Annotated in this window: 53 protein-coding genes and 1 tRNA gene (2 of these 54 running past the window's edge); 39 read left to right on the top strand and 15 right to left on the bottom strand. The window is 67.1% G+C overall.

Translation table 11 applies throughout. From position 1 onward, the window contains the following. Both otsB and ACZK1G_RS17490 read right to left on the bottom strand, forming a co-directional pair. A protein-coding gene (otsB, locus tag ACZK1G_RS17495) for a trehalose-phosphatase (RefSeq protein WP_101765975.1) crosses the window boundary here: on the bottom strand, nt 1–322 show its beginning. Its footprint begins 437 nt before the window's first position; the window shows 322 of its 759 coding nt (coding positions 1–322); it begins with the start codon at nt 320–322; its stop codon lies off the left edge, out of view. Nucleotides 323–488: 166 nt separating this feature from the next. Beyond that, nucleotides 489–2,924 (bottom strand): TonB-dependent receptor plug domain-containing protein, encoded by a 2,436-nt coding sequence (locus ACZK1G_RS17490; protein WP_101765974.1) that lies wholly within the window; start codon nt 2,922–2,924, stop codon nt 489–491. A 213-nt stretch (nt 2,925–3,137) separates the two neighbouring features. Between ACZK1G_RS17490 and ACZK1G_RS17485 the strand changes: the two genes are divergently transcribed. From ACZK1G_RS17485 to ACZK1G_RS17470, 4 genes are all read left to right on the top strand, one after another. Beyond that, nucleotides 3,138–3,620 carry a DUF3574 domain-containing protein gene (locus ACZK1G_RS17485; RefSeq protein ID WP_101765973.1) on the top strand — a complete coding sequence of 161 codons (483 nt, stop codon included), beginning with the start codon at nt 3,138–3,140 and terminating at the stop codon, nt 3,618–3,620. Nucleotides 3,621–3,656: 36 nt separating this feature from the next. Then, nucleotides 3,657–4,514, top strand: coding sequence for an SH3 domain-containing protein (locus ACZK1G_RS17480; protein ID WP_101765972.1), 858 nt, complete (start codon nt 3,657–3,659; stop codon nt 4,512–4,514). Between the two features lie 132 nt (nt 4,515–4,646). After that, nucleotides 4,647–6,365, top strand: a complete 1,719-nt coding sequence (locus tag ACZK1G_RS17475; RefSeq protein ID WP_101765971.1) for a thiamine pyrophosphate-dependent enzyme — start codon at nt 4,647–4,649, stop codon at nt 6,363–6,365. 655 nt (nt 6,366–7,020) lie between these two features. Continuing rightward, nucleotides 7,021–8,625: a SulP family inorganic anion transporter gene (locus ACZK1G_RS17470; protein WP_101765970.1), complete on the top strand. Its 1,605-nt coding sequence runs from the start codon at nt 7,021–7,023 to the stop codon at nt 8,623–8,625. A gap of 79 nt (nt 8,626–8,704) precedes the next feature. Here the strand turns inward: ACZK1G_RS17470 and ACZK1G_RS17465 are convergent, their stop codons facing one another. Beyond that, a complete protein-coding gene (locus tag ACZK1G_RS17465) occupies nt 8,705–9,415 on the bottom strand; it encodes a glutathione S-transferase (RefSeq protein WP_101765969.1) in 711 nt (236 codons plus the stop codon). Between the two features lie 170 nt (nt 9,416–9,585). Here ACZK1G_RS17465 and ACZK1G_RS17460 point away from each other — a divergent pair, with 170 nt between their 5' ends. Together ACZK1G_RS17460 and clpB are read left to right on the top strand one after the other, a co-directional pair. Further along, the gene (locus ACZK1G_RS17460; RefSeq protein WP_101765968.1) at nt 9,586–10,407 is read left to right on the top strand and encodes a DUF3014 domain-containing protein; all 822 of its coding nucleotides are present in this window, start codon (nt 9,586–9,588) and stop codon (nt 10,405–10,407) included. Nucleotides 10,408–10,588: 181 nt separating this feature from the next. Then, on the top strand, nt 10,589–13,174 hold the full coding sequence (clpB, locus tag ACZK1G_RS17455; protein ID WP_101765967.1) for an ATP-dependent chaperone ClpB: 2,586 nt from the start codon (nt 10,589–10,591) through the stop codon (nt 13,172–13,174). 72 nt (nt 13,175–13,246) lie between these two features. On the opposite strand, the gene ACZK1G_RS17450 is transcribed toward clpB, so the two are convergent. From ACZK1G_RS17450 to ACZK1G_RS17440, 3 genes are all read right to left on the bottom strand, one after another. Continuing rightward, complete coding sequence (locus ACZK1G_RS17450) at nt 13,247–14,047, bottom strand: MipA/OmpV family protein (protein ID WP_014038243.1); 801 nt, start codon at nt 14,045–14,047, stop codon at nt 13,247–13,249. A 140-nt stretch (nt 14,048–14,187) separates the two neighbouring features. Next, nucleotides 14,188–15,477 carry an ATP-binding protein gene (locus tag ACZK1G_RS17445; RefSeq protein ID WP_101765966.1) on the bottom strand — a complete coding sequence of 430 codons (1,290 nt, stop codon included), beginning with the start codon at nt 15,475–15,477 and terminating at the stop codon, nt 14,188–14,190. After that, nucleotides 15,474–16,211 (bottom strand): winged helix-turn-helix domain-containing protein, encoded by a 738-nt coding sequence (locus ACZK1G_RS17440; RefSeq protein WP_075676450.1) that lies wholly within the window; start codon nt 16,209–16,211, stop codon nt 15,474–15,476. The genes ACZK1G_RS17445 and ACZK1G_RS17440 overlap by 4 nt, the downstream gene beginning before the upstream one ends. Before the next feature lie 180 nt (nt 16,212–16,391). Here ACZK1G_RS17440 and ACZK1G_RS17435 point away from each other — a divergent pair, with 180 nt between their 5' ends. Then, nucleotides 16,392–17,678 (top strand): O-acetylhomoserine aminocarboxypropyltransferase/cysteine synthase family protein, encoded by a 1,287-nt coding sequence (locus ACZK1G_RS17435; protein WP_101765965.1) that lies wholly within the window; start codon nt 16,392–16,394, stop codon nt 17,676–17,678. Nucleotides 17,679–18,169: 491 nt separating this feature from the next. On the opposite strand, the gene ybaL is transcribed toward ACZK1G_RS17435, so the two are convergent. Then, on the bottom strand, nt 18,170–19,867 hold the full coding sequence (gene ybaL / locus ACZK1G_RS17430; protein ID WP_049443065.1) for a YbaL family putative K(+) efflux transporter: 1,698 nt from the start codon (nt 19,865–19,867) through the stop codon (nt 18,170–18,172). Nucleotides 19,868–20,018: 151 nt separating this feature from the next. Continuing rightward, entirely contained in the window at nt 20,019–22,406 is a 2,388-nt protein-coding gene (locus ACZK1G_RS17425) for a TonB-dependent receptor plug domain-containing protein (protein ID WP_101765964.1), read from the bottom strand. A 335-nt stretch (nt 22,407–22,741) separates the two neighbouring features. Between ACZK1G_RS17425 and ACZK1G_RS17420 the strand changes: the two genes are divergently transcribed. Further along, nucleotides 22,742–24,607 carry an ABC-F family ATP-binding cassette domain-containing protein gene (locus tag ACZK1G_RS17420; protein ID WP_049443063.1) on the top strand — a complete coding sequence of 622 codons (1,866 nt, stop codon included), beginning with the start codon at nt 22,742–22,744 and terminating at the stop codon, nt 24,605–24,607. 74 nt (nt 24,608–24,681) lie between these two features. Here the strand turns inward: ACZK1G_RS17420 and ampR are convergent, their stop codons facing one another. Next, nucleotides 24,682–25,548, bottom strand: a complete 867-nt coding sequence (gene ampR / locus ACZK1G_RS17415; protein WP_101765963.1) for a LysR family transcriptional regulator AmpR — start codon at nt 25,546–25,548, stop codon at nt 24,682–24,684. A 175-nt stretch (nt 25,549–25,723) separates the two neighbouring features. Here ampR and blaL2 point away from each other — a divergent pair, with 175 nt between their 5' ends. From blaL2 to ACZK1G_RS17395, 4 genes are all read left to right on the top strand, one after another. Continuing rightward, nucleotides 25,724–26,638, top strand: coding sequence for a L2 family extended-spectrum class A beta-lactamase (gene blaL2 / locus ACZK1G_RS17410; protein WP_101765962.1), 915 nt, complete (start codon nt 25,724–25,726; stop codon nt 26,636–26,638). 85 nt (nt 26,639–26,723) lie between these two features. Then, nucleotides 26,724–27,953, top strand: a complete 1,230-nt coding sequence (locus ACZK1G_RS17405; protein WP_101765961.1) for a cation:proton antiporter — start codon at nt 26,724–26,726, stop codon at nt 27,951–27,953. 104 nt (nt 27,954–28,057) lie between these two features. Then, the gene (locus tag ACZK1G_RS17400; protein ID WP_101765960.1) at nt 28,058–29,614 is read left to right on the top strand and encodes an ArnT family glycosyltransferase; all 1,557 of its coding nucleotides are present in this window, start codon (nt 28,058–28,060) and stop codon (nt 29,612–29,614) included. 59 nt (nt 29,615–29,673) lie between these two features. Beyond that, on the top strand, nt 29,674–30,315 hold the full coding sequence (locus ACZK1G_RS17395) for a hypothetical protein (RefSeq protein WP_101765959.1): 642 nt from the start codon (nt 29,674–29,676) through the stop codon (nt 30,313–30,315). A gap of 145 nt (nt 30,316–30,460) precedes the next feature. Here the strand turns inward: ACZK1G_RS17395 and ACZK1G_RS17390 are convergent, their stop codons facing one another. Then, entirely contained in the window at nt 30,461–31,207 is a 747-nt protein-coding gene (locus ACZK1G_RS17390) for a DUF3011 domain-containing protein (protein ID WP_049442645.1), read from the bottom strand. Nucleotides 31,208–31,366: 159 nt separating this feature from the next. Here ACZK1G_RS17390 and aspS point away from each other — a divergent pair, with 159 nt between their 5' ends. The 18 genes from aspS to queC all read left to right on the top strand — a co-directional run bounded on the left by aspS (nt 31,367) and on the right by queC (nt 47,782). Next, entirely contained in the window at nt 31,367–33,118 is a 1,752-nt protein-coding gene (aspS, locus tag ACZK1G_RS17385; protein WP_049442644.1) for an aspartate--tRNA ligase, read from the top strand. Nucleotides 33,119–33,134: 16 nt separating this feature from the next. After that, on the top strand, nt 33,135–33,455 hold the full coding sequence (locus tag ACZK1G_RS17380; RefSeq protein WP_049442643.1) for a hypothetical protein: 321 nt from the start codon (nt 33,135–33,137) through the stop codon (nt 33,453–33,455). Between the two features lie 31 nt (nt 33,456–33,486). Next, nucleotides 33,487–34,008: a GNAT family N-acetyltransferase gene (locus ACZK1G_RS17375; protein WP_014038229.1), complete on the top strand. Its 522-nt coding sequence runs from the start codon at nt 33,487–33,489 to the stop codon at nt 34,006–34,008. A 75-nt stretch (nt 34,009–34,083) separates the two neighbouring features. Next, complete coding sequence (locus ACZK1G_RS17370) at nt 34,084–34,716, top strand: esterase/lipase family protein (protein ID WP_101765958.1); 633 nt, start codon at nt 34,084–34,086, stop codon at nt 34,714–34,716. 162 nt (nt 34,717–34,878) lie between these two features. Further along, nucleotides 34,879–35,610: a YebC/PmpR family DNA-binding transcriptional regulator gene (locus ACZK1G_RS17365; RefSeq protein ID WP_014038227.1), complete on the top strand. Its 732-nt coding sequence runs from the start codon at nt 34,879–34,881 to the stop codon at nt 35,608–35,610. 105 nt (nt 35,611–35,715) lie between these two features. Beyond that, nucleotides 35,716–36,237, top strand: coding sequence for a crossover junction endodeoxyribonuclease RuvC (gene ruvC, locus ACZK1G_RS17360; protein WP_049442642.1), 522 nt, complete (start codon nt 35,716–35,718; stop codon nt 36,235–36,237). 13 nt (nt 36,238–36,250) lie between these two features. Next, complete coding sequence (gene ruvA, locus ACZK1G_RS17355) at nt 36,251–36,844, top strand: Holliday junction branch migration protein RuvA (RefSeq protein WP_014648163.1); 594 nt, start codon at nt 36,251–36,253, stop codon at nt 36,842–36,844. 49 nt (nt 36,845–36,893) lie between these two features. After that, nucleotides 36,894–38,813, top strand: coding sequence for a potassium transporter Kup (locus ACZK1G_RS17350; protein ID WP_014038224.1), 1,920 nt, complete (start codon nt 36,894–36,896; stop codon nt 38,811–38,813). Between the two features lie 466 nt (nt 38,814–39,279). Further along, a complete protein-coding gene (gene ruvB / locus ACZK1G_RS17345; RefSeq protein WP_014038223.1) occupies nt 39,280–40,320 on the top strand; it encodes a Holliday junction branch migration DNA helicase RuvB in 1,041 nt (346 codons plus the stop codon). After that, entirely contained in the window at nt 40,310–40,741 is a 432-nt protein-coding gene (gene ybgC / locus ACZK1G_RS17340; RefSeq protein ID WP_014038222.1) for a tol-pal system-associated acyl-CoA thioesterase, read from the top strand. Before ruvB ends, ybgC begins: the two co-directional genes overlap by 11 nt. Nucleotides 40,742–40,751: 10 nt before the next feature. Further along, the gene (gene tolQ / locus ACZK1G_RS17335; RefSeq protein ID WP_006438802.1) at nt 40,752–41,531 is read left to right on the top strand and encodes a protein TolQ; all 780 of its coding nucleotides are present in this window, start codon (nt 40,752–40,754) and stop codon (nt 41,529–41,531) included. A gap of 24 nt (nt 41,532–41,555) precedes the next feature. Next, complete coding sequence (gene tolR / locus ACZK1G_RS17330) at nt 41,556–41,984, top strand: protein TolR (RefSeq protein WP_006438804.1); 429 nt, start codon at nt 41,556–41,558, stop codon at nt 41,982–41,984. Next, nucleotides 41,974–43,026, top strand: a complete 1,053-nt coding sequence (gene tolA / locus ACZK1G_RS17325) for a cell envelope integrity protein TolA (protein WP_049442640.1) — start codon at nt 41,974–41,976, stop codon at nt 43,024–43,026. The genes tolR and tolA overlap by 11 nt, the downstream gene beginning before the upstream one ends. A gap of 285 nt (nt 43,027–43,311) precedes the next feature. Next, on the top strand, nt 43,312–44,631 hold the full coding sequence (gene tolB / locus ACZK1G_RS17320; RefSeq protein ID WP_014038220.1) for a Tol-Pal system beta propeller repeat protein TolB: 1,320 nt from the start codon (nt 43,312–43,314) through the stop codon (nt 44,629–44,631). Nucleotides 44,632–44,695: 64 nt separating this feature from the next. Further along, nucleotides 44,696–45,214 (top strand): peptidoglycan-associated lipoprotein Pal, encoded by a 519-nt coding sequence (gene pal, locus ACZK1G_RS17315; protein WP_014038219.1) that lies wholly within the window; start codon nt 44,696–44,698, stop codon nt 45,212–45,214. Nucleotides 45,215–45,217: 3 nt separating this feature from the next. Further along, entirely contained in the window at nt 45,218–46,036 is an 819-nt protein-coding gene (gene ybgF, locus ACZK1G_RS17310) for a tol-pal system protein YbgF (RefSeq protein ID WP_101765957.1), read from the top strand. 300 nt (nt 46,037–46,336) lie between these two features. Continuing rightward, a complete protein-coding gene (gene queE / locus ACZK1G_RS17305; protein WP_014038217.1) occupies nt 46,337–47,038 on the top strand; it encodes a 7-carboxy-7-deazaguanine synthase QueE in 702 nt (233 codons plus the stop codon). Between the two features lie 78 nt (nt 47,039–47,116). Beyond that, nucleotides 47,117–47,782 carry a 7-cyano-7-deazaguanine synthase QueC gene (gene queC / locus ACZK1G_RS17300; RefSeq protein ID WP_014038216.1) on the top strand — a complete coding sequence of 222 codons (666 nt, stop codon included), beginning with the start codon at nt 47,117–47,119 and terminating at the stop codon, nt 47,780–47,782. A gap of 90 nt (nt 47,783–47,872) precedes the next feature. Here the strand turns inward: queC and ACZK1G_RS17295 are convergent, their stop codons facing one another. After that, on the bottom strand, nt 47,873–48,829 hold the full coding sequence (locus tag ACZK1G_RS17295; RefSeq protein ID WP_101765956.1) for a DUF2268 domain-containing putative Zn-dependent protease: 957 nt from the start codon (nt 48,827–48,829) through the stop codon (nt 47,873–47,875). Between the two features lie 179 nt (nt 48,830–49,008). Here ACZK1G_RS17295 and ACZK1G_RS17290 point away from each other — a divergent pair. Beyond that, a tRNA-Lys gene (locus ACZK1G_RS17290) sits at nt 49,009–49,084 on the top strand. A 305-nt stretch (nt 49,085–49,389) separates the two neighbouring features. Here ACZK1G_RS17290 and ACZK1G_RS17285 read toward each other — a convergent pair. Together ACZK1G_RS17285 and ACZK1G_RS17280 are read right to left on the bottom strand one after the other, a co-directional pair. Next, nucleotides 49,390–49,623: a hypothetical protein gene (locus ACZK1G_RS17285; protein ID WP_032958956.1), complete on the bottom strand. Its 234-nt coding sequence runs from the start codon at nt 49,621–49,623 to the stop codon at nt 49,390–49,392. 88 nt (nt 49,624–49,711) lie between these two features. Further along, nucleotides 49,712–50,218: a hypothetical protein gene (locus ACZK1G_RS17280; protein ID WP_014038213.1), complete on the bottom strand. Its 507-nt coding sequence runs from the start codon at nt 50,216–50,218 to the stop codon at nt 49,712–49,714. Between the two features lie 85 nt (nt 50,219–50,303). On the opposite strand from ACZK1G_RS17280, the gene ACZK1G_RS17275 reads away from it, so the two are divergent. The 7 genes from ACZK1G_RS17275 (at nt 50,304) to ACZK1G_RS17245 (ending at nt 54,242) form a co-directional block, all read left to right on the top strand. Continuing rightward, nucleotides 50,304–50,564, top strand: coding sequence for a helix-turn-helix domain-containing protein (locus ACZK1G_RS17275; protein ID WP_049443441.1), 261 nt, complete (start codon nt 50,304–50,306; stop codon nt 50,562–50,564). After that, entirely contained in the window at nt 50,554–50,982 is a 429-nt protein-coding gene (locus ACZK1G_RS17270) for a hypothetical protein (RefSeq protein ID WP_014038211.1), read from the top strand. Before ACZK1G_RS17275 ends, ACZK1G_RS17270 begins: the two co-directional genes overlap by 11 nt. 125 nt (nt 50,983–51,107) lie before the next feature. Further along, nucleotides 51,108–51,305, top strand: a complete 198-nt coding sequence (locus ACZK1G_RS17265) for a hypothetical protein (RefSeq protein ID WP_014038210.1) — start codon at nt 51,108–51,110, stop codon at nt 51,303–51,305. Beyond that, a complete protein-coding gene (locus ACZK1G_RS17260; protein ID WP_101765955.1) occupies nt 51,302–51,838 on the top strand; it encodes a glycoside hydrolase family protein in 537 nt (178 codons plus the stop codon). The genes ACZK1G_RS17265 and ACZK1G_RS17260 overlap by 4 nt, the downstream gene beginning before the upstream one ends. Nucleotides 51,839–51,850: 12 nt before the next feature. Next, entirely contained in the window at nt 51,851–52,306 is a 456-nt protein-coding gene (locus ACZK1G_RS17255; protein ID WP_424143745.1) for a lysozyme, read from the top strand. Nucleotides 52,307–52,355: 49 nt separating this feature from the next. Then, nucleotides 52,356–53,219 carry an alpha/beta hydrolase gene (locus ACZK1G_RS17250; protein WP_101765953.1) on the top strand — a complete coding sequence of 288 codons (864 nt, stop codon included), beginning with the start codon at nt 52,356–52,358 and terminating at the stop codon, nt 53,217–53,219. Nucleotides 53,220–53,303: 84 nt separating this feature from the next. Continuing rightward, a complete protein-coding gene (locus ACZK1G_RS17245) occupies nt 53,304–54,242 on the top strand; it encodes an alpha/beta hydrolase (RefSeq protein WP_101765952.1) in 939 nt (312 codons plus the stop codon). Between the two features lie 37 nt (nt 54,243–54,279). Here the strand turns inward: ACZK1G_RS17245 and ACZK1G_RS17240 are convergent, their stop codons facing one another. Further along, nucleotides 54,280–54,705, bottom strand: coding sequence for a response regulator (locus ACZK1G_RS17240; RefSeq protein ID WP_006385818.1), 426 nt, complete (start codon nt 54,703–54,705; stop codon nt 54,280–54,282). 94 nt (nt 54,706–54,799) lie between these two features. After that, nucleotides 54,800–55,567 (bottom strand): CPBP family glutamic-type intramembrane protease, encoded by a 768-nt coding sequence (locus tag ACZK1G_RS17235; protein WP_101765951.1) that lies wholly within the window; start codon nt 55,565–55,567, stop codon nt 54,800–54,802. A 149-nt stretch (nt 55,568–55,716) separates the two neighbouring features. Here ACZK1G_RS17235 and ACZK1G_RS17230 point away from each other — a divergent pair, with 149 nt between their 5' ends. After that, nucleotides 55,717–55,789, top strand: the 5' end (the start) of a protein-coding gene (locus ACZK1G_RS17230) for a TFIIB-type zinc ribbon-containing protein (RefSeq protein WP_014038203.1). Its footprint extends 236 nt past the window's final position; the window shows 73 of its 309 coding nt (coding positions 1–73); the start codon lies at nt 55,717–55,719; its stop codon lies off the right edge, out of view.

Genomic DNA, 55,789 nt, shown 5'->3' with positions numbered 1-55,789 from the left:
ACTCGGCGGTGTCGTCGTCGTGTTCGTCGCGCAGCACACGACCGTCCTCGCCACGCAGTTCGTGTCCATGCAGGCCGGCGGCGGGCAGCTTCAAAGGTGCGAACAGTTGATCCAGCTGTGCAAGCGGGCGACCACTGACCAGTGCTACGGCACCTTCCAGGCGGTCGCTGATGCGGCCGATGGCTTCACGCACATCCGGCAGCAGTTGCACGGCATCCGGGCGTGCAGCGAATTCGATCAGGGTGCCGTCGACATCGAGGAACAACGCGCAGGCGTCGTCCAGCAATGGCGGTGGCGGACGCAGGGGGAGCGGTTCAGCCATGACGCCCAGCTTGCCAGCGTGGGCGTGTACGTGGGGTCGAGGGCAGGCTACGACCCTGCTTCGGTGGGTGCCGACCGTTGGTCGGCACGGCAGGTCACCCTGCATCGAGCCCAGGCAGTGCGGACCAACGGTCCGCACCCACCCAAGGCAATCACACCCAATGCAATCAGAACGTATAGCGGACCCGGCCGTAGTAGTACGCGCCGTTGCTGCCGATCGGCGACAACACGTCGTACGGCAGATTGCCGAAGTAGTGGATATCGCTGTTGGATCGATCCGGGTAGTTGTCGGTCAGGTTCTGGCCGCCGATGGCCACGCTCCAGCGCGGGGTGATGCGGTACTCCACTTCCGCATCCAGCTGCCATTCGGCCTGGTAGGTCTGGCGCGGGATGTAGCCATCACCGAAGTTGAACACGCGGGTGGCGCTGCCATAGCGGTTCACGCGGGTGCTCAGCGACCAGTGGTCGTTGCTCCAGGCGGCCGAGAAACTGCCACGCGTGCGCGGGGTGGCATCGGTGAGGGTGTTGGTCTCTTCGATGCCGAACAGCACGTAGTCCGGGTTCAGCGCGCGCAGCTGCGCCGGCGTGGCCAGCACGTTCTTCAGCGTGGTCTTGGTGTACGCATAGGTGCCGGTCAGCAGCAGCTGGCCATCGCCCAGCGACTGGCGCCAGTTGCTCACCAGCTCGGCGCCGCGGGTGCGGGTATCGGCGGCATTGACGAAGAAGCTGGCGCTCTGCAGGCCGCTGACGCCGTAGTTGGCCGCCACGTAGTCGGTCAGCGCATCGCCGGTGATGCTCTCCGACAGCGCGATGCGGTCGTCGATGTCGATCTGGAAGAAGTCCAGCGACAGGTCGAAGTGCTCACCGATGCGGCTGGTGAAGCCCAGCGAGGTGTTGATCGATTTTTCCGGCTTCAGGTCCTGCGCACCGAGGCCGCGTGCGATCGGATTGTTGACCGACAGCAGGCGGCCCTGCACCAGCTGTCCGCCGGCGTTGTAGCCGGTGGAGGTGGATTCGTAGCCGATCTGCGCCAGCGACGGCGCGCGGAAATTGTTGGAGATCGCGCCGCGCAGCGCGAACGCCGGGGTGAATTCATAGCGCAGGCCGAGCTTGCCGGTCAGTTCACCGCCGAAGTCGTCGTTGTGCTCGTAGCGCGCGGCCAGATCAGTGGAGAACTTCTCGCCGAACTGGCTGGACAGGCTGGCGTAGGCACTGGCCACGTCGCGCGACAGGCGGGCCGCATCCTGCGGGGTCAGGCCACCACCGGCCTGCGAGCCGGTCGGGCGATCGGTGTAGGGGCCGGCGGCGTAGCTGGCCGGGTCACCGGGACGGGTCTGGTAGCGCTCGTGGCGTGCTTCCACGCCCAGGCCCAGGGTGTGGCTGATGCTGTCGCTCTGGGTGAACACGCGGCTCAGGTCGAGGTTGCCCACGGTCTGCGCGTATTCGTAGTCAGCGGTCTTGAAGCGGGTAGGGCTGGTCGGGCCCAGCGACGCGTTGAGCGAATTACGCAGGCGGTAGGTGAAGTCGTTCTGGCCGTAATCCAGGCTGCCGTCGTAGCTCCACTCGCCCCACTGGCCGCGCACACCGGCCACGGCCTGCACGTCGCGGTTCTCGCCTTCGGAGATCGGCCGGTAGCCGTTCGGGTAGACCTGCTTCCAGTTGGCATCACCGTCAGGGTAGCGGAAGTAGTTCGCGCCTTGGGTATCGCGCTGGTTGAAGGTACCGAACGCGTAGAACGTCGACGTCTGGCCCACCGGAATCTCGGTGTTCAGCCACAGGTTGATGTCCTTGCTCTTGCCATCGCCCAGCACATAGTTGCGCTTGCCCTGCAGCGCGAGGTTGTCCGGCGTCTGGTCCCACGGCGGAATCTGGTCGAAGCCGGCGCGGTTGGTGCCGTTGCGGTGCTTGTATTCCAGGCCGACGCGCAGGAAGCCGCCGTCCTCGCCCAGCGAGGTGCCGACCTTGGCGCTGATGTTGCCGGTCTGGCCGTCGGTGAGGGTGCGCCCGATCGGCTTGAGGTCGGTGTGGTTGGCACCGTAGCTGGCCTCGATCTCGCCGCCATCGCCGCCGTTGTCGAGGATCACGTTGATCACGCCGGCCACCGCATCGGAGCCGTACAGCGCACCGGCGCCGTCGCGCAGCACTTCGATGCGCTTGATCGCGCTGACCGGGATCGAATTGAAGTCGACCGGGGTGGTGCCCTTGCCGATCTTGCTGTCGGTGTTGACCAGCGCGGTGTGGTGGCGGCGCTTGCCATTGACCAGTACCAGCACCTGGTCCGGCGACAGGCCACGCAGCTGCGCCGCGCGCACATGGTCGGCGCCGCCGGAATTGGACTGGCGCGGGAAGTTGAACGACGGCAGCAACGCCTGCAGCGCACTGCCCAGTTCACCATTGACCACGCCGGCCTTGCGGATGTCCTCGGCGGTGAGCACATCCACCGGCGAGGTGGATTCGAGCACGGTGCGGTCGGCGGCACGGGTGCCGGTGACGATCACGGTGTCCAGGTTGGTGGCGTCCTGGGCCAGGGCCGGGACGGCAGCGGAGGAAAGCGCGAGGGCGATGGCGAGGCCGAGCGGCGACGCGGGCAGGCGGGCGGACATGGGGGCTCCAGCAACAACGACGACGGGGAAGGGGAGATAGTTTCACTTACATCCATCCGGATGAAGCGATATATTATCTTCGCGTGATGACCGGTGCCGATGCAAGCCCCTGCCGGTCCGGCATGAGCTGATGCCCGGTTGGCATCAGCACGCCGGGCCTGTGGCGCTGTACGCTGCCGGCTCGCCTTGTCCCCCTTCCCCGGAGCTGTACCGATGAAACACCTTGGCCTCGTTTTCGCCGTGCTGCTGGCCACCAGTGGCTGCGCCAGCCTGTCCTCGCAGGCGCCCAGCGCCTATGCCACGGCTACCACCGCCGAACTGAAGGGCGATGCCGCACGGCCGTCCGCTGGCCACGGCTGGGTGCGCAGCGAGCTGTACTTCGGCGTGGGTGAAGAGCAGGGCGCCGGCAACCGCCCGCAGGCCGACACCATCAGCGAGGCGCAGTGGCGCACCTTCCTGGACAAGGAAGTCACCCCGCGCTTCCCGGATGGCCTGACCGTGTTCGATGCCTACGGCCAGTGGCTGTTCCGTGGTGATGCCGCGCCCAATCGCCTGCGCACCAAGGTGCTGGTGGTGCTGCACGAAGACACCCCGCAGCACCGTGCTGATATCGAAGCCATCCGCCTGGCGTGGAAGCAACAGACCAAGCATCAATCGGTGCTGTGGTCGCGGCAGCCGGTCGAGGTATCGTTCTGAGGTGAGGGTGCCAGCGCGGTGCCGCAGGGAGCGATGATGAACTACAGGGAATGCATGCTGGGCCTGGTGTTGGCAGGCGTGCTGGCACCGGCGGCGCAGGCGCGTGGGGATGGCGGCGAAACGCTGCGGTTCCAGGTGGCCGCTCACGTGCAGGCGCACGCGGATCCCCAGCAGGACGGCAGCATCGTGGTGCAGCTGTCGCCGTCGGGCAAGCGCCAGACGCTGGCGGGTGCGGCGGACGCCGACGGCAATTCGCAATGGTCGCTGGAAGACGTCGATTTCGATGGCTACCCGGAACTGGTCGCACGCGCCTCGGTGGGTATGGTCAACGAGGCGGTGGCGGTGTACCGCTTCGATCCGGCCAGTGCCGGGTTCCGCGCGCTGCAGGCCGACACCCATGGCAAGGACAGCTGCGGTGACCTGATGGGGCTGAGTGTCGACCGTCCGAGCCGCACCCTGACCAGCAGCTGCCGCAGCGGTCCGATGTGGTACGCCGACCAGTATCGGTTTGCAGGCGCGAAACTCTATCTGTACCGCGCCGAGAGCGTGCTGATGCTGGGCGATACGCTGAACGCTGCGCTGCATTGGGAACAGAGCGACGAGCAGGGCCCGCTGGCGGTCTGGCGCACATATGATCCCGCTGGTCGTGTGCTGGAGAGCGCGATTGCCGATGGCCTGGGCGCACCTCCGGATGGGCCGCTGCGTGGCCAGCAGGCCACCGTGGTGCCCGCGCGGCTGTTCCTGTTCGACCGACCCGGCGCATCCAGCACGAAGCGCTATCTGGTGCAGGGCGACCGCGTGGAGATGCTGGATGAACAGGACGGCTGGGTGAAGCTGCGCTACCGCAACCCGAAGCAGGGCGCGGTGGAAGGTTGGATCAACGTCAACGATTGAAGAAAAAAGGGGACGGAGGGAATTAAGTCGTTAACGGCACAAACGACTTGATTCCCTCCGTCCCCTTTTTTTGCGGTGGCATCACTTCACCGGGTCTAGCCTCGGACGTTCCCCCGTTCGAGGATGTATCCGATGAGCAAGCGCGTGGCCGAAATCGTGGTGGACGCCCTGCAGCAGGCTGGTGTCCGCCGTTGCTACGGCATCGTGGGCGATACGCTCAACCATGTGACCGATGCGATGCATGGCAGCGAGATCGCGTGGGTGCACGTGCGCCATGAGGAAGTGGCAGCGTTCGCTGCAGGCGCCGATTCGCTGGTGAGCGGCGAGCTGACCGCCTGCGCCGGTTCCTGCGGCCCCGGCAGCCTGCATTTCATCAACGGCGTGTTCGAGAGCAACCGCAACCGCGCGCCGATGGTGTTGATCGCCAGCCAAGTGGTGACCAGCGAGCTGGGCATGGAATTCCCGCAGGAAGTGGACTTCAAGGCGGTGTACGCCAGTTGTTCGGTGTTCTGCGAGCAGGTGCACAGCGCCGAACAGGCGCGCCGCGTGGTCACGCTGGCCTGCCAGGCCGCGATCAGCCGCCGCGGCGTGGCGGTGGTGATCCTGCCCGCCGATATCAGCCAAGCCGAGGTGAAGCACGATGTGCCGTTCTCGGTGCACTACACCCAGCCGGTGCTGCGCCCGTCGGATGCCGAGCTGCAGCGCATCGCTGAGCTGCTGGGGCAGGGCAAGCGCATCGGCATCTATGCCGGTGCCGGTTGCCAGGGCGCACACCCGCAGTTGCTGGAGCTGGCCCGGCGCCTGCAGGCCCCGATCGCGCACACCTCGCGCGCCAAGGACTTCGTCGAGCCGGACAACCCTTACAACATGGGCATGACCGGCATCTTCGGCATCGAATCCGGCTTCCACACGCTGATGGAGTGCGACACGCTGCTGCTGCTCGGCGCCGATTTCGCGTGGGGCCAGTTCTATCCGGACAAGGCCACGATCATCCAGGTCGACCGTGATGGCAGCCACCTCGGCCGCCGCCATCCGGTGAACCTGGGCGTGGTCGGTGACATCGCACCGACGCTGGACGCCTTGCTGCCGATGCTGCCGCCGCGCGAGGACAGCAGTTTCCTGGACGAGTGCATCGAGCGCCGTGACAAGGCGCTGAAGAAGCGCGAACAGGAAGAACAACCGGGCGAAGGCGAGTTGATCCACCCGCAGCACCTGACCGCGCTGCTGTCGAAGTACGCGACAGACGACGCGCTGTTCACCGCCGACGGCGGCTCGCCGATGGTGTGGGTGCTGCGGCATATCCGGGTAAATGGTCGCCGCCGCACGCTGACCAGCCTGCTGCACGGCACGATGGCCAACGCGATGCCGCAGGCACTCGGCCTGCAGAAGGCGTTCCCCGGCCGCCAGGTGATTTCGCTGTCCGGTGACGGTGGCCTGGCAATGCTGCTGGGCGACCTGCTGACGGCGGTACAGGAGAATCTGCCGATCAAGGTGGTGGTGTTCAACAACGGCTCGCTGAATTTCGTCGAGCTGGAGCAGAAGGTGGAAGGCCTTCTGGACAACTACACCGACCTGAAGAACCCGGACTTCGGCCGCCTGGCCGAAGTGATCGGCTTCCATGGCCGAACGGTGACACGCAGCGAGGACCTGGAGGAAGCGGTGCAGGACTTCCTGGTGCAGCGCGGCCCGGCGCTGCTGGACGTGCATACCAGCCGCGCCGAGCTGGTGATGCCGCCGCAGATCGAGGCGAAGCAGGTGGCCGGTACGGCGCTGTACGCCGCCAAGGCCGTGTTGAACGGCCGCTTCGACGACGTGAAGCATCTGCTGGTGGACAACTTCCTGAAAAAGTAGGGGGTTGGTCGATGCAGGGCTGCGCCCTGCACCCGCCGAAACCACGGCAACCGCCGAAGCAAGATCAAAAGCAGGTTTGGCGTGGGTAGGCGAGGTGGATCCGGTTGCGGGGGACGCCGTAAACCCGTCCCTGGAGGCTTGGCCGCGGCATCCATGCCGCGGACACCCCCGCAACCGGACCCACCCCGCCTTCGACAGTTTCCTGCGATCTGTCGGAACGGCATATTGCACTGGTGGGTGTCGACCTTGGTCGACACGGTGGATCCACGCCATATGTGGATAACGGAAGAACGATCGAAATGATCTTCTGTAGGGCCGAGCCATGCTCGGCTCAGCGCGAAGCGACCCGCTTTTGCTTTTTGATCTTTTGATTCTCTTCCGTGGCTGGCACGCGCAGGAAACTGTCAGGGGCCGGTCGGGATGGGCTGCGCAGGACCGTTGGCGCCATGGATGGCGCCATCGAGCCCCCAGGAACGGGTTTACGGCGTGTCCTGCGCAGCCCATCCCGACCGGCCCAACCCAGAAATCGCTGTCCGCGACCAACCCAGCCACGAGGGGCCCCGCCGTTGGCTGGAACCCATCATTCCACGACGGAATTGGCGCGCTGGCCCCGCTGGGCCTACCATCGGCGGTCCCCACCCCCACCGCCCCTTCCATGTCCGCTCCCGCTTCCGCCGCACCGCGTCGCTGGTTCGTCGCTGGCGACTTCAACGGCTTCTTCGGCCTGGTCGTCGACAACCTCTCCATCCTCGGCTTCATCGCCATGGCCCTGGTCGGGATCTTCCAGTTCCCCGCCGACGTGGTGTTCGGCCGCATGTTCCCCGGCACCGCCTTTGGCGTGCTGGTCGGCAACCTGCTGTACACCCTGATGGCGCGCCGGCTGGCCGCGCGTACCGGCCGCGACGATGTCACCGCCATGCCGCTGGGCCTGGATGCACCCACCAGCATCGGCATGGCCCTGCTGGTGCTCGGCCCGGCCTTCCTCGCGTTCAAGCAGCAGGGCATGGATCCGCATGCCGCGGGCATCGCTACCTGGCAGCTGGGCATGGCTGCGCTGGTGATCATGGGCGTGCTCAAGTTCGTGCTGTCGTTCTTCGGCGAAGCGGTCACCCGCGCGCTGCCGCGTGCCGCACTGCTGGGTTCCATCGCCGGCATCGCGCTGGTGCTGATGGGCCTGCTGCCGCTGCTGGAAACGCTGCGCTCGCCGCTGGTCGGCTTCACCACGCTGGGCCTGCTGCTGTACGTGCTGATCGCCAAGGGCAAGCTGCCGGTGCGTGGCCCGGGCGTGCTGCTGGCCTTCGTGTTCGGCACCGTGCTGTATTACGGCCTCGGCCTGGCCGGCTTGGGCGCACCGGGCTTCCATGTGCCGGCGTGGGTGCCGCCGCAGGTGGTGCTGCCGCTGCCGACGCTGGGCTTCCTCGACGGCCTGCCCACCGCGATGACCTACCTGCCGCTGCTGCTGCCGTTCGGCCTGCTGATGGTGGTCGGTGGCATCAACGTGTCCGAAAGCGCGCGCGCGGCCGGCGATGACTACCGCACCCGCGACATCCTGCTGGTGGAAGCGGTGGCCACGCTGGTGGCCGGTGTCTGCGGCGGCGTGGCGCAGACCACACCGTACATCGGCCAGCCGGCGTACAAGCACATGGGCGCCCGCAGCGGCTACACGCTGCTGACCGGCCTGTTCGTCGGCATCGGCGGCATGCTCGGCATCATCTCCGGGCTGGTGCAGTGGCTGCCGTTGGCGGTGCTGGCACCGATCATCGTGTACGTGGCCATCGACATCACCACCCAGGCCTTCCAGGCCACGCCGCGCCACCACACCGGCGCGATGGTGTTCGGTTTCCTGCCGTCGGTGGCGTACCTGCTGGCGATCAAGGCGCCGGGCTGGATCGCGCCGGACCAGCTGCCGCAACTGCTGACCAAACTGGATGGCCACGGATTGCCTGAGCTGGCGGTGATCTTCACCCTCGGCAACGGCTTCATCATCACGTCGATGCTGTGGATCTCGGCGGTAGCCGCGATGGTCGATGGCCGCCTGCGCCGTGCCTGCGGCTTCCTGCTGGTGGCCGCAGGTCTGACCCTGTTCGGCCTGATCCATTCGGTGGATCCGCGTGGTGGCATCTACCTGCCGTGGGACCTGGACGGGCTGGCACGCATCATCAGCTGGCAGTTCGCCGGTGCCTACGTGGCATTGGCGCTGCTGCTGGGCCTGCTGTCACTGCAGAAGCAGGCGGTGAAGCCGCTGGGTGAGAACCGCTGACCCCACGGTAGTGCCGGTCGCTGGCCGGCATGCTCATGGACCTCGGACGCAGTGTGCAGTTGCCGGCCAGCGGCCGGCACTACCGCTCCGCATCCAGCTCGGGGTAGTGGCGGAAGATGCCGTTGGTGTTGAACGGCAACCGCCGCGCCGAGGCCAGATAGGCGGCAATGTTGGGTCGTTTCGCCACCCGCTCCTGCAGCGCGCGCAGCCGGGGCAGGGTGGGGCCGAGCGCCTGCATGCGGCGCGGGAACATGTAGTCCAGCCCGCTCAGCAGCTGGAACAGCGACAGATCCACATACGAATGCTCGCGCAGTGCATGGCGGCCACCGTTGGCGGCCAGCACGTGTTCGAAGTAGCCCAGGAACTTCGGCAGTCGTTCGCTGCGCAGGGACGCGGCGCGTGCCTTGGCTTCGGTCTTCTGCTCTTCGTAGTACTTCGACGCGGCGATCGGATGGTGGGTGTCGTGCACCTCGGCCACAAGGTCGGCGATGGTCAGCTGCAGTTGCAGCGCCTGCAGCCGGCGTGAGGCGGCCTGCGGCACCAGGTCCAGCGACGGGCCGAGGAAATCCAGGATGGCCGCGACCTGTGCGATGACCTGGCGGCCCGCTTTGAGGAACGGCGGCGCGAAGGGCTGCGGGCCCTCGCTGCTGCCATCCAGGAATGGCTGCATCACCGCATCGCCGTGCACCCGTGCCATGTCGATGTAGTCGGCGCCGGCATCTTCCAGCGCCAGGCGCACGAACTCGCCACGACCCTGGATGCCGGTCCAGTAATACAGCGCGTACTGCATGGCAGCGTCTCCACAGGACAGAACTCATAGCCTCGCGCGGGCAGTGCAAAGCAGGCGTGAGCGCGGTTCTGGTGCAGGCCTGAACCCGAACGGCAGCGGAACAGGCGGGGAACCGGCTGCAATCGATGGGGTCACACCTTCTCCATGCGTGTGAAACGAGGTGCTGCATCATGCAGAGTGGAAAGGCGGTTTGGCCCTGGGTGCTGGGCGTGGTGGTGATCGGTGGCGCGGGAGGTTGGTTGTTCCGCGATCAGCTGAAGAACCTGGCAGACGGTGTTTCGGTGCCGGTGCAATCGACCCCCGCCAGTACCGGCACACCGCCACAACCGACGGCAGCTGCAGAGCCCGCGCCGGCACCACCATCAATCAGGCATCCGCTGGATACCGAGGCCGCGGCGGATCCGGCACTGCCGAAGCTGGCTGACAGCGATGCCGCGGCCTGGGGCGCATTGAGCCAGCTGTTCCAGGGCGAGGGGCCGCTGACCCTGCTGCTGCGTGATCATCTGATCCAGCGCCTGGTCACCCAGGTCGACAACCTGGACAAGCCCAGCGTGCCGCCGACCGCGCTGGCCGCGCGCCCGCTGCCGGGCAACCTGCAGGTCGAGCCGGGCGAAGGCGGTGAACGCATCGCCGCCAGCAATGCGGCGCGCTATGCGCCCTACGTGCAGGCATTTGCCGCGCTCGACCCGGCGGCAACGGCTACTGCCTACAAGCGCTTCTATCCGCTGATCCAGCAGGCTTACGTCGACCTTGGGCGGCCCGAGGGCTATTTCAACGACCGCCTGGTCACGGTGATCGACCACCTGCTGGAGACCCCGGAACTGGCCCAGGCGCCGCTGGTGCAGCGCGACGAACGGGGCCGCTATCGCTTCGTCGATCCCACCCTGCAGTCCCGCTCGATCGGGCAGAAGGCCCTGCTGCGCATGGACCCGACGCAGGCGCGGGCGGTCAAGCAGCAGCTGCGGGCGATCCGCAGCGCGATCACTCGCTGAGTCCCTCCACCGCGCGGAACTGATCGGGATCAACGCGCCGACCACACCGGTTCCGGCATGCTGGCCGCAGGCTGACTGGCCTCGGGGTGCAGTCGCAGCCACCCTTGAAACGGGGTGGGGCAACCGCATCTTTCCAGCATCGCCGGCGCGGGCCGGCCCTGATGACCGATGAGGATTCGCAATGCGGATGGACAAGCTCACCTCGCGTTTCCAGCAGGCGCTGGCAGACGCACAGTCGCTGGCCGTGGGCCGCGACAACAGCATCATCGAACCGGTTCACCTGTTCAGCGCCCTGCTGGACCAGCAGGGCGGCAGCACGCGCCCGTTGCTGGCCCAGGCCGGGGTGAACGTGCCGGTGCTGCGCGAGCGCCTGACCGAGGCGCTGGACGCACTGCCCAAGGTGTCCGGGCAGGCCGGCAACGTCTCGATGGGCAATGACCTGGGGCGCCTGCTGAACCAGACCGACAAGCTGGCCCAGCAGAATGGCGATGCCTTTATCGCCAGCGAGTGGTTCGTGCTGGCGGCGCTGGACGACGGCGGCACGCTGGGCATGGCGCTGCGCGCCGCCGGTGCCGACAAGACCCGCCTGCAGGCCGCGATCGACAAGCTGCGTGGCGGCGAGAACGTGCAGTCGGAGAATGCCGAGGAACAGCGGCAGGCGCTGGAGAAGTACACCATCGACCTGACCGCGCGTGCCGAGAGCGGCAAGCTCGATCCGGTGATCGGCCGTGACGAGGAAATCCGCCGCACCATCCAGGTGCTGCAGCGCCGGACCAAGAACAACCCGGTGCTGATCGGCGAACCTGGCGTTGGCAAGACCGCGATCGTGGAAGGCCTGGCCCAGCGCATCATCAACGACGAAGTGCCCGAGGGCCTGCGCGGCAAGCGCGTGCTGTCGCTGGACATGGGCGCGCTGATCGCCGGCGCCAAGTTCCGTGGCGAATTCGAGGAACGCCTGAAGGGCGTGCTCAACGACCTCGCCAAGAGCGAAGGGCAGATCATCCTGTTCATCGATGAGCTGCACACCATGGTCGGCGCCGGCAAGGCCGACGGTGCGATGGATGCCGGCAACATGCTCAAGCCGGCGCTGGCACGTGGCGAACTGCACTGCGTGGGCGCCACTACGCTGGATGAGTACCGCAAGTACATCGAAAAGGACGCTGCGCTGGAGCGCCGTTTCCAGAAGGTGTTCGTGGGTGAGCCGTCGGTGGAGGACACCATCGCCATCCTGCGCGGGCTGAAGGAAAAGTATGCGGTGCACCACGGGGTGGAGATCACCGACCCGGCCATCGTTGCCGCTGCGACGCTGTCCAACCGCTACATCACCGACCGCCAGCTGCCGGACAAGGCCATCGACCTGATGGACGAGGCCGCCTCGCGCCTGCGCATGGAGATCGACTCCAAGCCGGAGGAGCTGGACCGCCTGGAACGCCGGGTGATCCAGCTGAAGATCCAGCGCGAGATGCTGAAGAAGGAGAAGGACGAGGCCTCGCGGCAGCGCCTGGCCGACCTGGAAAACGACATCGATGCGCTGGAGCGCGAGTTCTCCGACCTCAATGAAATCTGGAAGTCGGAGAAGGCCGCGCTGCAGGGTGCAACGAAGATCAAGGAGCAGGTCGAGCAGGCCAAGCTGGAGCTGGAATCGGCGCAGCGCCGCCAGGATTTCGCCAAGATGAGCGAGATCCAGTACGGTCTGTTGCCGCAGCTGGAAAAGCAGCTGGCCGCTGCGCAGGAGGCCGAACACAAGGACTTCAAGCTGGTGCAGGACCGGGTCACCGACGAGGAAATCGCCGAGGTCGTCTCGCGCTGGACCGGCATTCCGGTCAACAAGATGCTCGAAGGCGAGCGCGACAAGCTGCTGCGCATGGAAGAGGTGCTGCACAACCGCGTGGTCGGCCAGGAAGAAGCGATCAGGGTCGTCTCCGATGCCGTGCGCCGTTCGCGCGCTGGCCTGTCCGATCCGAATCGCCCGGCCGGTTCGTTCCTGTTCCTCGGCCCGACCGGCGTCGGCAAGACCGAACTGTGCAAGTCGCTGGCCGAGTTCCTGTTCGACAGTGCCGACGCGATGATCCGCATCGACATGAGCGAGTTCATGGAGAAGCACAGCGTCGCCCGCCTGATCGGTGCCCCCCCGGGCTACGTCGGCTACGAGGAAGGCGGTTACCTGACCGAAGCGGTGCGTCGCCGTCCGTATTCGCTGATCCTGCTGGACGAAGTGGAGAAGGCGCATCCGGATGTGTTCAACATCCTGCTGCAGGTGCTGGACGACGGCCGCCTGACCGATGGCCAGGGCCGTACCGTGGACTTCCGCAACACCGTCATCGTGATGACCTCGAACCTGGGTTCGCACCAGATCCAGGACATGAGCGCCGACGACAGTCCGGAGGCCTACACGCAGATGAAGGCGGCGGTGATGGGCGTGGTGCAGGCGCACTTCCGCCCGGAGTTCATCAACCGCCTGGACGACATCGTGGTGTTCCACCCATTGGACAAGCAGCAGATCAAGCAGATCGCGCGCATCCAGATGCGTGGCCTGGAAAAGCGCCTGGCCGAGCGTGGCTTGAAGCTGATGGTGTCCGACGCAGCGTTCGACCTGCTTGGCAACGTTGGCTTCGATCCGGTGTATGGCGCGCGCCCGTTGAAGCGCGCGATCCAGGCGCAGCTGGAAAACCCGTTGGCGCAGAAGATCCTGTCCGGCGCCTTCGTCAACGGCGACACCATCGAAGTCGGCAACGACGGTGGCCATCTGGTGTTCGCCAAGGCGTGAGTCCATCGGGGCGCTGCCTGACCGCAGCGCCCCGTTTCCTGTGAGTAACGCCGGGCCCGGCCCGGCGCGTCCTCAGAAGCGGTGTGTGTACCCGCTCATCAGCCCGAACTGGTTGGGTTTCTGCACGATCGGGCTGTTGGCCGCATCGCCGAGCAGGCGCGTGCCTTCGGCCGAGATGTACCAGTTGCCGTTGCGGCCCGCGCGGTGGCTCCACTTCAGGCCGACACCGGCGCTGACCAGGCCGGCCTTCGGTTTGTGCTCGGCGAAGCCCGTGCGTTTGGCCTGTTCCGGGCTGACGCCGTACCAGGTCTGCATGTAGCCACGGTTGCCGTAGTCGGTGGACACGCTGCCGCTGACCACGCCTCCGGCCAGGTCGAACAGCGGCAGGGTCAGGTTCAGGTGGATCTGCTGGGTGGCCAGGCCGTTCTCGGCCTTGTCCTCGTCCTTGCGGGTGAACTGCCAGGAGCCGCTCAGCACGGCTTCGCCCAGCGTATAACCAGCCGAGACACCGACCAGGGGACGGGTATCGATATCGCCCATGCCGCGCAGGAAGTCCGAACCGCCGAGCAGCGAGTCCTTGTCCTTGCGGATGCCGCTGGCGCCGACGTAGGCGCGCACGCGGGTGTGCTCGCCGAGGGCGGTGCCCCAGCCGATGCCACTGGTGCCCAGAAACCAGCCCCCCGGCGAGGTGACATCGAAGGACAGCGACGGCGTCGCACGATACTCCTCGCTGCCGCTGTAACGCGGGGTCACGCCACCACCGGCGGCGAGCTCGAAGGTCCAGTGGTCATCCTTGGCGTGGGCGATCGGCGTGGCAAACAGCGGCAGCAGGGCCAGGCAGAGCAGGGTGGGGGAACGGCGAAGCTGGGACATGGAAACTCTCGGCAATGGGAGGAAAGCAGCGCGCGCATCCGGCGAGTGCTGCAGGGTCGCCAGCGTGGCGATACGCCGGCGACCGATCCGTCCGCAGTTGTGCGGGAGTTGTAATCAACTGTAATCGCGGCCCAGCGCGTTCAGCTGGCAGCCAGCGGCCAGTGCATTTCCAGGCGTGCGCCGCCCAGCGTGGCGCGACTGATGCGCAGCTCGCCGCCGTGGCGGGCTGCAATGCGGCCGACGATGGCCAGGCCCAGGCCGAAGCCGCCGGTGTCGCGGCTGCGGCTGTCATCCAGGCGGGTGAACGGGCGCATCACCTTTTCGTGGTCGGCCTCGGCGATGCCCGGGCCGTCATCGTCCACGCGCAGGCAGGCGCGTCCGCCCACACCCACCAGCGACACTTCCACCTGCGAGCGCGCGTGGCGCAGCGCATTGCCGACCAGGTTGCTCAGCGCCAGCTGCAGCAGGCGTGGCTCGGCATCCACGCGCTGCAGGGCGCTGGGCTGCACGCGCAACACCAGGCCGGCACGTTCGGCATCGCGGCGGCCATCGGCCAGGCAGGCCTGCAGCCAGTCGTTGGCTTCAATCCGCTGCATTGGTTCGCCTTCGCTGGGATGCTCCAGCCGTTCGTAGGCCAGCAGTTCGCTGACCAGCCGGTTGAGCTCGGCCAGGTCGCCGTGCAGGCCTTGTGCCAGCCGTACGCGGCGATCGCGATCATCGCTGTCCTGCATCAGGTCCAGGCCGAAGGCCACGCGTGCGATGGGCGTGCGCAGTTCGTGCGAAATGGCATGGGTGAGGTCGCGCTGGCGCTGCACCAGCTCGGCCACGCGCGCGGCCATGCGGTTGGAATGGTCGACGATGACGCGTATCTGCGAGCGTGGCGAAACCTGCGCGCGCGCCTGCAGATCGCCGGCACCGATGCGATCGGCGTGCCGGCGCAGGGCTTCCAGATCGCGCCAGAGCAGGCGTACCCAGGCATACAGGCTGGCGCCGACCAGCAGCAGGATGCTGAGGTAGGCCGCGATGGTCATGTACATCGTCATCTGCACCGCGCCGGGCAGGCGCAGGTGCAGCCAGCGGCCGCCGATGCCCTCGATGGGCAGCAGGACCTGCTGGTACTGATCGCGCACGATGAAGCCATCGGCCTGCACGGCCGCCTGTTCCTGCGGTGTGAGCGCGGGAGGATTGTCGAGCAGGGTCAGGGCGATGCCGTAGTGTGGTTGCAACTGCTGCAGGCGCTCACGCTGCTGGCCGGCGTCCAGGCCCGCAAGGCCACTGCGCAGGGCGTACACCTGCCCGCGTACCTGCTCCACGAACACGCGATCCTGCACGGGCGTGTAGATGCCATCCAGGATGTGGTTGAGGAAGAACACCGAGACCAGGAAGCAGGCGCCGGTGACGAACCACAGCCACAGGAACAGCCGCTTCATTCCGACCAGGCCGCAGGATTGAACTGGTAGCCGCGCCCCCACACGGTCTTGATCCGCCGCGGTTCGCGCGCATCGTCGCCGAGCTTGCGGCGCAGCTTGCCGATGCAGACGTCAACGCTGCGGTCCAGGCCGTCGAAGCCGATGCCGCGCACCGCCTGCAGGATCTGGTCACGCGACAGAATCTGCCCCGGCTGGCTGGCCAGCAGCCACAGGATCTCGAACTCGGTGGTGCCCACATCCACCGCCGCACCGTGCAGATGCACTTCACGCTGCATGCGATCGATCAGCAGTTGCCCATGCATCAGCCGGCTGGGCGTGCCGGTGTTGCTGCTGCCATGGCGGCGGCGCAGCAGGGCGCGCAGGCGGGCCAGCAGCAGGCGTGGTTCGATCGGCTTGTGCACATAGTCATCGGCACCCGATTCCAGGCCCAGCACCTGTTCGATGTCGTCCTCGCAAGCGGTCAGCATCAGGATCGGCACATCGGAGAAGCTGCGGATCTGCCGGCACACATCGATGCCCCCGAGGCCGGGCAGCATCAGGTCCAGCACCACCAGTTCCGGGGCATGCTGCCGGCAGGCCGCACCGGCAAGGTCACCACGGGGCACGTGCTGCACGGCGAAGCCATGTTCGTGCAGGTAGTCGCTCACCAGTTCGGCCAGGCGACGGTCGTCCTCCACCAGCAGGACCGACGTGGGCGAACTGCTGGCAGGGGGAGTCCAGGGGGATGGCTGCATGCGTGGGGCCTCCGTGCCCGGGCAGGAGCGCCCGGCGGCGAAGCCTAGCAACGGCCCATGACGGCTGCCTGAATCGCGGCCAACCTGATAACCGCGGGTACGGACGTCATCGCCAGCGGCTTTCAGCGGCCGGCCCCGGCTGGCCTATGGTGGCGGTTTCCCCGGATGGAGCCTGGTGCAATGAGCGACCCGCAGTGGCAACTGGAAACCCTGGCCGTGCACGGCGGCTACCGTCCCGACCCGACCACCCGCGCGGTGGCGGTACCGATCTACCAGACCGTAGCGTATGCGTTCGATGACACCCAGCACGGTGCCGACCTGTTCGACCTCAAGGTGCCGGGCAACATCTACACCCGCATCATGAACCCCACTACTGACGTGCTGGAGCAGCGCCTGGCCGCGCTGGAAGGCGGCATCGGCGCGCTGGCGCTTGCCTCGGGACAGGCCGCGATCACCTATGCCATCCAGACCATTGCCGAGGCCGGCGACAACATCGTCGCCTCCAGTGCGCTGTACGGTGGCAGCCTCAACCTGCTGGCGCACACGCTGCCGCAGTACGGCATCCAGGCGCGTTTCGCCGATCCGGCCGATCCAGCCGCGTTCGCCACCCTGATCGACGAACGCACCAAGGCGGTGTTCGTCGAATCCATCGGCAACCCGCGCGGCAACGTCACCGACATCGCCGCCATCGCCGAGGTCGCGCATGCCGCCGGCGTGCCGCTGATCGTCGACAACACGGTGGCCACGCCGTTCCTGCTGCGCCCGTTCGAGCACGGTGCCGACATCGTGGTGCATTCGCTGACCAAGTACCTCGGCGGCCACGGCACCAGCCTGGGCGGCGCGATCATCGATTCCGGCCGCTTCGACTGGGCCGCGCAACCCAACCGCTTCGCGCGCCTCAACCAGCCAGACCCCAGTTACCACGGCGTGGTCTATACCGAAGCACTGGGGCCGGCGGCCTACATCGGCCGCGCGCGCGTGGTGCCACTGCGCAATACCGGCGCGGCGCTGTCGCCGTTCAATGCCTTCCTGATCCTGCAGGGCATCGAGACCCTGGCCCTGCGCATGGAACGCATCAATGCCAATGCGCTGGCCGTCGCGCAGTTCCTGAAGGCGCATGCCAAGGTGGGCTGGGTGCGCTACGCCGGACTGGCCGACGACCCGGAGCATGCCGCCGCGCAGCGCTACCTGGGTGGGCACGGCTCGGGCGTGTTGACCTTCGGCCTGCCCGGTGGGCGCGAGGCCGGCGCGCGCTTCCTCGATGCACTGAAGCTGTTCACCCGCCTGGTCAACCTGGGCGATGCGAAGTCACTGGCCACCCATCCGGCCTCGACCACCCATCGCCAGCTGGATGCAGCGGAGCTGGCAAAGGCCGGTGTCAGCGAGGACACCGTGCGGCTGTCGATCGGCATCGAACACATCGGCGACCTGCGCGCCGACCTGGAGCAGGCCCTGGCCGGCGCCTGATAGCCGCACGCTTGGTGCATATCGCCACAGGCGATCACCACTGGCAACGCGATGCGCTACGGTGGAACTGCCTCTCCAAGGCAGTGGCAACGTGGCGATCCAGATCCCCGGTCGATGCGGGTCGACCGGGGATTTTTTGTTTCCCATGCACCGTTGGCCGGCATCCAACCCGGTAGATCCACGCCATGCGTGGATGTATCTCCATCGGAATCGAACATTCCGACATTTCATCGAACAGCATCCACGCATGGCGTGGATCTACTGCAGATCGCAGGAAATTGTCGAAGGCGGGGTAGGTCCGGTTGCAGGGGCGTGAGCGCCATGGATGGCACGACCGAGCCTCCATGGACGGATTCACGGCGTCCCCTGCAACCGGAGCCGCCCCGCCATCCCACGGAATGCCAGCTTTTGCTGTTGCCGTTGCCGTTGCCGTTGCAGTTGAAGTTGTCTCGGCAGGTGCAGGGCTGCAAGCCCTGCCGCACGCACACCCCTCACACCACCGGAATGCTGTGCTGCCCCAGATTCCGGTACGGCGGCGTGGACATGATCATCTCCGCCAGCGAATACGCCAGCTCGCGCTCGGCCATCACCGTGCCATCGGCGCCGTGCTCCAGCAGATGCTTCACTTCGGCATCGCTGTGCGCACGCGCCAGCAGGGTCAGCTCCGGGTTGATCGCACGCAGCTTGGCCAGCGCCTCGCCGGCTTCCAGCGGCTGCGGAATCGCCAGCACTGCGATCTTCGCGCGCTCGGGATGGGCCTCGGCCAGTACCCGGTCGGCGGCGGCGCTGCCACGGATCGCCGCGATGCCATTGGCATGCGCTCGCTCCACGTGGTCCTTGTTGTCATCGATCACCAGCACCGGTACGCCGCGATCCCGCAGCACCTGCGCCAGCTCGCTGCCGACCCGGCCGTAGCCGATCACGATGGCGTGCGCGTTCAGGTCACGCGACGGGCCGATGGCTTCTTCCGGCTCGGCCGGCTGCGGCTGCTGTTCCTGCTTGGCCTGCCAACGGTCCAGCAGGCCGAACACCAGCGGGTTGAGCATGATCGACACCAGCGCACCGGCCAGCACCAGCGACTGGCCTTCCTTCGGCAGGATCTGCAGTGCCACGCCGAGGCCGGCGATGATGAAGGCGAATTCGCCGATCTGCGCCAGGCTGGCCGAGATGGTCAGTGCGGTGCTGGTCGGGTGGCCGAATGCACGCACGATGAAGAAGGCGGCGGCCGACTTGCCGAACATGATGATCAGCACGGTGGCCAGCACCTGCCACGGGTGCTGGATGAGGATGTTGGGGTCGAACAGCATGCCGACCGAGACGAAGAACAGCACCGCGAACGCATCGCGCAGCGGCAGCGAATCATGCGCGGCCTTGTGGCTCAGCTCCGATTCGTTGAGCAGCATGCCGGCGAAGAACGCGCCCAGCGCGAACGAGACGCCGAACAGCATCGCCGAGCCGAACGCCACGCCCAGCGCGATCGCCAGCACCGACAGGGTGAACAGTTCGCGCGAACCGGTACCGGCGATACGTTCGAGGATCCACGGAATGACCCGGCGCCCGACCACCAGCATCACCGCCACGAACAGGCCCAGCTGCACGAAGGTCCAGCCGATGTCGGCCAGCACGCTGCCCAGCGAGTGCGATTCCTTGGCCGCGTCGGGGCCGAACACACCGGCCATCACCGGCATCATCACCAGCGCCAGCACACAGGCCAGGTCTTCCACGATCAGCCAGCCGACCGCGATCTTGCCGCGCATGGTCTCCAGCAGGCGGCGTTCCTCCATCGCCCGCAGCAGTACCACGGTACTGGCGGTGGCCAGCGAGAAACCGAAGATGACGCCATGGATGGCGGGCCAGCCCATCAGCGAGGCCACGCCCCAGCCGAGCAGGGTGGCCACGGCGATCTGGCCGATGGCACCGGGGATGGCGATGGCCTTGACCGCCATCAGGTCCTTCAGCGAGAAGTGCAGGCCGACGCCGAACATCAGCAGCATCACGCCCAGCTCGGCCAGCTGGTTGGCCAGCGCCTGGTCGGCGACGAAGCCGGGAGTGAACGGACCTACGCAGATGCCAGCAACCAGGTAACCGACCAGGGGAGACAAGCGGAGCTTGTTGGCCAGCGCGCCGAAGATGAAGGCGAGCCCGAGGCCAACGGCAACGATGTTGATCAGGTCGGTGTCATGGTGCATCGGCACTCGCAGGCAATCGGGGGTATCCCGATTTTCACCGATGAGGCCAGATACGGCAAACCTTAAATGCGAATGGGGTCAGATCCCTTTTCCGCAGGAAAAGGGATCTGACCCCACCAGGGGATTGCCGGCCAGCGGCCGGCGCTACCACTTACCAGGTGTACTTGACCCGCCCGTACACGTACGCGCCGTTGAAGCCGAACGGCGAGTAGTTGCTGTACGGCAGCATGCCGAAGGTGGAGTTCTGCAGGTCTTCGGTGCGGTCCGGGTACTCGTTCAGCAGGTTGTCGGCACCGACGGTCAGCGTCCAGTTGCTGCTCGGCTTGTAGCTGGCCGAGGCATCCAGCACCCACTTGTCACCGTAGGTCTGGTCGCGCAGCGCGGTGGCCGAGTTGCGCACGGTGAACTTGCCGTAGCGGGTTGCGGCCAGGCCCAGTTCCCAGTGATCCGAACGCCAGGTGCCGCTCAGGATCGCCTTGTCGCGTGGGTAGCTGTCCTCGATGCGGCCGATCTCATCGCGGCCGATCAGCGACTGGTTCAGGCCCAGCGTGCCGAATACCGCCGGGGTGCCGCTGACGCGGCGCACTTCAGTGTCGTTGTAGCTGTACGCGGCGGTCAGTTCCAGGCTGCTGGCACTGAACGGCACCGTGTAGCTGGACACGAAGTCGACGCCACGGGTGCGCGTATCCAGGCCGTTGGTGAAGTACGAGAACGCGGTCACCTGCGGCAGGCCGAGCGTGGTCAGCAGCGCGCTGCTGGCGGCATTGGTGGTGATGCTCGATGACAGCGCGATGCGGTCGTCGATGTCGATCTGATACGCATCAACGGTGATGTACAGGCGGTCGACCGGCTGCAGCACCAGGCCCAGGCTGTAGGAGGTGGAGGTCTCGGCCTTCAGCGGCGAGGCGCCCAGTGCCTGTGCGGCCTGGCTGGTGGTCGGGAAGGTACCGCGCTCGACGAACACGCCGTTGGTGAACTGGCTGGTGACCGCCTGGTAGCCCTGCTGCGCCAGCGACGGTGCACGGAAGCCGCTGGAGGCGGTGGCCCGCAGCGCGACCTTGTCGGTGAACGCATAGCGCGCCGACAGCTTGCCGGAGAAGCGGTCGCCGAAGTCCGAGTAGTCCTCGTAGCGGCCGGTGATGCCAGCCGAGAACTTCTCGGTCAGGTCGGCTTCCAGACCCGCATAGACCGCGTAGTTGTGGCGGTCGGCATGCACTTCATTGGTCGGGGTGAAGCCGCCGAAGCCCTGCGCGCCACTGCCGGTGTACGAGTTCAGCTCGCCCGGCTTCTGGTCCCACTTCTCCTTGCGGTACTCACCGCCGAAGGACAACGTGACCGGGTAGGCCAGGCCCCAGTCCAGCGACTTGGTCAGGTCGGCATTGAAGATGTCCTGCTGGTACTTCAGCGTGCCGTCGTAGAACGAGCGCGGGCTGGTTGCGCCGAGGCTGTAGTTGATGCTGTTGCGGGTGTGGAAGTCGAGGGTGTTCTCGCCGTGGTTCAGGCTCAGGTCCCAGGTCCAGCCGTTGTCGGTGTTGCCCTTGACCCCGGCCACCAGCGAGCGGTCCTTGGAGTACTGGTTGATCTCCGGCACGAAGCCGTCCGGATAGGTCTGCGCCAGCAGCGCCGTCTGCCCGTTGTGGTTGCGCGAGCGGTAGAACGCGAAGGAGGTGATGTCGCGGTTGCTGAGCAGCGCGCTGGCGTAGCCGGTCACGCGGTCGCTGAAATCGAAGCTGGCATTGACCGAGGCAGCGGTGGCATCCACGCGCGGGTCGCCGACGATGAAGGTCTTCTGGCCGACGCTCGGGTAGTTGCCGGTGTTCGGGGTGGTGCCGCGGTACGGGCCGGCACGGTTGCTCTCGTCCTGCTGGCTGATCTGGCCGGCCACGTGCACGCGGCCACGGCCGTTGCCGAACTCGACGCCGGTATCGCCGGAAAGCTGGTACTTGTTGCCGTCACCGGCCGAGTACTGGCCGTAGTCCACCGCCAGGCTGCCGCCACTGCCGCTGCCCTTGAGCACGATGTTGATGACGCCGGCGATGGCGTCCGAGCCGTACTGCGCCGACGCACCGTCGCGCAGCACTTCCACGCGCTCGATGGCGGCGATCGGGATCGCGTTGATGTCCACTGCCGACGAACCACGGCCGATGCTGCCGTTGACGTTGATCATCGCCGAGGTATGGCGGCGCTTGCCGTTGACCAGCACCAGCACCTGGTCCGGCGACAGGCCGCGCAGCTGCGCCGGGCGCACGCCGCTGGTGCCGTCGGTCAGGGCCGGGCGCGGGAAGTTCAGCGAGGGCAGCGCGCGCGACAGCGCGGTGGCCAGTTCGCTGGTGCCGGTGGACTGCAGGGCTTCGGGGGTGATGATGTCGATCGGCGACTGCGATTCGGCGACCGTGCGGTCGGCCACGCGGGTGCCGGTGACGATCACCGTGTCCAGGGTGTTGGCGGCGGTGCCGGTCTGCTGGGCAGCGGCGACGAACGGAGAGCCACCGAGTGCGACAGCGACGGCGGCGGCGATCAGGCTGGTCTTGCGGGTCATCGGGATGGGGCTCCGGTTGGCGGGGGCGGCACCGGAATCGACATCACGGGGGTGAGGCGGACGGCGGTTGTTGCGGTGCGCAAAGCAGGAATTAACGGGATATTCAGTGGCTGTCAAATGCCGGTCATCGGAAAAAACGTTGCAGCAGCAACCATTTAGCCCGGATCGGCACTCGCGGGGAGGGGGCCCGGGAGGCGCGCGGCGAGGACGTGGGAGAGAGGAACGCCGGCCGCCGCGCATCCCGGGGCGCGTCAAGTATTCGTTAACGCTAGAATTGCGTCGCAGGAACAGTGCTCACCAGCACATTCCATTCGGTTATATGGACGCCTTCCCCCATGATTTCGCTTCGTAATTTCGCCTTGCGCCGCGGCGAGCGGCTGCTGTTGTCCAATGTCGACCTGACCCTGCATGCCGGTTACCGGGTGGGTGTGGTCGGCCGCAACGGTGCTGGCAAGTCCAGCCTGTTCGCGGCGGTGAAGGGCGAGCTGGAGGCAGACAAGGGCGATGTCGACCTGCCCGGCAAGGTGCGCATCGCCAGCGTTGCCCAGGAAACCCCGTCGCTGCCCGACCCGGCGCTGAGCTTCGTGCTCGGCGGTGACATCGAGGTGGCCGCGGTGCTGGCCGCCGAGGCCGAGGCGACCGCCCGCGAAGACTGGGAGGCGGTGGCCGAGGCGCACACCAAGATGGCCGAGCTCAATGCCTACGACGCCGAAGCGCGCGCCGGCAAGCTGCTGCACGGCCTCGGTTTCCCGGCAGAGACCCACCACCGCGCGGTGTCCTCGTTCTCCGGCGGCTGGCGCGTGCGCCTGAACCTGGCCCGCGCGCTGATGATGCCAAGCGACCTGCTGCTGCTGGACGAACCGACCAACCACCTGGATCTGGACGCGGTGTACTGGCTGGAGCAGTGGCTGCTGAAGTATCCGGGCACCCTGCTGCTGATCTCGCATGACCGCGAGTTCCTCGACAACGTGGCCACCCACACCCTGCACCTGCACGGTGGCGGCGCCAAGCTCTATCCGGGCGGCTACACCGACTTCGAGCGCCAGCGCGCCGAACAGCTGCGCCAGCAGCAGATCGCGCACGAGAAGGAACAGGCCGAGCGTGCCCACCTGCAGAGCTTCATCGACCGCTTCAAGGCGCAGGCCAGCAAGGCCGCGCAGGCGCAGAGCCGCATGAAGCGCCTGGCCAAGCTGGCCGGCACCGAAGCGGTGCGTGCCGAGCGCGAGTTCCGCATCGAGTTCGCGCCGCCGGCCAAGCTGCCGTTCTCGCTGATCCGCCTGAACCACGTCGAGGCCGGCTACGGCAAGGACGCGGTGATCCTGCACAACGTCGGCTTCGGCCTGGAAGCGGGCCAGCGCATCGGCCTGCTCGGCCCCAACGGTGCCGGTAAGACCACCCTGGTGAAGACCCTGGTGGGCGAGCTGGCGCCGATCGTCGGCGAGCGCATGGCGCACCCGGACCTGAAGATCGGCTACTTCGCCCAGCACACGGTGGAGTCGCTGCACGAAGGCCAGTCGCCGATGGAGCATTTCCGCGAGATCGCGCCGGACGCACCGAACCAGTCGTTCCGCGATTTCCTTGGCAAGTGGAACTTCCCGGGCGACCGCGCGTTCGAGCCGGTCGATGGTTTCTCCGGCGGCGAGCGCGCGCGCCTGGCGCTGGCGCTGATCGCCTGGCAGCAGCCGAATGTGCTGCTGCTGGACGAACCGACCAACCACCTTGACCTGGAAATGCGCGAAGCGCTGGCCGAAGCACTGGCCACCTTCGAAGGCGCGATCGTGATGGTCTCGCATGACCGCCATCTGATCGGCCTGGTCTGCGATACCTACTGGCGCGTGGCCGATGGCGTGGTCGAGCCGTTCGACGGCGACCTGGATGCGTACGCCGCATGGCTGCGCACCCGTCCGCAGGCGCAGGGTACCAAGGCGCGCATGGAACAGGTGGAAGAGCCGGTGGTGGTCAAGACCGCCCCGGTGGCGCAGGTGGTGCAGAAGAAGCCGGTGAACCCGCACAAGCTGGCTGCCGCCGAGGCCAAGGTGGCCGAGCTGGAAGGCGCGGTGGCCGAGCTGGACCGCCAGCTGGCCGACCCGGCCAACTACGCCGACGCCACCCGCATGGCAGTGATCGGCCGCGACCGCGAAACCGCCGCCGCGCAGCTGGAAAAGGCCGAAGCCGCCTGGATGGAGCTGCTGGAGTCCTGACTCCGCGAAAAAGGGGACGGAGGGGATTAAGTCGTATGTGCACATACGACTTAATCCCCTCCGTCCCCTTTTTGTTATGTGCCCTGCGCCTGCAGCCACTCGCGGAAGCGCTTGGCCGGCTCGCGCTCGGCGCGCGAGCGCAGCCGCGTCAGCCAGTAACGGCCCAGCTCCAGGGTGGTGCCGAAGGGCTGCAGCAGGCGGCCTTCGGCCAGTTCCTGCTCGAACATGCGCAAGGGCAGCAAGGCCACGCCGGCACCCCCGGCGGCAGCCATCGCCACCGTCAGCGACGAATCAAACATCGGCCCGCGGGCTTCCACGCCGCTGACCCCGGCTGCCTGCAGCCAGCGCGGCCATTCGTCGCTGCGGTAGGAACGCAACAACGGCAGTGTGGCGAGGTCGCGCGGTTGCTTCAGTCGCCGCGCCAATGCCGGGGCGCACAGCGGTGTGAACGGCGCATCGAGGATCGCCGTGCAGGCCTGGCCCTGCCAGTCGCCATCGCCGAAGCGGATCGCCAGGTCCAGCCCTTCGCCGGCCAGGTCGATGCGGTTGTTGTGGGTCTGCAGGCGCAGCTCGATGTCCGGGTGCGCGGCCTCGAACGCCGCCAGCCGTGGCAGCAGCCAACCGGTGGCGAAGGTGCCGACCACGCCCAGCGTCAGTACTTCGCGGGCCGGCCCGCCGGTGTAGCGCGCGATGCTGGCCGAGATGCGCTCGAACGATTCGTTGAGTACCGGATACAGCGCCGCGCCCTCGTCGGTCAGCGCCACGCCGCGCGGCAGGCGATGGAACAGGCGGATGCCGAGCCGGTCCTCCAGCCCCCGGATCTGGTGGCTCAGCGCGGCCTGGCTGACGCACAGCTCGAGCGCGGCACGGGTGAAGTTCTGGTGGCGGGCGGCGGCTTCGAAAGCGCGCAGCGCGTTCAGCGGCAGGGTCGGGTGCAGCATCGGAAAGCCGTGAGCCAGGGTGATGGCTGATCCTACCCGTTCACTGAGGAATTTCGTAAATCTCAATGAGTTGATTGCGACAGGTATGAATTCAACTTATGGCTTGCCTTGATTTTTCGCGCTGGTCGGCTGCAGTGGAGGCGCCAATAATCGAGCGGTCACCAGGAGAACCCCTATGCTCGCCCGTCGCCGATTCCTGCAGTTCAGTGGTGCTGCCGTTGCTTCCTCGCTGCTTGCCCCGGCGTTGGCGCGAGCTGTTGCCCCTTCGTCCGGCACACCCGCCGCGAACGCCGCCATTGCCGGCGCCGCCGATTTCGCCGCGCTGGAGAAAGCCAGCGGTGGCCGCCTGGGCGTCACCGTGCTGAACACCGGTAATGGCCGTCGCATCGGCGGGCATCGGCAGGACGAGCGCTTCCCGATGTGCAGCACGTTCAAGTCGATGCTGGTTGCCCATGTGCTGAGCCTTGCCGATGCAGGCCGCGTTTCGCTCGACACCCGTGTGCCCATCGCCGAGCAGGATCTGCTGTCCTACGCCCCGGTGGCGCGCCGCCATGTGGGCAAGGACCTGACGGTGCGCGACCTGTGCCGGGGCACGCTGACCACCAGCGACAACACCGCGGCCAACCTGCTGCTGGACGTGGTGGGCGGGCCGTCGGCGCTGACGGCATTCCTGCGCGGGCAGGGCGACAGCGTTACCCGCAATGACCGCAACGAGCCGGACGTGAATCTGTTCGCGAAAGGAGACCCGCGCGATACCACCAGCCCGGCCGCGATGGCCACCAGCCTGGCCCGCTTCGCGGTGGGCAATGGCCTGCAGCCGGCATCGCGCCAGCAGTTCGCCGATTGGCTCATCGACAACCAGACCGGCGATGCCTGCCTGCGCGCCGGGCTGGGCAAGCGCTGGCGGGTGGGGGACAAGACCGGCAGCAACGGTGATGACACGCGCAACGACATCGCCGTGCTGTGGCCGCATGCGGGCGGCGCGGCGTGGGTGGTCACCGCCTACCTGCAGGGCGCATCGGTCGATGACGATCAGCGTGCAGCGGTGCTTGCACGGGTGGGGGCGCTGGCCGATGCGATGATCGGATGAGGTAACCGGGGTCATTCGAAAATGGCTTGCCGGATCGGTCGGGCACGCGCATCCTGCGCGCGTTCGAACCCCACGGAAGACCCCGATGAGCCATGAGTTGATCTACCTGCTGCTGATCTTCGCGCTGCTGGTGATCCCGCGCGCGCTGCAGCGCTTCAGCCTGCCGGCGCCGTTGACCTGCCTGCTGTTCGGCATCATCGGCATGCTCTGGCTGGGCGACCAGGCACACGACGCGGTGATCGGTCTGCTGGCCACGCTGGGCATTTCCTCGCTGTTCCTGTTTGCCGGCCTGGAAGTGGATCTGCAGGCGTTGCGCCGTGGCATGTGGCCGCTGCTGGCGCACCTGGTGATCCGTACCGGCACGCTGTTCGGCGTGGGCTGGCTGGCCTGGCGCTACGCGGGGCTGCCGTGGCAGGCCGCCGGGCTGCTGGCGCTGGCGCTGCTGACGCCCTCCACCGGCTTCATCATGGATTCGCTGTCGCGGCTGGGCCTGAGCGAAGACGAGCGGTTCTGGGTGACCAGCAAGGCCATCGCCGGCGAACTGCTGGCGCTGGCGGCGTTGTTCATCGTGCTGCAGGCCGGCGACCCGGGGCACATGGCGCTGTCCAGCCTGGCCCTGCTGGCGATGATGGTCGGCCTGCCGCTGCTGTTCATCGCGCTGGGCCGCTGGGTGGCGCCGCACGCGCCGGGTTCGGAGTTCTCGCTGCTGGTCATGGTCGGCATGGTCGCGGCGTACATCACCTATCTGCTGGGTGTGTATTACCTGGTCGGTGCCTTCATCGCCGGCCTGGTCGCGCGCCTGCTGCACCAGCGCATGCCGCTGCTGGCCTCGCACGAGAACCTGCATGCGCTGCGCCTGTTCGCCTCGTTTTTCGTGCCGTTCTATTTCTTCAACGCCGGCACCAAGGTGCCCAGTGAAGCGCTCAGCTTCGAGGCGCTGGGGCTGGGCATCGTGATCACCCTGGTGGTGCTGCCGCTGCGCATCGGCGTGGTCTGGCTGCAGCGCCGGGTGATGTTCGGCGAGAGCTTCCGCAGCAGCCTGCGGGTCTCGCTGGCGCTGGCCCCGACCCTGATCTTCACCCTGGTGCTGGCGGCGATCATGCGCGAGCGTTTCCAGATTCCGGCGGTGCTGTTCGGCGCGCTGCTGCTGTATGCCGCACTGACCACGCTGTTGCCGTCGCTGGTGTTCCGCACGCCGTTCGACGTCGATCCGGTGGAGCAGGAACCGGCGGGCGAGGGCGAGTCCGCGCCGGTCGCGGCCACCGAAGTCATCCACGCCGCGCCGCTGAAGGCGCCGCTGCCACCGCAGGGCTGAGCCGCAGCCGCGCGCAGCGGCTTGCACTCGCGTGCGCCAACACAGACACTGCGCGCCCGTGAAGCGCGCCCTGTCGTGGGCGGCCACAGTCAGGAGCAACAGGCGTGACCCAGGAAAGCAACCCAGACCGCAGCCTGTTGCCGGGCAAGATCCTGTTGTGGTTTTCGGCGGTCGCGCTGCTGATCCTGCTGGTCTGCAGCTGGTCAATGCCACCGGTCGATGCTTCCGGTTTCCGGCAGACGCAGACTGCACTGTCGATCGACTGGTTGCTGCGCGGTGGCCCCTGGCTGGACTACGTGACCCCGGTGCTGGGCGCACCCTGGTCGATTCCATTCGAGTTCCCGTTCTACCAGTGGTTGGCGGCATTGCTGTCCAGCATCACCGGCATGAGTGCCGACAACAGCGGGCGGCTGGTCTCCACCGTCTTCCATGTCGGCTGCATCTGGCTGGTCTACCGCACGCTGCTGGCGTGGCGCCCTGACCGCACGCTGGCGCTGTGCGTGGCCGGCGCCTTTGCCGTCTCGCCGTACGCGCAGTTCTGGGGGCGCTCGGTGATGATGGAGTCCAGCGCCGTGTTCTTCGGCCTGCTCTTCGTCTGGGCGATGGCGCGCCTGCGCAGCCAGCCGCGCGCATGGATAGGCCTGGTCGCCATTGTCGCAGCGGTGCTGTCGGCGGCCATCAAGGTCACCTCGTTCTTCGGCTTTGCCGCGTTCGTTGCGCTGGCCTTCCTGTGGCTGGCCCTGCGTGAGCATGGCTGGCGTCCGCAGTGGCTGCAGCAGCATTGGCGCCTGCTGTTCTGGGGTGGCCTGTCCGCACTTGCCGTGCTGGCCACGCTCAGCCTGTGGCTGCAGCATGCCGACGCGCTGAAGGCGCAGTCGGCGCTGGGCCGGCAGATCACCTCCGATGCGCTGTCCGCGTGGAATTACGGCACCCTGCAGCAGCGCCTGGATCCGGCCACCTGGTGGGGCACCGTGTTCAAAAAGCGCTTCTCCGGTGCGATCGGCTCCAACTGGATCTTCCTGATCTTCGTCATCGCCGGGCTGTGGCAGAAGCGCACGCGCGTGGCGGTGGGGATCCTGCTGCTGGCCTACCTGGCGCCGTTCCTGGTCTTCACCAACCTGCACATCGCCCATCCCTACTACCAGGCGGCCAACATCGTGTTCGCCACTTCGATCATCGGCCTGGTGCTGTGGTCGACGGTGCTGGCGGCCGAAGCGGCGGGCAAGCCTCGCCGTGGCGTCGCCCTGGCGATCTTCCTGTGCGTGCTGTCGGTGGGCTTTGGCCTGGTGAAGTCGCTGAAGGACATCAAGGAAGCACGCCAGCCGACACCGGTTTCGCAGATCGCCGATGTCATCCGCGCCGGTACGACGGCGCAGGGCGTGGTGATCGCATTCGGACAGGACTGGTCCTCCGAACTGCCGTATTTCTCCGGCCGCCGCGCCGTGATGATTCCGGACTGGGCATCGGACGACGTACTCGCATCGCTGGCTGCAGATGACGCGGCACTGGGTGGATTGCCGCTGGCCGCACTGGTCAACTGCCCCAACCAGCTGGGCAGCAGCCCCGAGCGCGTGCAATGGCTGGCCGAGATCACCCGCCGCTATGCCGCCGGTGGCCAGAAGCAGGAGCTGGGTGGCTGCGAGGTCTGGCTGCACCCCTGAGGTGACGTGGCCGGTCCGCGCGGTTTGCGTGCTCCGGCCCGGGTGGTTAGGGTTGGGGCATGAGACTGCCTGCCGTTGTTACCGCTTCCGCCCTCCTGCTCAGCCTCGCTGCCTGTTCGCAGCGTTCCGATACGGTCGCCCATGATCTGGCGACCGCACCGGCCGATGCCTTCGTGGCCGCCATCGCCGCGCATTGCGGCCAGGCCTATGAGGGCCGGGTGGTGGAGGACACGCCGGCACCGACCGGCAAGGACCCGTTCGCCGGCCAGCGCCTGGTGATGCATGTGCGCGGCTGTGCCGATCCTGCCCATGAATTGCGGATTCCCTTCCATGTGGGGGATGACCACTCGCGCACCTGGGTGCTGACCCGCACCGAAAACGGCCTGCGCCTGAAGCACGATCACCGCCATCAGGATGGCAGCGCGGATGCGATCACCCTCTACGGCGGTGACAGCACGCCACCGGGCACCGCCGAGCGCCAGCAGTTCCCGGCCGACGCCGACTCGGTGGCGATGTTCCGTCGTGCCGACATGCTGGCCTCCACGCACAACACCTGGGCGATGGAGATCGACCCCGACCAGACCTTCGTCTATGAACTGACGCGCCCGGAGGGCCGCCGTTTCCGCGTGAAGTTCGACCTGAGCAAGCCGGTCGACCTGCCCCCCGCACCGTGGGGCGACGAGAAGGCGCCCGCACCCTGATCCCGGGGTCGGATCCCTCCCGAGGAGGGCTCCGAGCCCGGAAAAATTCCCAGTAGATCCATGCCATGCGTGGATGCGGGATACCTGACCGGGGTCAGAGCCCTGGCCGTCGGCCAGGGATCCGACCCCATGCTCAAACCAGCACTCAGCGCGCGCCGAAGCGCGCCCGGCAACCATTGCTCACCCACACCTGGCCGCGTGCGTAGCCCCAGCTGCGGCCCTCCTGGCAGGCGCTGCCGGACAGTTGCTGCTGCAGCACCGGCCGACCCTGGCGTTCATCCCAGTCGCAGTTCTGCGTGCGGTTGTTGTTGCTGCTGCAGGTGATCGAGTAGTTGCTGTTGCCGCCGCCCCAACCACCACCGCCGCTACCGCCCCAGCCGCGGGCCTCGGCGAATTCGGCGCGGCAGCCGCCACTGACCCAGATCGCGCCATTGCGCACGCCCCAGGTGCGGCCTTCGTTGCAGGGGCTGCCGGACAGCTGGCGGACCAGCCGGGCATTGCGCCAGCCGACCGGGCAGCTGCGCTCGCGGTTGTTCTGGCTTTCGCAGCGGATGGTTTCGCCGGGCCGGCCGTTGTTGCCTCCCCAGCCACCGCCATTGCCGCCGCCCCAGCCACCACGGGCCTCGACGAATTCGGCACGGCAGCCATTGGTGACCCAGATGCTGCCATTGCGGCTGCCCCAGGTGCGGCCTTCGTCGCAGGCGCTGCCGGACAGCTGGCGGACCAGCTGCGCATTGCGCCAGCCGGTGTTGCAGACCCGTTCGCGGTTGTTCTGGCTCTCGCAGCGGATCACCCCGTCCTGCGCGGCGGCCGGGGCGGAGGGCAGGGCGAGCGTGGCGATGGTGCCCAGGCTCAGGGTCACGGCCAGGCTGGCCAGGGACAGCGGTTTCATGGCGGCATCCCATACGGTGGCAGGTGCCTGACTATTGGGAAGGGGGCGATCAAGCCGGTGTGACTGGCCGGATTTGCCCCGGCCGGGGCCTCGGCCGCAGAATACGAGGCTTTCCGGCCCCCATCCGGTGCCGGCGTTCTCCAGCGGAGCTTCCCCCCAATGCGTACCCACTTCTGCGGCCTGGTCGACGAGACCCTGATTGGCCAGACTGTCACCCTCGCCGGCTGGACCGACGTGGCCCGTAACCAGGGCGGCGTCTGCTTCATCGATCTCCGGGATCATGAAGGCATCGTGCAGGTGACCGTGGAGGTCGACAACGCCGAAGTGTTCGCCGTGGCCGCGTCGCTGGGCTATGAGGACGTGCTGCAGGTGGAAGGCGTCGTGCGCGCCCGCCACGCGGTGAACGACAAGATGCGCACCGGCAAGGTGGAAGTGATCGCCACCGCCATCACCGTGCTGAACAAGGCCGCGCCGCTGCCGTTCCACGCCCACGAGAACCCGGGCGAGGAAACCCGCCTGAAGTACCGTTACCTGGACCTGCGCCGCCCGGAAATGCAGCGCATGCAGCGCACCCGCATCAAGCTGGTGCAGGCGCTGCGCCGCCATCTGGACGAAAAGGGCTTCCAGGACATCGAGACCCCGATCCTGACCAAGGCCACTCCGGAAGGCGCGCGCGACTTCCTGGTGCCGGCGCGCATGCACCCGGGCGAGTTCTACGCCCTGCCGCAGAGCCCGCAGCTGTTCAAGCAGATCCTGATGGTGGCCGGCTTCGACCGCTACTACCAGATCGCGCGCTGCTTCCGCGATGAAGCCCTGCGTGCCGACCGCCAGCTGGAATTCACCCAGCTGGACATGGAGTTCGCCTTCGTCCGCGAACGCGACGTGCAGGACTTCGTCGAAGACATGATCCGCGCCATCTTCAAGGAAGTGGTCGACGTGCAGCTGGATGCCAGCTTCCCGCGCATGACCTGGGCAGAGGCGATGCGTCGCTACGGTTCGGACAAGCCGGACCTGCGCATCGCGCTGGAGCTGGTCGACGTGGCCGAGCTGGTCAAGGACAGCGAGTTCCCGGTGTTCACCGGCCCGGCCAATGATGCCGAAGGCCGCGTCGCCGCGCTGCGCATCCCGGGCGGTGCGTCGCTGAGCCGCAAGCAGATCGACGAGTACGCCGCGCATGCCGCCAAGTACGGCGCCAAGGGCCTGGCCTACATCAAGATCGCCGACAACGGCGAAGTCAGCTCGCCGATCCAGAAGTTCTTCAGCGAGGAATCCTTCGCTGCGCTGGTGGCCCACGTCGGCGCCGGCAACGGCGACATCGTGTTCTTCGGCGCCGGTGGCTACAACAAGGTCTCCGACTTCATGGGCGCGCTGCGCCTGAAGGCCGGCAAGGACTTCGGCCTGGTCGCCGACGGCTGGGCCCCGCTGTGGGTCACCGACTTCCCGATGTTCGAGTGGGACGAGGAAGAACAGCGCTACGTCGCCCTGCATCACCCCTTCACCGCACCGGCCGTGGACGACATCGCCGATCTGCGCGCCAATGCCCGTACCGCCGTCTCGCGCGGCTACGACATGGTGCTCAACGGCAATGAAATCGGCGGCGGTTCCATCCGTATCCACCGTCCGGACATGCAGAGCGCGGTGTTCGAGCTGCTCGGCATCGGTGCCGAGGAAGCCCGCGCCAAGTTCGGCTTCCTGCTCGACGCGCTGAACTACGGCGCGCCGCCGCACGGTGGCATTGCCTTCGGCATCGACCGCATCGCTGCGCTGATGGCCGGCACCGAATCGATCCGCGACGTCATCCCGTTCCCGAAGACCACCGGTGCACAGGATCTGATGACCGACGCGCCGTCGCCGATCGTCGATACGCAGCTGGCCGAAGTGCACATCCAGGTTCGCCCCAAGACCAACTGATCAGGAGATCCAGGCAATGACCGAGTTTGCGTTTTCGCTGGAGTGGGAAAAGCTGGGCAATGAAGGCTCCGAGGCCACCCTGGTCACCGAGCGTGCACGCGTGTTCGGTGGTTGGCTGGTCCGCGTCGGTACCAACCCGGCGGCGATGGCCCTGACCTTCGTCGCCGACGGCGAAGGCCGTTGGGACGGTGAAGACTTCGGCGTCGAGGATTACGAGGACGACGAAGAGGAAGAGTACGACGAGGACGAGGAAGGCGAGGAAGAAGAGGACGAAGACGAAGAGGAATACGAGGAAGAGGACGAGGAAGAAGCAGCGGAATCGTCTGAAAAGGCTTGACCCGCGCTTCGCCCTGACGTCAACTTCCTGCATGTATTCGATCCGCCGCGCCACTGTGGACGACGCGCCGACCCTGTCGGCGCTGGCCGCGCGCACGTTCACCGAAACCTTCGGCCATCTGTATCCGCCGCAGGACCTGCAGGCCTTCCTCGAGGAGGCCTACACGGTCGAGCGCCAGCGCGTGATCCTGGCCCACCCGGACTACGCGGTGTGGCTGCTGGAACTGGATGGGGAGGCGGTCGGCCACGCCGCCGCCGGCCCCTGTGGCCTGCCGCATCCGGATGTGAAACCCGGTGACGGCGAACTCAAGCGCCTGTACCTGATCAAGACGCAGCAGAGCTGCGGCTGGGGCAGCCGCCTGCTGGAAACCGCGCTGGCCTGGCTGGAACACGAAGGCCCGCGCACGCTGTGGCTGGGCGTGTGGTCGGAGAACTTCGGCGCGCAACGCTTCTACGCCCGCTACGGTTTCGAGAAGGCCGGCGAGTACCTGTTCCCGGTCGGTGACACCCAGGACCTCGAATTCATCCTGCGCCGCGCGCCGCGCGCGGCCTGACGTTCACCGCCGCTTGCTGCGCGCGCGTGTTCAATCACCTCACGTTCCTGCCCCGCTGACCGCCAGGCTGTTTGCATGACTCCCCCCGTATTGCTGCTGCATGGCATCTGGAATGCCCGTGCCTGGGTCGGGCCGCTGGCCTGGCGCCTGCGCGCGCGTGGTTTCCAGGTGCACGCGTTCGGCTATTCCTCGGTGTTCGGTGGCCCCGACGTGGCCGTGCCGCAGCTGCTGGAACGCCTGGCCGATGCCGGACCGCTGTCGCTGGTCGGTCACAGCCTGGGCGGATTGCTCGCGCTGGAGGCCTTGCGCCGCCAGCCGCAGCTGGACGTGCAGCGCGTGGTCTGCCTGGGCTCGCCGCTGCGCGGCAGCGGCACTGCGCGTTCATTGTCCGAGCACGGGTGGGGCCTGGCGCTGGGCCGCAGCAGCGAACTGTTGCTCGATGGCCTGCCGGACTGGCAGGGCAAGGCCGAAGTCGGGCTGATCGCCGGCTCGGTACCGCATGGGCTGGGCAGCCTGCTGGGGGCGATCGACGATGCCTCTGATGGCACCGTGGCATTGGCCGAGACCCGCCTGCCGGGCCTGGCCGACCATTGCGTGGTGCGTACCAGCCACAGTGGCCTGGTGGTGTCGCCCGATGCCGCGCGGCAGACCGCGCATTTCCTGCGCCACGGCCAGTTCGACCACGGCCGCGACGCCGCCGCCGCATGATTGAGTAGGTGCGACCGGCCTGCCTCGGTGGGTGCGAACCGTTGGTTCGCACGCTCTACGCCGGGCATGACCTGGCAGCATCCCTCCGCCCTAGACACGGTTGCAGCGCCCGATCAGGTAGAATCCGCGCCTTGATCCTGAAGCAGCCAGACGGTAGCACCCATGGGTAGAGGCCCCTCCATCGAAGCCCGCAAGAACGCGTCCGACGCGAAGCGCGGCAAGATTTTCACCAAGATCATCCGCGAGATCGGCGTGGCCGCGCGCGGCGGTGGAGGCGACCCCAACAACAACCCGCGCCTGCGCGTGGCCGTGGACAAGGGCCTGGCCGTGAACATGTCCAAGGACGTGATCGAGCGCGCCATCAAGAAGGCCACCGGTGAACTGGAAGGCGTCGACTACGAGGAAATCCGCTACGAGGGCTACGCCCCGGGTGGCGTTGCCGTGATCGTCGACTGCCTGACCGACAACCGCGTGCGCACCGTGGCCGATGTCCGCCATGCGTTCAGCAAGTGCGGCGGCAACATGGGCACCGAAGGCTCGGTCGCCTTCATGTTCAAGCGCCTGGGCGTGCTCAGCTTCGCCCCGGGTGCCGACGAGGAAGCCATCACCGAAGCGGCCATCGAGGCCGGCGCCGATGACATCGTGGTCTACCCGGACGACGGCTCGATCGACGTGGTCACCAGCCCTGACGCGTTCAACGCGGTCAAGGACGCAATGGCCGCCGCCGGCCATGTCGCCGACCACGCCGAGGTCACCTTCCGCGCGGACAACGACATCAAGGTCGAAGGCGACGTCGCCCTGCAGGTCAAGAAGCTGCTCGACATGCTCGAAGACCTGGACGACGTGCAGGACGTGTATTCCAACGCCGAACTCGGCGCCGACGCCTACGCCTGAGCCGTCCTCGACGGCCTGGGCGCGGGCCGTTGAACGGTCACCGCGGACAGTCATGAGCCCATACGCCTGCCAGCGCACCCCGTTCCGCCCCGCCAGGAGTGCCGCATGACCCGCATCCTCGGCATCGACCCCGGTTCGCAGCGGACCGGGGTCGGCATCATCGATGTCGACGCCACCGGCCGCGTCAGCCACGTGCACCACCAGCCGCTGGTGCTGCTGGGTGCCGACGACTTCCCGCAGCGCATGAAGCTGCTGGTGCTGGGCCTGGCTGACCTGTGCCGGGAATACCAGCCCAATGAAGTGGCCATCGAAAAGGTGTTCATGGCCCGCAATCCCGATTCGGCGCTGAAGCTGGGCCAGGCCCGGGGCGCGGCGATCTCGGCCGTGGTGCTGCGCGACCTGCCGGTGCACGAATACGCCGCCAGCGAGATCAAGCTCGCAGTGGTCGGGCGCGGTGGCGCCGAAAAGCAACAGGTTCAACACATGGTCGGGCTCATGCTCAACCTGAAAACCAAGCTGCAGGCCGACGCGGCCGACGCGTTGGCGGTGGCGATCACCCATGCCCACGTAAGGGCGACGGCCAACCGCCTGGGGCTCAGTGCCCGCCAGGCGTGGGGCCGCAAATGAGGAGCTGCACGCAATGATCGGTCGACTGCGCGGCATCGTCGCCTACAAGGCGCCGCCGTGGCTGGTGGTGGACGTGAACGGAGTGGGCTACGAACTGGAGGCGCCGATGAGTACCTTCTACGACCTGCCCGAGCTCGGCCGCGAGGTCACCCTGTACACCCATTACTCGCAGAAGGAAGACAGCGTCTCGCTGTACGGCTTCCTGCGCGAGGGTGAGCGGCGCCTGTTCCGCGACGTGCAGAAGGTCAGCGGCATCGGCGCGAAGATCGCGCTGGCCGTGCTGTCCGGTGTCAGCGTCGAGGAGTTCGCGCGCATGGTCCAGGCCGGCGACATCACCGCGCTGACCCGCATCCCCGGCATCGGCAAGAAGACCGCCGAACGCATGGTGCTGGAGCTGCGTGACCGCGCCGCCCAGTTCGGTGCCGGCGGCGCGCTGCCCACCGGCAGTGGCCCGGCGCCGGCCGATCCGCTGTCCGATGCCACCGTGGCCCTGCAGCAGCTGGGCTACAAGCCGGCCGAAGCGGCACGCATGGCCCGCGACGCCTTCAATGAAGGCGACGAAGTGGCCACCGTGATCCGCAAGGCGCTGCAGTCGGCGCTGCGCTGACCCGCCTCCCTTTCCCTCAACGAACCGCCTGAGCTTCGCCAGGAGTCCCATGTCCAGCAGTCAAACCCCGCACGCAGCTGCCCCCGGCGGCCACGGTCACGCCCCTCCCGCCGGAGGCATGGCGCTGATCATCGGTGCGATCGGCGTGGTCTTCGGCGATATCGGTACCAGCCCGCTGTACACCCTGAAGGAGGCGTTCTCGCCGCACTACGGGCTCAACAGTGACCATGACACCGTGCTGGGCGTGCTGTCGCTGGCGTTCTGGGCGCTGAACATCGTGGTCACGCTGAAGTACGTGACCATCATCATGCGCGCCGACAATGACGGCGAGGGCGGCATCATGGCGCTGATGGCGCTGACCCAGCGCACGCTGCGCAACGGGTCGCGCTCGGCCTACGTGGTCGGCATCCTCGGTATCTTCGGTGCCTCGCTGTTCTTCGGTGACGGCGTGATCACCCCGGCGATTTCCGTGCTTGGCGCGGTCGAGGGCCTGGAGGTGGCCGCGCCCGGCCTGCATGCCTTCATCGTGCCGATCACCGTGGTGGTGCTGCTGATGGTGTTTGCCGCGCAGCGCTTCGGTACCGAAAAGATCGGCAAGGCGTTCGGCCCGATCACCTCGGTCTGGTTCATCTCGCTGGCCGCGATCGGCATCTACAACATCGTCGACGCGCCGGAAGTGCTGAAGGCCTTCAACCCGTGGTGGGCGATCCGCTTCTTCATGGAGCACAGCTGGCACGGCATCTTCATCCTTGGCGCGGTGGTGCTGGCGGTGACCGGTGGCGAGGCGCTGTACGCCGACATGGGCCACTTCGGCGCCAAACCCATCCGCCACGCCTGGTATTTCTTCGTGCTGCCGTGCCTGGTGCTGAACTACCTGGGGCAGGGCGCACTGGTGCTCAACCACCCCGAAGCGCTGAAGAATCCGTTCTTCGAGGCGGTGCCGCCGTGGGCGCTGTACCCGATGATCATCCTGGCCACAATGGCGGCGGTGATCGCGTCGCAGTCGGTCATCACCGGTGCGTTCTCGGTCTCGCGCCAGGCCATGCAGCTGGGTTACATCCCGCGCATGCGCATCAAGCACACCTCGCACGACACCATCGGCCAGATCTACATCCCCGGCATCAACTGGGGTATCGCGGTGATGGTGATCGGCCTGGTACTGGCCTTCCGCAGCTCGTCGAACCTGGCCGTGGCCTACGGCATCTCGGTGTCGGCCACGATGCTGATCGACACCCTGCTGTTGGCCCTGGTGGCCCGCTCGCTGTGGCCGAAGGCCCGCAAGTGGATCCTGCCGTTGTGCGTGGTGTTCTTCATCATCGACCTCGGCTTCGTCATCGCCAACGGTGCCAAGCTGCTGCAGGGCGCCTGGTTCCCGGTGGTGCTGGGCATCTTCCTGTTCACCATGATGCGCACCTGGCGCCGTGGCCGCGAGCTGCTGCGCGATGAGATCCGCAAGGACGGCATCCGCCTGGACACCTTCCTGCCGGGCCTGATGCTGGCGCCGCCGGTACGCGTGCCGGGCACCGCGGTGTTCCTCACCGCCGACCCGACCGTGGCCCCGCACGCGCTGATGCACAACCTCAAGCACAACAAGGTGCTGCACGAGCGCAACGTGTTCCTGCACGTGGAAACCCTGCCGATCCCGTATGCGATGGAAGGGCAGCGGCTGAAGATCGAATCGGTGGGCGACGAGTTCTATCGCGTCTACGTCCGCTTCGGTTTCATGGAGACCCCGGACGTGCCACTGGCGCTGATGCGCTCGTGCGACCACGGCGGCATCTACTTCGACCCGATGGACACCACCTTCTTCGCCAGCCGCGAGACCATCGTCGCCACCGCCAACCGCGGCATGCCGATCTGGCGTGACAAGCTGTTCGCGCTGATGCATCGCAACGCCGCCCCGGCCACGGGCTTCTTCCGTATTCCGGGCAACCGCCTCGTGGAACTCGGCGCGCAGGTGGAGATTTAATCTCCACCTGCGCTACGTCCCACGATTTGCTGCGCAAACCGTGGGCTCCGCACGCATTCCACCTAATCCCCCCGCCTGTCGGCGCACCCCCTTGAACAACAAGGGGGCTCCGCTTGCGGAGATGCCGCGTGCTTGAAGCTTGGCCCACTCTGCTCTCCAGTTTCCTCCACGCCTGGATCTACCGTGCCGACCAACGGTCGGCACCCACCAAAGCAGAACGCCGTTCCGACAGACCGCAGGAAACTGTCGAAGGCGGGGTGGGGCCGGTTGCGGGGGCGTGAGCCGCATGGATGCGGCGACCGAGCTTGCATGGACGTACTTGCAGCGTCCCCCGCAACCGGACCCACCCCGCCATTCCCCAGGAAGCCCGCTTCGGCTGTTGCTCTGGATGTTGCCGTTGCCGTTGCCTCTGCGGGTGCCGGGCGCAGCCCGGCCGAAACCCGCGCTTTTGCCGCATAATCAGCACATGACCGACGACCGCATCATCGGCGCCGGCGCCACCCGCGAGGATGACGCCGCCGACGCCAGCATCCGCCCCAAGCGCTTGGCCGACTACCTCGGCCAGGCCCCGGTGCGCGAGCAGCTGGAGATCTACATCGAAGCGGCCAAGGCCCGTGGCGACGCGCTCGACCATGTGCTGATCTTCGGGCCGCCCGGCCTGGGCAAGACCACCCTCAGCCACGTCATCGCCAACGAACTGGGCGTGGCCCTGCGGGTCACCTCCGGCCCGGTGATCGAGAAGGCCGGCGACCTTGCCGCACTGCTCACCAACCTGCAGCCGCACGACGTGCTGTTCGTGGACGAGATCCACCGCCTGTCGCCGGTGGTCGAGGAAGTGCTCTACCCGGCGATGGAAGATTTCCAGATCGACATCATGATCGGCGAGGGCCCCGCGGCCCGTTCGATCAAGATCGACCTGCCGCCGTTCACCCTGATCGGCGCCACCACCCGCGCCGGCCTGCTGACCGCGCCGCTGCGCGACCGCTTCGGCATCGTCCAGCGCCTGGAGTTCTACAGCGTCGAAGAGCTGACCCGGATCGTGCGCCGCTCGGCCACCATCCTCGGCATCGACTGCACCGCCGATGGCGCCGGCGAGATCGCTCGCCGCGCGCGTGGCACCCCGCGTATCGCCAACCGCCTGCTGCGCCGCGTGCGCGATTATGCGCAGGTGAAGGCGGGCGGCCACATCGACGAGGCCGTGGCACAGGCCGCGATGAAAATGCTCAAGGTTGATCCGGAGGGCTTCGACGAGCTCGACCGGCGCCTGCTCAAGACCATGGTCGACTACTTCGACGGCGGTCCGGTCGGCATCGAATCGCTGGCCGCGGCGCTGTCCGAAGAGCGCGGCACGCTGGAAGACGTGGTCGAGCCCTACCTGATCCAGCAGGGCTTCCTGGTGCGCACCGCGCGTGGCCGCATGGCCACCCACAAGGCCTACCGGCACATGGGCCTGAAGCCCAAGAACCCGCCGCAGGACCTGTTCGCGGAGGTTCCCGATGTCGGTTGAGCCCCGATTCAGTTGGCCGACACGCATTTACTGGGAAGATACCGACGCAGGTGGCGTGGTCTACCACGCCCGCTACGTGGCCTTCATGGAACGGGCCCGGACCGAATGGATGCGTGCGCTGGGCTACGGCCAGGAGCGCATGCGCGCCGAGCACGGGATGGTCTTCGCGGTGCGCTCGATGCAGATGGATTTCATCAGGCCGGCACGGCTGGATGACACCCTGCAGGTGAGCGCCCGCCTGGTCCAGCTGAAGAAGGCCAGCATGGTCTTCGACCAGCAGATCCTGCGCGACGGCGAGCTGCTGCTGTCGGCGCAGGTCCGTATTGCCGCACTGGAAGCGGCCAGTTTCCGCCCGCGTGGCATGGACGACGCCGTCCTTGCCGTGCTGCAACCCCACCTCCACCCCGAATCCGAACACTGAGGAACAACGGATGATCGCAACGCTCCTGGCCCTGCAGGCCACGGTCACCGAGGCACTGCCGGCCGACGTCAGCAACGCCGCGACACAGACCCTTGCCCAGGCCACCACCGGCGGCGGCATCAACTACCTCGAACTGATGGCCAAGGCCAGCCTGCCGGTGAAGATCATCGTGCTGCTGCTGCTGGTCGGCTCGTTCGTCAGCTGGGTGATCATTTTCCGCAAGGCCCGCGTGTTCAAGCAGGCCACCCGCGAAGCCGACGAGTTCGAGAACCGCTTCTGGTCCGGCGCCGACCTGGGCAAGCTGTACAGCTCGGCCACCGACCGCAGCCGCAATGTCGGCGGCCTGGAAGCCATCTTCGAAGCCGGTTTCCGCGAATACACCCGCCTGCGCGACAAGCGCCGCCTGGACGGTCGTGCGCAGCTGGAAGGCGCGCAGCGCGCCATGCGCACCACCTACACCCGTGAAGTGGACCAGCTCGAGCGCAACCTGGAGCTGCTGGCCAACATCGGCTCGACCGCGCCGTACGTGGGCCTGGTCGGTACCGTGTTCGGCATCATGGTGACCATGCACGACATGATCAGCAGCGGTGCGCAGGCCGGTATCGCCGCCGTCGCGCCGGGCATCTCCGAAGCGCTGTTCGCCACCGCCATCGGCCTGTTCGTGGCGATCCCGGCGGTGTGGGCCTACAACCGCTTCACCACCCGCGTGGAGCGCATGTCGGTGCGGTTCGAAACCTTCGCCGAAGAGTTCAGCTCCATCCTGCAGCGCCAGAGCGCTGGCGACGAGTAAGCGCCTGACCCGGGAGTCCAAGCCATGTCCGCTGCCATCGGTCGCCGCAAGCGCCGCAAGCTGAAATCGGAAATCAACGTCGTTCCCTACATCGACGTCATGCTGGTGCTGCTGATCATCTTCATGGTCACCGCACCGCTGCTCACCCTGAGCTTCGACGTCGACCTGCCGCAGTCCAACGCCAAGGCGCTGGAGAGCAAGCAGGACCCGGTGATCGTCTCGGTGCGCCAGGACGGCCAGCTCAGCCTGAAGCTGCCCGACGCCAAGGAACCGGCCGCCGTGTCGGCCGAGGAACTGGAAGGTCGCCTGGCCGGCATCGCCGCCCAGGACAAGGGCGTGCGCGTGATCGTCGCCGCCGACCGCGCCGTGGCCTATGAAAAGGTCATCGCCGCGATGGATGTGATCAAGCGCGCCAAGGTAGACAAGGTAGGCCTGGCCACCGATGCACGCTGACGCCCTGCCACCTCCGCATCAGCGCGAACCCGGCTGGGGCCTGCCCCTGGCGCTGGCGTTGCTGGTGCACCTGCTGGTTGCGCTGGTCTTCATCGGCGCCTGGCTGTGGTCGCCCGAGCGCAACACCGATGCCGCCGCCGGCGATCCCTCGGTCGAGGCCAGCCTGGCGCTGTCCGCATCCGAGGCCTCCGCTGCGCGCCAGGCCCTGCGCCAGTCGGAAAAGCTGGAGGACCTGCCGCCGCCGGTCGCCGAGCCGATTCCGGTCCCTGAAGACACCATTCCGCCGCCGCAGCCGATTCCCGAACCGCGCCCGCAGGACGCCCCCACGCCGCAGCAGCAACAGGCGCAGGAGCGTGTCGCGCAGCCGGATACCAAGGACCAGGAAGCGGTGAGTGCGCTGGCCATCTCGCAGGAGAAGGCCAAGCAGGAACAGGAAGCCAAGCGCCGCCAGGAGCAGATCGACCTGACCGAACGCAAGCGCCAGGAGGAAGCGGAGCAGAAGCTGCGCCTGGCCAAGCAGCAGGAAGCCGACGAGAAGAAGAAGCAGGCCGAGCAGGAGCGCGTGGCGGCTGACAAGGCCGAGGCCGAGAAGCAGAAGAAGATCGCCGAGATCCGTGCCCGCCGCGAGCAGGCCGAGAAGGAAGCCAAGCTGGCCGAGCGGAAGCTGCGCGAGGTCGCCGCCGCGCGCAACGCGGCCGGCAGTGCGGCTGCCGGTGCCACTGGCGCCTCCCGGCCGGCCGCCGGTGGGGGCGGCAGCAGCGATGATCTGACCGCCAAGTACGCTGCGGCGATCCAGGCCAAGGTGCGTGACACCTGGACCCGCCCGGACAGCGTGCCGCTGGGGCAGAAGTGCCAGGTGACCATCACCCAGATCCCGGGTGGGCAGGTGCTGCAGGCCAAGGTCGGCGCGAACTGCCCCTATGACGAGGCCGGCAAGCGCTCGATCGAGGCCGCCGTGCTCAACGCCCAGCCGCTGCCATACCGGGGCTTCGAGTCGGTGTTCAACCGCACGCTCAACCTGACCTTCACTGCACAGGATTGATCGAGTGGGGCAGGGCGGTCATCAGGCCGCCCGCGCCCACGGCTGTCGCGCTTGCCTCTGGTGCGCTCGGTTTCGACCGGGCAGGCTGTGGGCTGCTGTCGAACACTGCCTGCTAGGGGCGGTGTGGCCGGGGCAGGCAGGTGCGATGTTAGCCACGACGTTAACGGTACGTGAGAAGACGGGCTGGAACTGACCCGGAATTCACGTACCCTTGGTTCATGATTGCGAAGCGGTTCACTCCCGCTTTGTTATCCCTCGTTCCGGTTTCCCCCTATTGAGCGCTCCATGAAAAAGATGCCTCGCTGGCTTGCCGTGTTTGCGGCCCTGTTGCTGCCCTTTGCTGCCGTCGCGCAGCAGAAGGGGCTGGATATCGACATCATCGGCGGCAATGCCTCCGCCCTGCCGATCACCATCGTGCCGATGCCCTACCAGGGTTCGTCGGCCGCTCCGCAGACCGACGTCGCCGGCGTGGTCCGCGCCGACCTGGAGCGCTCGGGCCAGTTCCGCACGCTGCCGGAAGCGCAGATCGTCGAGAAGCCCGTGCGTGGCGGCGACATCCAGTTCGCCACCTGGCGTGCGCTGAAGCAGAATTACATCGTGGTCGGCCGCGTGCTCGACGCCGGTGCCGGCGCCTATCGCGTCGAGTACGAACTGTTCGACGTGCCCAAGGGCGAGCGCCTGCTGGGCCTGGCGATGACCGCCCGTGGCAACGCCATGCGCGACGTCGCCCACCAGATGGCCGACGCCATCTACGAAAAGATCACCGGTGTGCGCGGCGCCTTCTGGACCCGCATCGCCTACGTGACCGCCAGCGGCAAGGGCGACGCCATGCGCTATGCGCTGATGGTGGCCGACTCCGACGGCTACAACCCGCAGACCATCGTGCGTTCGGCCGAGCCGCTGCTGTCGCCGTCGTGGAGCCCGGATGGCAGCAAGCTGGCCTACGTCAGCTTCGAGCGTGGCAATTCGGCGATCTACATCCAGAACATCGGCACCGGCGCGCGCGAGCTGGTCACCAGCTTCCGCGGCATCAACAGCGCCCCGGCGTTCTCGCCGGACGGCCGCAAGCTGGCCCTGACCCTGTCGCGTTCGGGCAATCCGGAAATCTACGTGATGGACCTGGGCAGCAAGCAGCTGACCCAGCTGACCAACCACTTCGCCATCGATACCGAGCCGACCTGGGCGCCGGATGGCAGCGCGGTGTACTTCACCTCCGACCGTGGCGGCCGTCCGCAGGTCTACAAGGTCGGTGCAGGTGGCGGCAGCGCCGAGCGCGTGACCTTCCAGGGCAACTACAATGCCAAGCCCTCGGTGTCCTACGACGGCAAGAAGATCGCCGTCGCGCAGGGCTCGGGCAACAGCTACAAGATCGCGATGATGGACAGCTCGCTGGGTTCGCCCCGCTGGAGCACGCTGTCCCCGGGTTCGCTGGATGAATCTCCGAGCTTTGCGCCCAACGCAAGCATGGTGTTGTACGCCGCCCGCGAGGGTGGCCGTGGCGTGCTGTACGCCGTTTCCGCCGATGCGCGCGTGCGCCAGCGGTTGGTTCTGGCTGACGGAGATGTGCGCGAACCGGCATGGTCCCCATACCGTACCCAGCGCTAAAAGAGTGTTAATATTTTCGCTGTCTTGAACCCCTCATCGGCCTAGGAGCCACAAAGGTATCGCCATGAACAAGTCCACCCGCGTTCTGCTTGTTTCCCTGCTGTCTGTGGCCGTCCTGGCCGGTTGCTCGAAGAAGGTCAAGGAAGAAGTGCCGGCTCCGGTCGACACCGGCACCTCGACCACCACCCCGACCGGTCCGTCGACCTCCGGCCTGTACGGCCCGGGCGACCTGGACACCGACGCTTGCCTGCGCCAGCGCGTTGTCTACTTCGACCTGGACAAGGAAGACGTGAAGCCGGAATTCCAGGCCATCATGGCTTGCCACGCCAAGTACCTGCGTGACCGTCCGTCCTCGCGCATCACCCTGCAGGGCCACACCGACGAGCGCGGTTCGCGCGCGTACAACCAGGCCCTGGGTGAGCGTCGTGGCAACGGCGTCAACTCGGCCCTGCAGGCCAACGGTGGCTCGGCTTCGCAGCTGACCGTCGTGTCCTACGGTGAAGAGCGTCCGGTCTGCACCGAGTCGAACGAGTCCTGCTGGTCGCAGAACCGTCGCGTCGAAATCGTCTACACCGCGCAGTAATCCATGCGCATTGGCATCAAATTGATGCTGGTCGTTGCGGCAGCCCTCGTGGCTGCCGCACCGGCGCATGCACAGCGACAGAGCCTGGCCGATCGTGTCGGCGCGCTCGAGCAGCAGATGTACAACAACAGTGCCAACCAGGACCTGTTGAACCAGATCAATCAGCTGCGGCAGCAGGTCACCAGCCTGCAGGCCTCGATCGAGCAGTTGCAGCACGACAACGCCCAGCTCAAGCAGTCCGCCCAGGACCAGTACCTGGATCTGGACAGCCGCCTGAACCGGTTGGAAGGGGGCAATGCCGCCCCGGCCCTGCCGCCCGTTCCGGCGAGCGCGCCGAAGGCCGCCCCGGCCCCGGTAAAACCCGCAGCGGCGGCCACTTCCGAGCGGCCGCCTTCCGTCCATGGTGATGCCGGCAGCCTTGCCGCCACCGGCGACGAGCGCACCTCCTACAACGTTGCCTTCGAATCACTGAAGGCCGGCAAGTACGATGATTCGGCGCAGTTGTTCCTGAGCTTCCTGCAGCTGTACCCGAACGGCGTCTACGCGCCGAACGCGCTGTACTGGCTGGGCGAGAGCTACTACGCCACCCGCAATTTCCCGATGGCCGAGACCCAGTTCCGTGAACTGCTCTCGCGCTATCCGACCCACGACAAGGCCGCAGGCGGCCTGCTCAAGGTCGGCCTCTCGCAGTATGGCGAGGGCAAGGTCGACCAGGCCCAGCAGACGCTGGAGGCCGTCGTGGCGCAGTACCCCGGCTCGGACGCCGCGCGCACCGCGCAGGACCGCCTGCAGTCGATCCGCCTCGGCAGGCAGATCCGCTGATCCGCTGACCGGGCGTACAATACGTGTCCTGTAGAGCCGAGCCCACGCTCGGCTGCTTTCGTTTCCGGCTCGGCAAACCCGCCCGGATCCGGCAGCGCCGGGCCATGCCCGACGGCTCGCATTACCGGCTGGGCCACACCCGACCGGCTGCTGTTGCAGCGCCGAGCCATGCTCGGCTGCTTTCGTTACCGGATGGGTTCACCCGCCCGGTTGCTGTTGTAGAGCCGAGCCATGCTCGGCTGCTTTCGTTACCGGTCACGGTAGCTCCCCCGCCACGTGTCCCTCCAAGAAGTACCCGCCATGACCGCCGTTACCCCGTCCAGCGCCGCCGCCACGCCCAGTGAGATCGTGCAGTCGCCCCTGCCACGCCTGAAGATCACCGAGATCTTCACCTCGCTGCAGGGCGAAGCCGATACCGCCGGCTGGCCGACCGTGTTCGTGCGCCTGACTGGCTGCCCGCTGCGCTGCCAGTACTGCGACACCGCCTATGCCTTCCACGGCGGCACCTGGTGGGATATCGACGACATCGTAGCCGAGGTGCTGGCCCAGGGCGTGCGCCACGTCTGCGTGACCGGTGGCGAGCCGCTGGCACAGAAGCGTTGCCTGGTGCTGCTGCAGAAGCTGTGCGACGCCGGCATGGACGTCTCGCTGGAAACCTCCGGCGCGCTGGACGTCAGCGCTGTGGACCCGCGCGTGTCGCGCGTGGTCGACATCAAGACGCCAGGCTCGGCCGAAGCCGCCCGCAACCGCCTGGAAAACCTGCCGCTGCTGACCGCACGCGACCAGATCAAGTTCGTCATCTGCAACCGTGAGGATTACGACTGGGCCAAGGCCATGGTCGCCGAGCACGGCCTGGTGAAGCGCTGCACCGTGTTCTTCTCGCCGAGCAAGGGCGAGATCACCGCGCGGCAGCTGGCCGACTGGATCGTCGAAGACCGGCTGCCGGTGCGCTTCCAGATGCAGTTGCATAAAATCCTGTGGAACGACGAGCCGGGTCGATGAGCCGGCGCAGCGTTCCCTGATGTAGCTCCGGCGCGGGACAGCGTGCTGGCTTTCCCCTCCCAACCGGATGTTTTTCCCATGAAGAAGGCAGTCGTGCTTCTCTCCGGCGGCATGGATTCAGCCGCCGTCATCGCCATGGCCCAGGAACAGGGCTTTGCCGTGCATGCCCTGAGCGTGCGCTATGGCCAGCGCCATACCTCCGAACTGGATGCCGCCGCCCGCGTGGCGAAGGCCCAGGGCGTGGTCGCGCACAAGACCGTGGATGTGGACCTGCGCAGCATCGGCGGCTCGGCGCTGACCGACGACATCGACGTGCCCGAGGCCGGCGGTGCCGGCATCCCGGTCACCTACGTGCCGGCACGCAACACCATCATGCTGTCGCTGGCCCTGGGCTGGGCCGAAGTGCTCGGCGCCAACGACATCTTCTGCGGCGTCAACGCCGTGGACTATTCCGGCTATCCGGACTGCCGCCCCGAGTTCGTAGCGGCCTTCCAGGCACTGGCCAACCTGGCCACCAAGTCGGGCGTGGAAGGTGCGGGCATCAAGGTGCACGCACCGCTGCAGTTCCTCAGCAAGGGCCAGATCGTCAGCGAAGGCGTGCGCCTGGGCGTGGACTTCGGCCTGACCGTGTCCTGCTACAACGCCGACGCCAACGGCGCCGCCTGCGGCCACTGCGACGCCTGCCGCCTGCGCGCGCAGGGCTTCGCCGAGGCCGGCGTCGCCGACCCGACGCTGTACGCCTGACCATGCGGTAGAGCCGGCCGCTGGCCGGCATTCCCGTGGGTGCGAATCGCTCTCCCGGTGGGTGCGAACCGTTGGTTCGCACTCCTTGACCTACCGGGCCTGCAACCACCCCGACGCTTCAATAAACGCCCGCACCGCCTCCGGATCGGCATAATCCAGCTCGATCATCCGCGCGATACCCGCCTTCTCGTCCGACTGCCGGCGCATGTACTCCTGCGCGATGCGATAGCCGGCGTAGTAGCCCACATCACTGACACCGAATGGATTACGGGCGCTGTTGTAGAGCCAGTTGTCCAGGTCATCGCTGTCCATCGCGGCGATGAAGCGCGCGCGGATCCCCGCCTCGTGGGTTGCACCATAGTCGTAGAAGGGCAGCGCCGGCCGACGCCCGCTGATGCGTTCGGCCACGTACTCGGCCACGCCTTCGCGCACCGCGTACTGGGCCAGGTTGCCGGTGGTCTCGCGCTGCTGGGTATGCACGTATTCGTGCAGGTTGTTCTGCGCGTTGTTCGCACCGGGGCGGCTGTCGTAGAAGATCCGCAGCCGGCTGCGCATCGGCTCGGGCAGCTCGCTCACGTCCACACGCTCGTCGCCCAGCGCCATCTCCGCGCCGATCAGCACCTTGTCGCCCAGCGTGGTGCCACCGGTACGCAGCACGCCGACCGCATAGGTGATGGTGGCCGGGCGCAGGGCAGGGTAGAGCGCGCGGAAGGCGGCGAGGTCCCGCTCCAACGTGGCGCTGGCCTGCTGCGCGTTGGCGGTCAACGGCCGTACCGAAGACCAGAAGCGTGGCCAGGTGCGCATGGCCTCGGCGTATTCGCGGGCGGTGTAGTTGCGGACCTGCATCAGTGCATGCAGTCCCGGGCTGCCCGGATCGATGTAGCGCTGCTGCACCAGGGCCACCTGTTGGGCTGCATCGGGTTCGGCGCGCACCGCATCGTAGGTGGCCCAGAAGCGGGCGATGTCGTCAGTGACGACCTGGGACGGGGCGGCCAGAGCGCTGCAGGGCAACAGCAGGGCGACGAGCAGGATGAAGGGCAGACGCATCCGAAGTTCCGCGGTGGGGATCGCTGATGGGATGCGTAGAGGGGCCGGAAGGTTTAAGTGGGCTGGCCCGATCGGGTAGTGCCGGCCGCTGGCCGGCAGTCTCGACACACCGTGGTTTCGCGCGACCCAGCAAAGTAGGGTAGAATGCGGACCCCGCCGAAAGGCCGGGGCAATGCAGCGGGCCGTTAGCTCAGTCGGTAGAGCAGAAGACTTTTAATCTTTTGGTCGAAGGTTCGAATCCTTCACGGCCCACCATTGCAGTGATGATCAAGGCGCCCATGGGGCGCCTTTTTTTATTGCCCCCTCGAAAGCACGTCTGCAATGCGCGGAAGTGCCGCAGCAACGAAGCAGTGCTGCAGGTGCCATAGGCTCCCGGGTACCGACCCAGCGTGCGGCATCAGGTCGGCAGTCGCGGGAAAGGGGTGCTTTGCACGCGCTCCCATCACTGCTGGCGCCATGTCGTCTGCGTCAATCTTTGCGCCTAAATGGTAATGTTTAGGTAACTTTTGGTAATGAATGCGTGGCCCAAGCCGGCCGTTGCCGGCCGGTCAGGGCCGCCGTCAGCCGTAATGCGCGCGCAACAGCCCGGCGTCGTGGAAGGAAATACCCTCCCGGATGCACTCCTCCGCGCGCTCCATGTCCTTGTGCAACTGGATCAGTGCGTCGTCGGCAAGCTGCTCGATGTTGACCACACCGCAACAGGCCTGGTCGATCACATGCTGCATGGGCTCGCCCCAGCGCCGGCGTACGTTGCGGATCATGCGGCAATGCCACTCGCGCATGATCGCGTCCATGCGCCTCTCCCCGCGAACCACATGTGCGTCTCCCGCCACCACCCGCAGTGCAGGGGCCGGGGTGCGCTCGCCGCGCAGTTCCTGGGTCCTAGCGGCCAACCGCTGTGCGAGCTCCTCGAGTCGCGTGTGAGTCATCCTTTGCCTCCCTGATCCGTCTTGCCAGAAGCTTCGTCAGGTCGAGCACATTGTCCGGCGCAGAGGGCTGACCGAACTCGTCCACGACCATGAATGCGGTCTCCAGCAGCACGGGATCGTAGATCCATTCCGGTGGATCGCCGACCAGCTCCAGGTAGTGCGAAAGCACCTTGACCGCAGCGCTCATTTTCGCGAAATCCAGTCCCGTAGATTGAGACTGAAGCGACACGTCCCCGTCCTGATCGACGCGATCCAGCGTTCCATGCGGAAGCTGCATCACTGATTCAAGGTCGCGCGCAAGACGATGGCCGATGCTCTTCGGGTTGCTCTCGGAAATCCACTGGCTGACCTGGGGCTGCGCCCAGCGGGTGCCACCGAACAGGCGGGCCCATTCGGCCGGGCCGCCGGCGGCGGCCACGCGTAGGCGCATGTTGAGGGTGCGAGCGGTACTGGCGTCCATCTGTAGATGGTGCGCTGCATTACCAATCCAGCAAATGACCAAAACGGTATTGACTACTCATTACCTTGACGGTAATGTGTGGGCCATGAACCTCATCGACTACGCCATCTCCCAAGGGGGCTACGGCACCCCCAGCTGCCCCGTCATGCGCCGCCTGGCCCACCAGACCGGTTGCGCGCTGCGGACCCTCTACATGATCGCCCGCGGCCACAAGCTGCCCGGCGCGCGACTGTGCCGGCGCATCGAGCTGGCCACGGCAGGCGCCGTGCGCCGCGAAACCCTGCGCCCGGATGTGTTCGGTCCGGCCCCGTCGTCCCTCAAAGGAGAAGCCCCCCATGCAGCTTGATACGTTCGGTGAGTATGTCCGCAGCCGCCTGGAGCACTGGGGCGGCGAATATGCGCTGCATCGCGACTGCGAATACCTCGGCTTCCAGTCGCGCAACCTGCTGGCGGTGCTGATCGAGCATCGTGGTGACATGCCGGGGCGGGCCCAGGGCTACAAGCCTCTGGAAACCGATCAGCTGGCGCAGCAGATCGAAGACATCATCACGGCGGTCGCGCGTGACAACGTGGCGATGGCCTGTGCGCTGCGCGGCTACTACTGCGGCCGTGGCCGACGCAAGGTCGAACGATTCGAGACGGCGAATCTGCTGCTGGCCAACAGCGGGCAGCGACCGGTATCCAACCGGCATTACCTCAACCTGGTCGAACTTGGCTTCCAGCGCGTGCGCGGCTGGATGGAGGGTATCGCCCAGGCCGCATGAGCGGCGGATCCGATCTTTCGCCCGCCTCCCGACCGGAACAACCCTCGTGCCGAGCCGGCAGCGGGGCGGGCATCTCTTCGGGCCATGTCGATGCGACGCGGCCTGCATTCCTTCCAGGACCCATCATGAAAGAAGAAATCATCAGTACGGCCGGCGCGGCGGCCATCAAGTCGGCGCCGCCGGTCACCGTCGCCGGTGCGCTTGCAGCCGGCATCACCCTGGACCGCCTGGTCGTTGTCCTCACCATCATCTACCTGGCGGCGCAGATTGCCTATCTGGGCTGGCGCTGGCTGCGCGAATGGCGCCGCAGGGAGCGCGAATGAGCCGGCCCAGCAGTACATTGCCGGTGCGCAGCCTGGTCGCCGCGCTTGCGCTGAGTGCTGCGGGCCTGATCGCCATCGTTGACCGCGAGGGATACACCGACGCCGCAGTGGTACCGACGCGCAATGACCGTCCAACCTATGGCTTCGGCTCGACCGTTCGCGAGGATGGCACTCCGGTGAGAATGGGCGACCGCACCACGCCAGTACGTGCGCTGCATACCGTGCAGGCCCACCTGGCCAGGGAGGAAGGGCAGTTCCGCGCGTCGCTGCCCGGCGTGGCGCTCAGCCAGGGCGAGTACGACGTCTATGTCGACTTCCTCTACCAGTACGGCATCGGCAACTGGCGCGCTTCGTCGATGCGCCGGCATCTGCTGCAGGGTGAATATCGCCGGGCCTGCGATGCGTTGCTGCTGTGGAAGCGGGCAGGGGGCTACGACTGTTCGGCCCGCATCGATGGTCGGCCCAACACCGTGTGCTGGGGGGTGTGGGAGCGCCAGCAGCAGCGCCATGCGCGTTGCCTCGCGGAGCAGTGACACATGCCACGCATGTTGATGGTGATGGCGTCGCTGCTGCTGTGGTCGCTGCTGATGTTCGTGGCCGGCTGGCGCTGGCGCGGTGATCGCAGTGATCTGGCGATGGCGCGGGCTGATGCGGCACGTCACGCCGGCGCGGTGCAGTCCGAGCAACGGTTGCGCCGGGATCAGGAAGAACGGAGCGAGGCGATGGCCTCACTGGGGGAACAACATGAACATGATCGTGAGCGCGCGGCGGCGGTGGATGCCGATGTGGTGGCTGCCCTGCGTGCTGGCACTCTCCGCCTGCGCGACGACCTTGCCGCGTGCCACACCGGCCGTCTGTCCGAAGCCGCCGCCCGCACCGGCGAACGTGATGCGGGCGCCCAGTTACGAGCAGAGGTTGCGGCAGCGCTTGTTCGAATCGGACGCGATGCCGACGACCAGCTCCGCGCGTGCCAGGCCGTGATCGAGCTGGATCGCCGTTGAGGACACCGGTGCAGTTATGCTGGCCGTTCTCTCGAAAATGGAAGTTCGCATGCGCGTCGTTGTTTTGTCCGCCTTGATCCTGCTGGCCACCGCCGGGCCATGTATTGCTGCTGTACCCGCCGCGCAGGCGACGTCGCCGGACCCGGTCACGGCGGCGGCACCGTTGGTGATCGGCGAGACCTTCACCATCGAGTCGAAGGCGATGGGCGAAACCCGCCGTATCAATGTCTATCGACCGCAGCCCTGGGGCCTGGATCCGAAGGCGCCGCTGCCGGTGCTGTATATGGCCGATGGCGGTATCGGCGAGGACTTCCTGCACGTGGCAGGGCTGGTGCAGGTGCTGACCGGCAACGGCAGCATGCGTCCGTTCCTGCTGGTCGGCATCGAGAACACCGAGCGCCGCCGCGACATGACCGGCCCCAGCAGCGACCCGCAGGACCAGAAGATCGCGCCGCGCATCGGTGGCTCGGCGGCCTACCGCAGCTTCCTGCGCGATGAACTGATGCCGCAGGTACGCCAGCGCTACCCGACCACCGACGAGCGCGCGCTGATCGGTGAGTCGCTGGCTGGCCTGTTCGTGGTCGAGACGTTGCTGCAGGAGCCGACGCTGTTCAACAGCTATATCGCGCTGGACCCCAGCCTGTGGTGGAACCGTGGCGCGATGCTGGCCGGGGCGGCCAAGCAGCTACCGGCGGTGACGCGTGCACAGCCGCACGTGTTCCTGGCCAGCAGCGGGCAGCCGGAACTGGCCGCCTCCACGGCACGACTGGCTGCGCTGCTGCAGCAGGCTTCGCCGTCGCCGCTGGTGAAGTACCTGCCGCTGCCGGAGGAAACCCACGCGACGATCTACCACCCGGCCGCATTGCAGGCGCTGCGCACCCTTTTTCCGGCGCCGCCGCCGGCCTCGCCCTGACCGCGCGTGGCGCGGCGCCGCGCGACGTGTGAGGATGCGGTAGCGACGCCACCCGGGTGCGTCGCCCGCAACGGGAGAGTGTGGATGCAGCGTGTGCGTGGATGGAGTGTGGCGGCCTGCCTGGCCGTGAGTGGTTGTGCGATGTCGGTGGCGCCACCAGCAACCCAGAAGGAAGCGAAGGAAAGCGCGGCCACCGCCGCGCCGGGCGTGGTGCTGCCGGATACCGAGGCGCTGCGCGTGCACGATCCGGTCGGCCGCGATTACCCGATCTGGGTGGCGTTGCCGGCCGACTACGCCGCACATCCGGAAAAGCACTATCCGGTGCTGTACGTGACCGATGCGCTGTACAGCTTCCCGCTGGTGCGCAGCGTGCGCAACATGGTCGGGCAGAAGGGCGTCAACATCGAGGATTTCATCCTGGTCGGGCTGCCGCCGCAGGAAGGCCTGACGTCCAAGCAGAGCCGCTCGCGCGATTACACGCCCAGCGATCCGGCGCGTACCGATCCGCGCGACTACAGCGATGATGTCAGCTACGGCGGCGCCGCGCATTACCGCGATTTCCTCGCTGAGCGCGTGCTGCCGATGATCGATGCGCGCTACCGCACCGATCCGGCACGGCGTGCCTATGCCGGCCATTCCTATGGCGGCCTGCTCGGTGCCTACGTGCTGACCACGCGTCCGGACATGTTCCGTACCTACATCCTGTCCAGCCCGTCGCTGTGGTTCGACAACCACCTTGTGCCGCGCCTGCAGGCCGAGGCCAAGGCGCCCACGCAGCCGACCATGGTGGTGCTGTCGATCGGCAGCTTCGAAACGGTCAAGCCGGAGCCGCGCTATTTCACCCGCAACGACATGCTGCGGCACAACGCCGAGTTCGCCGAGCAGCTGCGCGGCAGTGGCCGCTCGCTGACGGTGGACAACATGGTGATCGACGACGAGGACCACTTCACGGTGTACCCGGACATGATCACCCGCGCGCTGTTGAAGGTGTTCCCGGGCACGGGGCCGTACAGCAGCGGTTGATCGCAGGTTCAATCCACGCCATGCGTGGATGATTGCCTCAGGCCGCGCTGGCCTGCGGCGGCGGCATCAACGTGGCATCCGCTGCATGGCGGAAGCACAGGCGGATGGCATCGAGCAGTTCGCTCATGCTGTACGGTTTGGGCAGAAAGTGGATGCCGGCGCGCAGCTGCGGCAGCACGCGGTGCTGGTCCATGCCAGAGGTGACCAGGATCGGCAGCTGCGGCAGGTGCTCGCGCACGCGGTTGGCGGTTTCGATGCCGCTGATGCCGCCCAGGCAGACGTCGGTGAACAGCAGGTCGAACGGTTCACCGGCGTTGAGCAGGCCCAGCGCGGCCTCGGCGCTGCTGACAGCGGTGACCTGGCAGGCCTGGCTTTCCAGGGCGAGGCGACTGAGTTCCTGGGTTTCCTCGGCGTCCTCGATCAGCAGGACGCGTGGTTCCACAAAGCGCTTGGACAGCAACATGACGCGGCAACTCCGGACAACAGGGGGAGCAAAAGGCGCGCAAGTATGCGCAAGCCGGTAGTGAGCCCGGCGTGCACGGCAGGCTAAGTGGGCGTTACAGGCGTGTCTGGCGCCGACGTCGCACGTGCCAGGCCAGTACCGCGACCGCCAGCAGCGCGGTGCCGATGCGCAGGCTGGTGGCCTGCCAACCCAGTGCGACGGCGTCGTCGAGGCTGAACACGTTCCAGGCGAGGTTCATCGAAACATGCAGGACCAGGCCGCACCACAGGGTGTCGCCGTCGAAGTGGTCGAGCCAGGCGAAGATGAAGCCGCCCAGCGCGATCACCGCGCCAATGAACAGTGCGATGCCGCCGCCGTCGAACCCGCCGAAGCCGAGCCAATGCACCATGCCGAACAGCAGTGCCTGCGGCAGCGCGAGCAGCGGCCACGGACCGCGCACGATCTTCACCAGCAGCACGAAGCCCAGGCCACGGAACAGCACTTCCTCGGCCAGCGGGAACAGCACGGCCAGCATCGTGGCATCCAGCGCGGTCAGCGCCGTGTTCGGAGTACCGAGCAGCGCCAGTCCCAGCCAGCAGGGCAGGCTGGCCAGCAGCACCCACAACGGTCCGGCCCAGCCGTTGCCGCACAGCCCGAGGCTGGCCAACAGTCCCATGCCACGGGGCCTCAGCAGCGCGGCCAGCAGCAGTGCAACCAGCACGGCCAGTGCGTTGTCCAGCAGGCTGCCGCCGTAGGGCATGGGCAGGGCAGGAATCGGAGTTCCTGCGGCTGCGGCGATGTCGCGCAGGTTCAGGCCCAGGCCAACGCCCAGCAGGACCAGCAACAGGCGTGTGGCGGCAGGCAGGCGGGACAGCACTGTCATGTACGTACTTCCTGCGGGGGGAGGCCGCAGTGTGCTGCGCAGCATGCAGGCGGGCACGCGCCGGAAGTCCCTGTGCCTTCGGTCATGCGTTGCCGCACAGTCATCACCACGCAGGTACAGTCGAGGCCAGACCGACAGGAGCGACGCCGATGCTGTGCCCCGTGTGCAAGACCCAGACCCTGCAGATGGCCGAACGCCATGGCATCGAGATCGACTATTGCC

This window comes from Stenotrophomonas sp. 109824_Sma (genome assembly GCF_056480025.1).
This window is presented reverse-complemented; position numbering and strand designations above follow the sequence as displayed.

Bases quoted from the DNA above. Each gene is read 5' to 3' on its own strand.
- ACZK1G_RS17370 (WP_101765958.1), top strand. From the start codon at position 34,084: ATGACTCCCCCCGTATTGCTGCTGCATGGCATCTGGAATGCCCGTGCC.
- tolB (WP_014038220.1), top strand. From the start codon at position 43,312: ATGAAAAAGATGCCTCGCTGGCTTGCCGTGTTTGCGGCCCTGTTGCTG.
- ACZK1G_RS17435 (WP_101765965.1), top strand. From the start codon at position 16,392: ATGAGCGACCCGCAGTGGCAACTGGAAACCCTGGCCGTGCACGGCGGC.
- ruvB (WP_014038223.1), top strand. From the start codon at position 39,280: ATGACCGACGACCGCATCATCGGCGCCGGCGCCACCCGCGAGGATGAC.
- ACZK1G_RS17280 (WP_014038213.1), bottom strand. From the start codon at position 50,218: ATGGACGCCAGTACCGCTCGCACCCTCAACATGCGCCTACGCGTGGCC.
- ybgC (WP_014038222.1), top strand. From the start codon at position 40,310: ATGTCGGTTGAGCCCCGATTCAGTTGGCCGACACGCATTTACTGGGAA.
- ampR (WP_101765963.1), bottom strand. From the start codon at position 25,548: ATGCTGCACCCGACCCTGCCGCTGAACGCGCTGCGCGCTTTCGAAGCC.
- tolR (WP_006438804.1), top strand. From the start codon at position 41,556: ATGTCCGCTGCCATCGGTCGCCGCAAGCGCCGCAAGCTGAAATCGGAA.
- ACZK1G_RS17240 (WP_006385818.1), bottom strand. From the start codon at position 54,705: ATGTTGCTGTCCAAGCGCTTTGTGGAACCACGCGTCCTGCTGATCGAG.
- tolQ (WP_006438802.1), top strand. From the start codon at position 40,752: ATGATCGCAACGCTCCTGGCCCTGCAGGCCACGGTCACCGAGGCACTG.
- aspS (WP_049442644.1), top strand. From the start codon at position 31,367: ATGCGTACCCACTTCTGCGGCCTGGTCGACGAGACCCTGATTGGCCAG.
- ACZK1G_RS17465 (WP_101765969.1), bottom strand. From the start codon at position 9,415: ATGCAGTACGCGCTGTATTACTGGACCGGCATCCAGGGTCGTGGCGAG.
- ACZK1G_RS17450 (WP_014038243.1), bottom strand. From the start codon at position 14,047: ATGTCCCAGCTTCGCCGTTCCCCCACCCTGCTCTGCCTGGCCCTGCTG.
- ruvC (WP_049442642.1), top strand. From the start codon at position 35,716: ATGACCCGCATCCTCGGCATCGACCCCGGTTCGCAGCGGACCGGGGTC.
- pal (WP_014038219.1), top strand. From the start codon at position 44,696: ATGAACAAGTCCACCCGCGTTCTGCTTGTTTCCCTGCTGTCTGTGGCC.
- blaL2 (WP_101765962.1), top strand. From the start codon at position 25,724: ATGCTCGCCCGTCGCCGATTCCTGCAGTTCAGTGGTGCTGCCGTTGCT.
- ACZK1G_RS17350 (WP_014038224.1), top strand. From the start codon at position 36,894: ATGTCCAGCAGTCAAACCCCGCACGCAGCTGCCCCCGGCGGCCACGGT.
- ACZK1G_RS17255 (WP_424143745.1), top strand. From the start codon at position 51,851: ATGTTGATGGTGATGGCGTCGCTGCTGCTGTGGTCGCTGCTGATGTTC.
- ybgF (WP_101765957.1), top strand. From the start codon at position 45,218: ATGCGCATTGGCATCAAATTGATGCTGGTCGTTGCGGCAGCCCTCGTG.
- ACZK1G_RS17440 (WP_075676450.1), bottom strand. From the start codon at position 16,211: ATGCAGCCATCCCCCTGGACTCCCCCTGCCAGCAGTTCGCCCACGTCG.
- ACZK1G_RS17245 (WP_101765952.1), top strand. From the start codon at position 53,304: ATGCAGCGTGTGCGTGGATGGAGTGTGGCGGCCTGCCTGGCCGTGAGT.
- ACZK1G_RS17460 (WP_101765968.1), top strand. From the start codon at position 9,586: ATGCAGAGTGGAAAGGCGGTTTGGCCCTGGGTGCTGGGCGTGGTGGTG.
- ACZK1G_RS17395 (WP_101765959.1), top strand. From the start codon at position 29,674: ATGAGACTGCCTGCCGTTGTTACCGCTTCCGCCCTCCTGCTCAGCCTC.
- ACZK1G_RS17250 (WP_101765953.1), top strand. From the start codon at position 52,356: ATGCGCGTCGTTGTTTTGTCCGCCTTGATCCTGCTGGCCACCGCCGGG.
- ACZK1G_RS17375 (WP_014038229.1), top strand. From the start codon at position 33,487: ATGTATTCGATCCGCCGCGCCACTGTGGACGACGCGCCGACCCTGTCG.
- ACZK1G_RS17285 (WP_032958956.1), bottom strand. From the start codon at position 49,623: ATGGACGCGATCATGCGCGAGTGGCATTGCCGCATGATCCGCAACGTA.
- ACZK1G_RS17235 (WP_101765951.1), bottom strand. From the start codon at position 55,567: ATGACAGTGCTGTCCCGCCTGCCTGCCGCCACACGCCTGTTGCTGGTC.
- tolA (WP_049442640.1), top strand. From the start codon at position 41,974: ATGCACGCTGACGCCCTGCCACCTCCGCATCAGCGCGAACCCGGCTGG.
- ACZK1G_RS17490 (WP_101765974.1), bottom strand. From the start codon at position 2,924: ATGTCCGCCCGCCTGCCCGCGTCGCCGCTCGGCCTCGCCATCGCCCTC.
- ACZK1G_RS17260 (WP_101765955.1), top strand. From the start codon at position 51,302: ATGAGCCGGCCCAGCAGTACATTGCCGGTGCGCAGCCTGGTCGCCGCG.
- ACZK1G_RS17365 (WP_014038227.1), top strand. From the start codon at position 34,879: ATGGGTAGAGGCCCCTCCATCGAAGCCCGCAAGAACGCGTCCGACGCG.
- ACZK1G_RS17445 (WP_101765966.1), bottom strand. From the start codon at position 15,477: ATGAAGCGGCTGTTCCTGTGGCTGTGGTTCGTCACCGGCGCCTGCTTC.
- ACZK1G_RS17380 (WP_049442643.1), top strand. From the start codon at position 33,135: ATGACCGAGTTTGCGTTTTCGCTGGAGTGGGAAAAGCTGGGCAATGAA.
- queC (WP_014038216.1), top strand. From the start codon at position 47,117: ATGAAGAAGGCAGTCGTGCTTCTCTCCGGCGGCATGGATTCAGCCGCC.
- ACZK1G_RS17470 (WP_101765970.1), top strand. From the start codon at position 7,021: ATGTCCGCTCCCGCTTCCGCCGCACCGCGTCGCTGGTTCGTCGCTGGC.
- ACZK1G_RS17480 (WP_101765972.1), top strand. From the start codon at position 3,657: ATGAACTACAGGGAATGCATGCTGGGCCTGGTGTTGGCAGGCGTGCTG.
- ACZK1G_RS17265 (WP_014038210.1), top strand. From the start codon at position 51,108: ATGAAAGAAGAAATCATCAGTACGGCCGGCGCGGCGGCCATCAAGTCG.
- ACZK1G_RS17425 (WP_101765964.1), bottom strand. From the start codon at position 22,406: ATGACCCGCAAGACCAGCCTGATCGCCGCCGCCGTCGCTGTCGCACTC.
- ACZK1G_RS17475 (WP_101765971.1), top strand. From the start codon at position 4,647: ATGAGCAAGCGCGTGGCCGAAATCGTGGTGGACGCCCTGCAGCAGGCT.
- ACZK1G_RS17390 (WP_049442645.1), bottom strand. From the start codon at position 31,207: ATGAAACCGCTGTCCCTGGCCAGCCTGGCCGTGACCCTGAGCCTGGGC.
- ACZK1G_RS17485 (WP_101765973.1), top strand. From the start codon at position 3,138: ATGAAACACCTTGGCCTCGTTTTCGCCGTGCTGCTGGCCACCAGTGGC.
- ybaL (WP_049443065.1), bottom strand. From the start codon at position 19,867: ATGCACCATGACACCGACCTGATCAACATCGTTGCCGTTGGCCTCGGG.
- ruvA (WP_014648163.1), top strand. From the start codon at position 36,251: ATGATCGGTCGACTGCGCGGCATCGTCGCCTACAAGGCGCCGCCGTGG.
- queE (WP_014038217.1), top strand. From the start codon at position 46,337: ATGACCGCCGTTACCCCGTCCAGCGCCGCCGCCACGCCCAGTGAGATC.
- ACZK1G_RS17275 (WP_049443441.1), top strand. From the start codon at position 50,304: ATGAACCTCATCGACTACGCCATCTCCCAAGGGGGCTACGGCACCCCC.
- clpB (WP_101765967.1), top strand. From the start codon at position 10,589: ATGCGGATGGACAAGCTCACCTCGCGTTTCCAGCAGGCGCTGGCAGAC.
- ACZK1G_RS17295 (WP_101765956.1), bottom strand. From the start codon at position 48,829: ATGCGTCTGCCCTTCATCCTGCTCGTCGCCCTGCTGTTGCCCTGCAGC.
- ACZK1G_RS17420 (WP_049443063.1), top strand. From the start codon at position 22,742: ATGATTTCGCTTCGTAATTTCGCCTTGCGCCGCGGCGAGCGGCTGCTG.
- ACZK1G_RS17405 (WP_101765961.1), top strand. From the start codon at position 26,724: ATGAGCCATGAGTTGATCTACCTGCTGCTGATCTTCGCGCTGCTGGTG.
- ACZK1G_RS17270 (WP_014038211.1), top strand. From the start codon at position 50,554: ATGCAGCTTGATACGTTCGGTGAGTATGTCCGCAGCCGCCTGGAGCAC.